The following is a 57,671-nucleotide window of genomic DNA, read 5'->3' as shown; positions in this document are numbered from 1 at the left end:
GTCTGGTCGCCATCACCCCGGCCTGTTCCTCGGTGAACGCGCTGGGCGCCGTGGTCATCGGTGTCGTCGCGGGTGCCCTGTGCGCCCTGGCGGTCGGCCTGAAGTTCAAGTTCGGCTTCGACGATTCGCTCGACGTCGTCGGCGTCCACCTCGTCGGTGGTCTGGTCGGCACCCTCATGATCGGCCTGGTCGCCGCGCCGGAAGCTCCGGCGGCGGTCGAGGGCTTGTTCTACGGTGGTGGGATCGAGCAGTTGAAGCTGCAGGCCGTCGGTGCGTTCACCGTGCTTGCCTACTCCCTGGTCGCTACGGCCGTGATCGCGTACGCCATCAAGTTCACGATCGGCCTGCGTAAAGACGAGGAGGGCGAGTCGGTGGGTCTGGACGAGTCCGAGCACGCGGAGACCGCATACGATTTCGCTGCTGTGGGTGGCACGGCACGCTCGCTCGTCAAGGAGGCATGACGACAATGAAACTGATCACGGCAATCGTCAAACCGTTCACACTCGAGGACGTGAAGTCCGGGCTCGAACAGGCGGGCGTGCTCGGTATGACCGTCAGCGAGGTGCAGGGTTACGGACGGCAGAAGGGCCACACCGAGGTGTACCGCGGTGCGGAGTACTCGGTCGATTTCGTGCCGAAGGTCCGGGTCGAGGTCGTCGTCGACGACGCGTCGGTCGACAAGGTCGTCGAGGTGATCGTCGAGGCCTCGCGTACCGGCAAGATCGGTGACGGCAAGGTCTGGGTGACGCCCGTCGAGGCGATCATCCGGGTCAGGACCGGCGAACGCGGCACCGACGCGCTGTAAGCGCAAGGTCGACACGGAAAAATCGAAATCGAGCAGCGGCTCCGCTCCCACCGGAATTCCGGTCGGAGCGGAGCCGCAAGCATCTGACGGGCGGTGGGGTAGTGGGTAGCGATCGTGACAGCGGAGACCGGGTTTCCAACGGTGCCGCCGATCTGGTCAGGGCACGGGAACAATTACTCGACGGCGGAATGCCCCGCAATCCTCGGCTCGACGCGGAATCGCTGCGTTCGGCCCTGGTCGACCTCTACGAATTATGGCTGACCAGTAAAGGATCCGAACTCGGGATCACCGCCGACAGCGGACTGTCGGTCGTCGCGGTCGGCGGACTCGGCCGCAGGGAGATGCTGCCGTACTCGGATCTGGACCTGGTGCTGCTGCACGACAATGTCGATCCGGCCCGGGTCGCCGAGGTCGCCGACCAACTCTGGTATCCCCTCTGGGACGCCCACATCAAACTCGACCACAGTGTCCGCACCGTCCCGCAGGCATTGCGTGTCGCGAACGACGATCTGATCGCCGCGCTCGGCATGCTCGAGGCCAGGCATATCGTCGGTGACGTCGAACTGAGCAACCTGCTGATCGGCGGGGTGCGACGGGAATGGCGCAACGGAATTCGTTCTCGCTTCGACGAATTGATCGCCCAGGCCGCCACCCGCTGGCAGCGCAGCGGCGAGATCGCGCACCGGGCCGAACCCGATCTGAAGAACGGTCGCGGTGGGCTGCGCGATATCCAACTGCTCGACGCCCTTTCCATCGCCCAGCTGACCGACGCGATGCCGGGCCTCGGCCCCGACGTGCCCGGAGGCGGGCTCAAACAGGCCCACCGCAGGCTGCTCGACGTCAGGACGGAATTGCACCGGGTCGCGGGCCGGGCGCGAGATCAGTTGCGCGCCCAGGACGCCGACGAGATCGGCGCGGCCCTGCGGATCGGGGATCGCTTCGATCTGGCTCGCACACTGAGCGATTCCGCGCGCACGGTGAGCTACTCCGTCGATGTCGGCCTGCGGACCGCCGCGAACGCGCTGCCGCGGCGCGGTCTGGCGCGGCTGCGTCGGATGCCGGTGCGACGACCACTCGATGAGGGGGTGGTCGAGCACGCGGGCGAGGTGGTGCTGGCGCGGGACGCCCGCCCGCAACGTGATCCCGGGCTGATCATGCGGGTTTCGGCGGCCTCGGCGCAGACCGGGCTGCCGATGTCGGCGACCACCCTGAACCGGCTGTCGGAGGACGCGCCCGAATTGCGGGAGCCGTGGCCCAAGGACGCGGTGAACGATCTGCTCGTGCTGCTCGGCGCGGGTCGCGGCACCATCGACGCGATCGAGGCGCTCGACCGCACCGGGTTGTGGGGCAGGCTGCTGCCCGAATGGGGTGCGGTACGCGATCTCCCGCCGCGCGACGCGGTGCACACCTGGACCGTGGATCGCCATCTCATGGAGTGCGTCGCCTACGCCAGCGCACTGGTCACCCGGGTCGCCCGCCCCGACCTGCTCATGCTCGGCGCGCTGCTGCACGACATCGGCAAGGGACGCGCGGGCGATCACAGCGTCGTCGGCGCGGAACTGGCCACCCACATCGGACGTCGGCTCGGACTGTGGCCCTCGGATGTGCGGACCCTCAGCGCGATCGTGCGCTACCACCTGCTGCTGCCCGAAACAGCCACCCGCCGCGACCTCGCCGACCCCGACACGGTGCAGCACGTCGTCGACGCGCTCGACGGCGACGTGCAATTACTGGAACTGCTGCACACCCTCGCCGAGGCGGATTCGCTGGCGACCGGGCCCGGTGTGTGGGGGGACTGGAAGGCCTCGCTCATCGGCGAACTGGTGCGCCGGTGCCGCCTGGTCATGGCCGGTGACCCGCTGCCGACCCCGGAACCCATCGCAGCGGAACTGCTGGAAAGGGCCGAGGTGGGCGGCGTGCACGTCGATCTGCGTCCGGGCGAGGGCAAGTACACCTACACGGTCACGGTGATCGCGCCCGACACGGCGGGTCTGCTCTCCGACGCCGCGGGCGTTCTCGCTCTGCATTCGCTGCGTGTGCTCTCGGCCTCGGTGGGCGGTGAGGGCCGCTCGGCGATCAATACCTTCGTGGTCTCACCGAAATTCGGCGATCCACCCGACGCCGGGCTGCTGCGCCAGGAACTGATCAGGGCGACCTCGGGCGAACTCGATCTGACCGCGTTGCTCGCCAAGCGGGAACGCGAGGCGACCGGTGTCGGCCCGAGCCCCTACGCGCAGGCTCAGCCTCGGGTGATCTGGTTCGACGGCTCGAGTGAGGGACAGGCGATCCTGGAACTGCGCGCCGAGGATCGGATCGGACTGTTGAGCAGGCTGGCCGCGACCTTCGCCGCCGCGGGCGCGAATGTGCGGTGGGCGAAGGCGGTCACGATGGGCTCCGCGGTGGTGGACGTGTTCGGTCTGGAGCTGGGTTCCGACACCGGTCCGGCGCGGCGCGAGACAATCGAGAAGGCGGTCCTGGAAGTGGTGCCCCGACCCGCGCCCAAGAAGCCCGACGAGCCGTCGACACCGGGCGGCGATCAGGTTTCCTAGTTATTTGCCAAATGTCCAGTCCGCTCGTCTATATCCGGCTGTTCCAGTAGAAATCGCCAGCAATCAAACCGTTGCAGACTATTTGCTGGAACATATCGGCGTGCTGCCTTGTGCACCCTACGATCAGAGCGTCCCGCCCTATCGCCTTAGTACGAGGGGAGCATGTCGGTGGCAATTGAGGTTGTTTCGGCTTCGATGATGACGAGTGACGAGACGACACATATGGCTCGGTGTGTCGGCGGAGACCGCTGGGTCGTTTCCTGGCTGCCCGGGCGCACCCTGACCGGCAGGCAGGCGGTGACCGCGATGACCATCGCCACCACCGTCGCCACCCGCGAGATGCGGACCGGTGCGGAGTGGGCCCTGCTCGACGACCTCGCGTTGGAATTGGGGCTCACCGCCCGCGAGGCGACATTCATGGTGGCCCTGGAGAACCACGACTATCGCAAGACGGTCGAGCCGCGCGCTCGCGTGCTCGACTGATCGAACTCCTGTGACCTCGGAGGACACACCGGTTGCGCGCCGGTACGGGTGATCCGATTACCCTTGATCAGAAGGTAATCATTTCACTAGACGGTACTCATGCCCGTCCCCGGTGATGTCCCCCGAGATCAGGAGCGCGATCGGTGTTCGAATCCCTGTCCGACCGGCTTACCGGTGCCCTCAAGGATCTGCGCGGTAAGGGGCGTCTGTCACCGGCCGACATCGACGCCACCTGCCGCGAGATCCGACTCGCCCTCCTCGACGCCGACGTCGCGCTGCCCGTGGTGCGCGGATTCATCGCCAAGATCAAGGAACGCGCCAAGGGAGCCGAAGTCTCCGCGGCGCTCAATCCGGCCCAGCAGGTCGTCAAGATCGTCAACGAGGAACTGGTCACCATCCTCGGCGGCGAGACCCGCAGGCTCACTCTCGCCAAGAATCCGCCGACCGTGGTCATGCTCGCGGGTCTACAGGGCGCCGGTAAGACGACCCTGGCGGGCAAACTCGCGAAATGGCTGAAGGGACAGGGACATCAGCCGCTGCTGGTCGCGTGCGACCTCCAGCGTCCCGGCGCCGTCACCCAGTTGCAGGTCGTCGGTGAGCGCGCGGGCGTCCCCGTCTTCGCGCCGCATCCCGGCACCTCCGTCGGCGCGGGCGCGAATCCGCTCGGCATCACCGCCGCCGACCCGGTCGTGGTCGCCCGCGACGGCGTCGCCGAGGCCAAGGCCAAGCAGTACGACGTGGTGATCGTCGACACCGCGGGTCGTCTCGGCATCGACGCCGAGCTGATGCGCCAGGCCGCCGGAATCCGCGACGCGGTCCAGCCGGACGAAACCCTCTTCGTCCTCGACGCGATGATCGGCCAGGACGCGGTGAGCACCGCGGAGGCGTTCCGTGACGGCGTCGGTTTCACCGGTGTCGTGCTCACCAAACTCGACGGTGACGCCCGCGGTGGCGCGGCGCTGTCGGTCCGCAATGTGACCGGTGCGCCGATCATGTTCGCCTCCACCGGTGAGAAGCTCGAGGATTTCGACGTCTTCCACCCGGACCGGATGGCCAGTCGCATTCTCGGCATGGGCGACGTGCTCACCCTCATCGAGCAGGCAGAACAGGTCTACGACGCGCAGGCGGCCGAAGAGGCCGCGCGCAAGATGGGCAGCGGCGAGCTCACGCTGGAGGATTTCCTCGATCAGATGCTCGCCATCCGCAAGATGGGCCCGATCGGCAACCTGCTCGGCATGCTGCCCGGCGCGGGCCAGATGAAAGACGTGCTGGCCCAGGTCGACGATAAACAACTCGACCGGGTGCAGGCCATCATCCGCGGTATGACCCCCGCCGAGCGCGACAACCCCAAGATCATCAACGCCTCGCGCAGGCTGCGCATCGCCAACGGCTCCGGCGTACAGGTCTCCGAGGTGAACCAGCTCGTCGACCGTTTCTTCGACGCCAAGAAGATGATGGCCATGATGGGCCGTCAGATGGGCATGCCCGGCGCGCGTCGCGGGAACAACCGCAAGGGCAAGAAGGGTAAGAAGGGCGGTCGCGGACCGACCCCGCCGAAGATGCGCGGCGGAATCCCCGGAATGCCCGCCGGAATGCCGGGGCTGCCGCCGGGGATGGACATCTCGAATATGCCGCCCGGTCTGGACCAGTTGCCGCCCGGACTCGAAGGTTTCGACCTCAGCAAGTTCAAATTCCCGAAACAGTAGGGGCTACCTACTCACGAATCGGCCGCCGTCGAAATTTCGACGGCGGCCGATTCGCGTCTGTTCCTGGCGGCGGCGCGGTGGTGACCCCGCACTCGGTGCCATAGTGGAAAGGGGTGATGAAAAGGGGAAACGGCTCGAACACGGAAGGAACGATCATGGAATTGGGACTGTCGACCACGCTGCGCACCGGTTTCGACGAGGCCGTCGATCGCACCCGTGACGCGCTCGCCCGGCAGGGTTTCGGTGTCCTGACCGAAATCGATATGCGCGCCACCATGAAGGCCAAACTCGACGTGGATATGGAGGAGTACCTCATCCTCGGCGCATGCAATCCGTCGCTGGCGCACCGCGCCGTCGGCGTGGACCGCCGGATCGGGATGCTGCTGCCCTGCAATGTGATCGTGCGCCGTGATCCCGACACCGAGACCGACATCATCGGCGAGGCGATGAATCCGCAGGTGATGGTCGCGGTCACCGACGACCGGGCGCTGCGCCCCGTCGCGGAGGACGCGACCGTCGCGCTGCAAGCGGCGATCGACTCGCTGACCGTGGTGCGTCCGTAACCGCTTCGACATCGGCTGTCACCGCGAGTTCGCCTCGGGTGGTCTCGGCCGCCGTGTCGCCGATCGGCGGGCGCGGTAGGTTCGACGCAGCCGAGACGTCAGGAGGTCGCTGTGCATCTACGCGGTGTGGTTCTGCCCGATGACGAGGTGCGGGATCTGTGGGTCCACGACGGGCTGGTGACCGACGAGCCGGTGCTCGGGGCCGAAACCCTGTGTGACACGGGCTGGATCGTGCCGGGCCTGGTCGACGCGCACTGCCACGTCGGGATCCGGTACGGCGGCGGGCACGAGGACCGCGACGGCGCCATCGCGCAGGCCGAGACCGAACGCGACGCGGGCGCGCTGCTGCTGCGCGACGCCGGATCACCCATCGACACCAGGTTCATCGACGACCACGACGAATTGCCGCGCATCATCCGCGCGGGTCGTCACATCGCTCGCCCCAAGCGCTATATCCGCGAACTCGGCATCGAACTCGACGACGAGCGCGACCTGCCCGATATCGTCGCCGAACAGGCCCGTTTCGGCGACGGCTGGGTCAAGATCGTCGGCGACTGGATCGACCGTTCGGTCGGCGATCTGCGTCCGCTGTGGAGCGACGCGATCCTGAAGGACGCCATCGAGGCCGCCCACGCCAACGGCGCGCGCGTCACCGCCCACGTCTTCGGCGCGGACGCGCTGCCCGGCCTGATCAACGCCGGTATCGACTGCCTCGAACACGGCACCGGACTGACAGACGACACCATCGCGATGATGGTCGAACACGGCACCGCGCTGGTGCCGACCCTCATCAATATCGACACCTTCCCCGACATCGCCGACGGCGCGGGCAAATTCCCTACCTACGCCGCCCACATGCGCGACCTGCACCGTCGCGTGCGCGGCACCGTCGCCAACGCCTACGACGCGGGCGTCCCCATCTACGCGGGCACCGACGCGGGCGGCTCCATCCGCCACGGCCGCATCGCCGACGAGATCACCGCGCTCACCGCCGCCGGCCTGTCCCCGCACGACGCACTGGGCGGCGCCTCCTGGAACGCCCGCACCTGGCTCGGCCGCCCCTCCATCACCCCCGGCGCCCCCGCCGACTTCGTCGTCTACCGCGAAGATCCCCGGATCAACCCCGCCATGCTCACCGCCCCGCAGTGGGTCGTGTTGCGCGGGCGCGTCGTCGAATCGGGCCCGGTAACAGGCCACCGCTGACCGGGCCGGCGAAACCGGATCGTTGGGTGCGCGGCGACGAGTTCCGGGCTTCGAGTGCGTCCACACAGGTAGGACGTATTGCGACAGGAGGTTCGAGATGCGGGATCTGGTGGTCACCCAGAACATCACGGTCGACGGGGTCATCGATGCGAGCGAGGGATGGTTCACGGTCGGTGACGACGCCGTGGACGATGCCGACATCGTCGCCGAGCTGATGACGCACACCGCCGCCTGTGACGCGGTGCTGTTCGGACGGATCACCTTCGAGCAGATGCGCGGGTACTGGCCCGAACAGACCGATGACAAGACCGGGATCACCGACGATCTGAACGAGATGACCAAGTACGTCGTGTCGGGGTCGCTCGGCGATCCGGGCTGGCGGAACTCGATCGTCCTGCGCGGGCTGGACGAGGTCAGGGCGCTCAAGGAGCAGCCGGGCAGGGATATCGTGAGCACCGGCAGTATCACCCTCGCGCACGCGCTGATCGCGGCGGACCTGGTCGACGAATACCGTCTGTTCGTCTATCCGGTCGTGGTCGGGCACGGTGCCCGGCTGTTCGTCGACGGCACGGCGGTCCCGGCGTTGCGGCTGGTCGAGAGCAAACAGTTCCGGTCCGATGTGGTCCTGCTGCGGTACCGGACGACGCCGACGGAAGGCTCGCGGGGACGGTGAGCGACGACGTCGCTCCGACCGAGGCGATTTCCGGGCGCGGTGACCGGTCTGGCACAATGATCCACCGTCCTTCCTGGACAGTGTCAGCCCGTCTCCGGTCACGTACCGCGCGGCGGTCACACACTCCAAGCGTGAAACCGGGCTCGCAGACCGTGCGAGTCGCTGAATCGCGCCGTGACCAACCACCGAAAGAGGCAGATCAGCATGGCTGTTCGCATCAAACTCACCCGTCTGGGCAAGATCCGCAACCCGCAGTACCGCATCGTCATCGCGGATGCCCGCACCCGTCGTGACGGCCGGGCCATCGAGTCCATCGGCAAGTACCACCCGAAGGAAGAGCCGTCGCTGATCGAGGTCGATTCCGAGCGCGTGCAGTACTGGCTGGGTGTCGGCGCGCAGCCGACCGAGCCCGTGCAGCGTCTGCTGGAGATCACCGGCGACTGGCAGAAGTTCAAGGGCCTGCCGGGCGCCGAGGGCACCCTGAAGCTGAAGGCCGAGAAGCCGTCCAAGCTGGACCTGTTCAATGCCGCGCTGGCCGCCGCCGACAACGCGCCGACCGCCGACGCCGTCACTCCGAAGAAGAAGGCCGCCAAGAAGGACGAGGCCGCCGAGGCGACCGCCGAGACCGAGGCTGCCGAATAAATGAGTGCCGTCGTCGCCGATGCCGTCGAACATCTGGTTCGCGGTATCGTCGCCAACCCGGATGACGTCCGCGTCGAGCTGATCACCGGCCGCCGCGGGCGCACCGTCGAGGTGCACGTGCACCCCGAAGACCTGGGCAAGGTCATCGGGCGTGGCGGTCGCACCGCGACCGCGCTGCGCACCCTGGTCGCCGGAATCGGCGGCAGGGGCATCCGGGTCGACGTGGTCGATACCGATCAGTAGATGGAACTCGTCGTAGGACGGGTCGCCAAGTCGCACGGTGTGCGCGGCGAACTCGTCGTGGAGGTTCGCACCGACGAGCCGGAGGCGCGTTTCGCGCCGGGCGTCACCCTGCGCGGTCGGTTGCGGTCGAAAGAGGTTCGCGACTTCACCGTGGAGTCGGCCCGTGAGCATTCGGGCCGGCTTCTGGTGTTCGTCGCCGGAATCTCCGACCGTACCGCCGCTGACGCGATCCGCGGCGCCCTGTTCTTCGTCGACAGTGACGACCTGCCGTCTTCGGGCGATTCGGACGAGTACTACGACCACGAGCTGGAGGGCCTCGCCGTCCAGCTCACCGACGGGACCGCGGTCGGCACCGTGACCGAGGTATTGCATTACGCCGCGGGAGAACTGCTTTCGGTGCGCGCGGCCGAGGACGGCAGGGAGATCCTGATCCCGTTCGTCAACGCCATTGTGCCCACCGTGTCGCTGGCCGACCGGCTCGTCGTCATCGATCCGCCCGAAGGGCTGCTCGATCCGGAGTAGGGGTGGCACGCCACTCGACACCGTCGAGGCGAGTGCGCGGGAGTGGAGACCAGGAGGGTCGATGAAGATCGATGTCGTCACGATCTTTCCGGAATATCTGGAGCCGCTGCGCACCGCGCTGCTCAGCAAGGCCGTCGACAAGGGCCTGATCTCGATCGACGTCCACGACCTGCGTCGGTGGACCCACGATGTGCACAAATCGGTCGACGACTCACCCTATGGCGGCGGTCCCGGCATGGTCATGAAACCGACCGTCTGGGGTGACGCCCTCGACGAGGTGTGCCCCGACGACGCGCTGCTCGTCGTGCCGACTCCGGCGGGCGTGCCGTTCACCCAGGCCACCGCCGAACGCTGGGCGGTCGAGAAACATCTCGTCTTCGCCTGCGGTCGCTACGAGGGCATCGATCAGCGCGTCTTCGACGACGCCGCCCGTCGCGTGCGCGTGGAGGAAGTCAGCATCGGCGACTACGTTCTCATCGGCGGCGAGGCCGCCGTCCTGGTGATGACCGAGGCATTCGTGCGCCTCATCCCCGGCGTTCTCGGCAATCAGCAGTCGCATCGGGAGGATTCGTTCTCCGACGGACTTCTCGAAGGCCCCAGCTACACCCGCCCGGTCACCTGGCGCGGGCTCGAGGTTCCACCGGTATTGCTCTCCGGCGACCACGCCAAGGTCGCCGCCTGGCGTCACGAACAATCCCTCACCCGCACCCGCGACCGTCGCCCGGATCTGCTGCCCGACGCCTGAGCGCGGGATCGCCTGAGCGCGGGATCACCGCGTCAGGGAAGCAGCCCGTAGCGGCGTGCCAGAACGACCGCTTCGTGCCTCGAATGCGCGTCGAGTTTCGTCATCGCGTTGCGGAGATAGCTCTTGACCGTTTCCGGCCCGAGTGAGAGCCGTTGCGCGGCTTCCTGATTGGTGCAGCCGAGGGCAATGTGGGCGAGGACGTCGAGTTCGCGTCGCGACAGGCGCGGTGCGTCGGGGACCGGACCGCCGTTGATGGCGCGGGCCATGCGTTCGCAGACATCGCGCAGCCGGATGCGCAGCTTCTCGTCGGAGGCGGTACGCGCCAATCCGCGCAATTCGGCGTGCAGATCGCGCAGTTCCTCGGTGACGGCGGGCGCGGTCTCGGTCGTCGGCGCCGCCGATTCGAGCAGTCGCAGCCGACGATCCACTTCGTCACGGACGGTGATCTCGGTGGTGAGACGACGCCCGGCGGCGACCATGAGGTCGACGGTGCGGTCGCCCAGCGGTGTGTCACCGCGCGTCGCCGCGTAGAGCACGGCGCGCGAACGGTTGTCCACCACCACCACCGGCACCGCGATGACCGAGCGGATGCCCTCGCCCGAAACCGGTCCGTCGTAATGGTGGGTGATGGACGCGGCGCTGCGGTAATCGGTCACCGATGCCGGACGGCGCATATCCATGACGCGACCGCCGAGACCCGAGGTGCGCAGCACCGGAAGTCCGCGCAATCCGTTGGTGACGGTGCCGACGAATTCGGTCAGCAGCAGGGTGTCCTCGTGCACCTCGCCGCCGAAGACCACCGGGACTCCCGCCTTGGTCGCGACCCAGCGGATCTCCGAACGCAGCGCGTCGCCGTCGCGGGGGCGAAGCAGGGATCCGGTGGTCAACAGACTCACCCCTTTTCGGGGGTAGTGGTGAAGCGGGTGTGACCCACATCCTATGGGAGACGGCAGTGGCCCGGATCACCGATGGGCCACGGCGGTACGAACACCGAAGAGGAGACGACATGAGCACGGACCTGACGCGGCGGGTGCGCGATCTGCTTGACACCTACGACGGGCCGCGCGCGTGCGCGGCGCGTCTGCTGTGCGATCGGCATCCGAGCGACGCCGTCGCCTTCACCGTCATCGAAGCGGACCTCACCGCCACCGACCTCACCTACGGTGACCTGCGGGAACGTTCGTCGCGATGCGCGTCCGCCCTGGCCGACCTCGGCATCGGTCCCGGTGACCGGGTCGCCACCCTGATGTCGAAATCCGCTGATCTGGTCGTGGCGCTGCTCGGCATATGGCGGTTGGGCGCTGTCCACCTACCCCTGTTCACCGCCTTCGCCCCACCCGCCATCGCCCTGCGCCTGACCGCGAGTCGCACGGTTCTCGTCATCGCCGACGCCGATCAGGCCGCCAAGTTGGCCCCCGGCGACGACATCCCCGCCGACGCGCCCTGGCGGCTCGTGATCGCGGGTGAACGTACGCGGGTCGAGGCCGCCCTCGGCGCGACCACGGCCGAACTCCGGCCGCCGCGCTCGGTCTTCTCCTTCGACGAACTCCTCGCCGCGCACTCCGCGGACGACCCGGGAGCCGAAGCGGTCGCGGTCGGCGGCGACGGCTTGCTGGTGCAGCTGTTCACCAGCGGCACCACCGGTACGCCGAAGGGGGTGCCGATTCCGGTGCGAGCACTGGCCTCGTTCCACGCCTATCAGGAATTCGCCCTCGACGTCCGGCCCGACGACGTGTTCTGGAATGCCGCCGATCCGGGGTGGGCCTACGGGCTGTACTACGCGATCCTCGGCCCGCTCGCCTCGGGTATCCGCTCGCTGTTGCTGCACGCGGGATTCTCGGCGCCGCTCACCTGGCAGGTGCTGCAACGGTTCGGCGTCACCAATTTCGCCGCGGCGCCGACGGTGTATCGCGCGCTGCGATCCGACGCGACGCCGGTGCCGGAGGGGATCTCGCTGCGGCGCGCGTCCTCGGCGGGGGAGCCGCTGACACCCGACGTGGTGTCCTGGTCCGCGCGGGAACTCGGCGTCGCGGTGCGCGACCACTACGGGCAGACCGAGCACGGCATGGTCATCTGCAACGCCTGGCACGACGAACTCGGCGCGCCGACCCCGCTCGGCTCGATGGGCAGGCAACTTCCCGGCTGGAGTTGCGCGGTCCTCGCCGACGACGCCGATGTCGAGGCCGCGCCGAACGAGATGGGACGCGTCGCCATCGACACCCGTGACAGTCCGCTGATGTGGTTCCTCGGCTACCTCGACGCCCCGGATCGCACCGCGCAGCGCTTCACCGCCGACGGTCGCTGGTATCTCACCGGCGACGCCGGATCACGTGACGCGGCGGGGTTCTTCCGCTTCTCCTCCCGCGACGACGACGTCATCATCATGGCCGGTTACCGCATCGGCCCTTTCGAGGTGGAAAGCGTGCTCGTCCTGCACGATCGGGTCGCCGAGGCGGCGGTGGTCGGGATGCCGGACGAGTTGCGGGGCGAGGTGCTGGAGGCGTTCGTGGTGCTGCGCGACGGGCCGGGCGGCAGTGCCGAATTGGCCGCCGAACTCCAGCGGCTGGTGAAGGAGAAATTCGCGGCCCACGCCTACCCGCGTCGCCTGCATTTCGTGGACAGCCTGCCGAAGACCCCCAGCGGCAAGGTGCAGCGCTTCGTGCTTCGCAGGCAGGGGACCAAATGATGTCGGCCCTCCCCAGCTACGCGTCCGGCACCTCGGACACCCCCATGCTCGGCGACACCATCGGCGCGAACCTGGATCGCACGGTGGCCGCGTACCCGGATCGCCTCGCACTCGTCGACAGTCCCACCGGCCGGAGCTGGACCTATCGCGAACTCGGCGCCGCTGTCGACGCGGTGGCGACCGGCCTGGCCCGCCTGGGGGTCGGCACCGGTGATCGGGTCGGAATCTGGGCGCCGAACTGCGCCGAATGGTTCCTGGTCCAGTACGCGACGGCGAAGATCGGCGCGATCCTGGTCACTGTCAATCCGGCTTATCGGACCGGTGAACTCGAGTACGTCGTGCGCCAGGCGGGCGCGCGCGTACTCGTCGCCGCGCGGGATTTCAAGTCGTCGGACTACGCCGAGATGATCCGACAGGTGCGCCCGAACTGCCCCGGGCTGAAACAGGTGCTGATCCTCGGATCCCCCGAATGGGAGGCGATCGCGGGCACCGAACCCGATACCGAACTGCTGGCCGCTCGCGGCGGCGCGCTGTCGACCGACGATCCGATCAATATCCAATACACCTCGGGGACAACGGGTTTTCCGAAGGGTGCCACGCTCAGTCATCACAACATCCTGAACAACGGATATTTCGTCGGCGAACTGTGCGGGTACACCGAACACGACCGGGTGTGCGTCCCGGTGCCGTTCTACCACTGCTTCGGGATGGTCATGGGGAATCTGGCCGTCACCACTCACGGCGCGGCCGTGGTGATTCCGGCTCCCGCCTTCGATCCCGCCGCGACCCTGGCCGCGGTCGAGGAATACCGGTGCACGTCGCTGTACGGGGTGCCGACCATGTTCATCGCCGTGCTCACGGAACTGGAATCCCGCGCCGCCGCCGACCGACCGGATCTGTCGGGTCTGCGGACCGGCATCATGGCCGGATCCCCGTGCCCGGTCGAGGTGATGAAACGCGTCATCGATCGGCTGGGTATGACCGAGGTCTGCATCTGCTACGGCATGACGGAGACGAGTCCGGTGTCGACCCAGACCCGTCGCGACGACAGCGTCGACCGCCGTACCGCCACGGTCGGCCGGGTCGGGCCGCACCTGGAGGTCAAGATCGTCGACCCGGTGACAGGCGCCACGGTGCCACGCGGTGAACCCGGCGAACTGTGCACCCGCGGCTATTCGGTCATGCTGGGCTATTGGGAACAGCCGGAGAAGACCGCCGAGGCGATCGACGCCGCGCGCTGGATGCACACCGGCGATATCGGCGTGATGGACCAGGACGGATATCTCGCGATCACCGGCCGGATCAAGGACATGGTCATCCGCGGCGGCGAGAACATCTATCCGCGCGAGATCGAGGAATTCCTCTACACCCATCCGGATATTCTCGACGCCCAGGTCATCGGGGTCCCCGACGAGAAATACGGCGAGGAGCTGATGGCCTGGATCCGGATACGCGAGGGCGCAACGCCTTTGGATGCCGCGTCGGTGCGGAACTTCTGTACGGGAAGATTGGCGCATTTCAAGATCCCGCGCTACGTGCACATCGTGGACGATTTCCCGATGACGGTCACCGGCAAGGTCCGCAAGGCCGAGATGCGTGAACTCGCGGCGCGGATATTGGCCGAATCCGCTGGATCGGCGATCGGATGAACGGGGCGTGGCGACCGCACTTCACCCGGGCGTCGGCCGCGTGTCAGCGGACAGCGGTAGTGTCTGCGGCGTGACGACAGCGCCCGAGACCGCCAGTTCAACGACGAACACCGAAACGCCGGCCGCCGCACCTGCCGCCGCCGTGCCCACCGCTCTGGCCAGCGTCGGCCGACGCATCGCCGAGGAACTCGGTGTGCGCGAGAGCCAGGTCAGATCGGCCGTCGAATTGCTCGACGCCGGTTCGACCGTGCCGTTCATCGCGCGGTACCGCAAGGAAGTCACCGACGGACTCGACGACGCGCAGTTGCGTCAGCTCGACGAACGCCTGCACTATCTGCGCGAACTCGACGAGCGTCGCGGCGCGATCATCGAATCCATCAAGGGGCAGGGCAAACTCGACGACGCGTTGCTCGGCCAGCTGATGACGGCCGAGACCAAGGCCCGCCTCGAGGACATCTACCTGCCGTACAAGCCCAAGCGGCGCACCAAGGCCCAGATCGCCCGCGAGGCCGGACACGAGCCGGTGGCCGACGCCCTGATCGGCGACGCCGCCACCGACCCGGCGCAATACAGCGCCGAACAGCTCGACGGCGCCCGCGCGATCCTGGTCGAGCGCTTCGCCGAGGACGCCGATCTGGTCGGTGAACTGCGCGAACTGATGTGGAACCGGGGTCGGGTCGTCTCGTCGGTGCGCCCGGGCAAGGAAGAGGCGGGCGCGAAATTCTCCGACTACTTCGAATTCAGCGAGCCGTTCGCGAAACTGCCGTCGCACCGGATTCTCGCGCTGCTGCGCGGGGAGAAGGAAGACATCCTCTCGCTGCAACTCGAAGCCGATACCGAAGAACTCGAACCGGGCGAGCGCACGATCTACGAGGGTCGCATCGCCGTGCGATTCGGTATCGCCGACCGTGGTCGCCCCGCCGACAGCTGGCTGCTCGACACCGTGCGCTGGGCTTGGCGCACCAAACTCCAGGTGAGCCTGGGGATCGACACCAGGATGCGGTTGCGCCAGGCCGCCGAGAAGGACGCCGTCGACGTCTTCGCCACCAACCTGCGTGATCTGCTGCTCGCCGCGCCCGCGGGCACCCGCACCACGATGGGACTCGACCCCGGCTACCGCACCGGGGTGAAGGTCGCCGTGGTCGACGCCACCGGCAAAGCGGTCGCCACCGAGGTCATCTACCCGCACAAGCCGCAGGGGCAGACCGAGAAATCCCTCGCCGTGCTCGGCGCCCTCGTCGCGCGCTTCGGTGTCGAACTCATCGCCATCGGCAACGGCACCGCCTCGCGCGAAACCGACGCTCTCGCCACCGAACTCATCGCGCGCATCCCGGAGAACAAGCCGACCAAGATCGTCGTCTCCGAGGCGGGCGCTTCGGTCTACTCGGCCTCCGCCTACGCCACGCAGGAACTTCCCGATATGGATGTCTCGCTGCGCGGCGCGGTCTCCATCGCACGCCGCCTCCAGGATCCGCTGGCCGAGCTGGTGAAGATCGATCCGAAATCCATCGGTGTCGGCCAGTACCAGCACGACGTCTCGGAGACCCTGCTCGCGCGCTCGCTCGGCGCGGTGGTCGAGGACGCGGTGAACGCGGTCGGCGTCGATGTCAACACCGCCTCGGTGCCGTTGCTCTCGCGCGTCTCCGGTATCGCCGGTTCGATCGCGGAGAACATCGTCGCGCACCGCGATCAGAACGGGCCGTTCCGCAGCCGCACCGCACTGCTCGCCGTGCCGCGCCTGGGGCCCAAGGCCTTCGAACAGTGCGCGGGCTTCCTCCGGATCCGTGGCGGCGACGACCCGCTCGACACCTCGGCCGTGCACCCCGAGGCGTATCCGGTGGTGCGGCGCATCCTGGAGTCGACGGGCAGTCCGATCACCGAACTGATCGGCAACACCCCCGCGCTGCGGGCCCTGCGGCCCGCCGAATTCACCGACGAGACCTTCGGTGTCCCTACCGTCACCGACATCATCTCCGAACTCGAGAAGCCCGGCCGCGACCCGCGTCCGGAATTCAAGACCGCCGAATTCGCGGCGGGTGTGGAGAAGGTCGCCGATCTGGAGCCGGGCATGGTGCTCGAAGGCGTGGTCACCAATGTCGCCGCTTTCGGGGCCTTCGTCGATGTCGGCGTGCACCAGGACGGCCTCGTGCACGTCTCGGCCATGTCGCACAATTTCGTCAAGGATCCGCGCGAGGTCGTGAAATCCGGCGACGTGGTCAAGGTCAAGGTGCTCGAAGTCGACGTCGCGCGCCAGCGCATCGGACTGTCGTTGCGCTTGGACGACGAGCCGGGTGTGGCCGCCAAGCCGGAACGGGGCGGCGGCAATCGCGGCCAGGGCGGGCGCGGCCAAGGCCAGCGCGTTCAGCAGGCCGGGCAGGGCGGCCAAGCGGGCCAGGGCGGTCAGGACAAGCGGCAGGGCGGTCAGGGCAAACCGCAGCAGGGCGGCCAGGGCCGTAATCAGGGCCAGGGCCGCAACCAGGGCAATCAGCGCCGTAACGCGCCCGCGCCGACCGGATCCATGGCCGACGCCCTGCGTCGCGCCGGTTTCGGTCAGTAGGCACCGGACCAGAAGCGGAGGATCAGGCGGCCATGCGCAGATGGCTCGAAGACGATGTGATCGCGCCCGGCCGCCTGCCGCTGCTGTGTTTTCTGCTCGGCTTCATCGTCGGCTTCCTCTTCATCCGGCTCAGCGTGCGGCTGATCAGGAAGAAGGTGCGCTGGTGGCCGGGCAATCTGAGCGCGGGCAGCGTGCACGTGCACCACATGGTGTTCGGCGTCGTCCTGGTACTCGGCTCCGGCCTCGGCATGATCGCGGTCTACGACGACGCCGACAATCTCACCGCGAGCCTGCTCGCGGCGTCGTTCGGCATCGGCGCCGCCCTCGTCCTCGACGAATTCGCGCTGATCTACTACCTGCGCGACGTCTACTGGGAGGAACAGGGACGCACCTCGGTCGACGCGGTGTTCGTCGCGCTCGCGGTGACCGGCCTGCTGCTGCTCGGATTCCATCCGCTGTCGCTGCTCGAGATCAACGATTTCCGCAGTTCGATGGGGACCGAGGCGCGCACCGTCGTCAGCCTCTTCGCGGTGTTCAACCTGATGCTCGCGGCTATCGTCATCGCCAAGGGCAAGATCTGGACCGGCCTGTTCGGCATGTTCTTCCCGCCGTTGCTGATGGTCGGGGCGTTCCGGCTGAGCCGTCCCGGCGCGCCATGGGCCCGCTGGCGCTACGCCGACCGCCGTCGCATGATGTATCGCGCCATCGTCCGGGAACGTCGCTACCGCAGGCCCGTGATCAGGGCGAAGATCTTCATCCAGGATCTGATAGCCGGGAGCCCCGATGTCGAGCACGTGCGGGTCGCGGCCGAGGCCGAGCTCACCAGGACGGTGGTGCCCGCCCCGCCGTCCCCGCACCCGCATCACCTACCGTGGGATCGCAAGTCCGAGCATTGAGGACCGCGCCGCTCCGCGCGTCGACGGCCACGCCTCCGGTGGGGCGATTTTTCCCGCGTGTCCGTGGTCTGGCACAATGCATGGGTTGCCCTGGGTGCATGTCGACCCCGGGAGCGTCCCTTGATTCGGAGCATGAACCGGTCGCGCAGTCATATGCCGCCAGGGTCCTCTGTTCGCGCAAACATCACATAAGGATGGACATGAACACCCTTGACTTCGTAGACGAGCAGTCGCTGCGCAGCGACGTCCCCGACTTCCGTCCGGGCGACACCCTCAATGTGCACGTGAAGGTCATCGAAGGCTCGAAGGAGCGCATCCAGGTCTTCAAGGGCGTCGTCATCCGACGCCAGGGTGGTGGCATCCGCGAGACCTTCACCGTCCGCAAGGTGTCCTTCGGCGTCGGTGTCGAGCGCACCTTCCCGGTGCACACCCCCAACATCGACCACATCGAGGTCGTGACCCGCGGCGACGTCCGCCGGGCCAAGCTGTACTACCTGCGTGACCTGCGTGGCAAGGCCGCCAAGATCAAGGAAAAGCGCTGATCTTCGTCGCTTGACACCTCGGGCCGGTGAACTCCACGGCCAACCCCGGCGCCTCGGTCGCGCCGCGAAGTTTCCTTCTGGCCCGGCACCGGACGAACTGTCCTGGTGTCGGGCTAGTCTGTTCGGCGTGGCAAACGAAAGTGGGTCGGTGGAGGTGTCCGGATCGGACGACGAAGGGGCTTCGCGCAGTCGCGGTCGATCGCACCGGAAGAAGTCCAAGAAACAGCGCCCGTTCTGGCAGGAATTGCCGATCCTGATCGTTGTCGCGGCGGTGATCGCCGCGCTCATGGTGAGTTTCGTCGGGCGTCCCTACGTCATTCCGTCGCAGTCCATGGAGCCGACCCTGCACGGTTGCCCCGGCTGCACCGGCGACCGCATCTACGTCCAGAAGCTGACGTCCTACTGGAGCGATCCCGAGCCCGGTGACGTCGTGGTCTTCGTCGGACCGCCCTCGTGGAACGACACCTACACCTCGATCCGTTCGGACAACGCGGCCGTGCGCGGCGTGCAGAACTTCTTCGCTTTCTTCGGATTGGTACCGCCCGACGAGAACGACCTGGTCAAACGGGTGATCGCGGTCGGCGGCCAGACGGTGCAATGCTGTGACGCCGAGGGGCGGGTCATGGTGGACGGTAAGCCACTGGACGAGCCCTATGTCCAGTTCGACTACAAATGGGTTCCCGGTCAGCAGAACGCGAGTTATCCCCACGGGCGAGTATTCGGTCCGGTGACCGTGCCCGAGGGCAATCTGTGGGTGATGGGCGACAACCGCAACCAGTCCCGGGATTCCCGCGCCCACGTCGGAGACGAATTCAACGGCACCGTGCCCTTGGACAACGTCCGAGGTAAAGCCGTGTTCAAGATCTGGCCGCCGAGCCGGATCGGTCCGATCAAGTCGCAGGATCCCCAGACGAATTGAGCCGGTCGCGGATCACCGAAGTGGCGGCGGAATAATCGAACTGTGGGGCAGGGTCCAGAAGCTGTGATGCCGAGTACCGGTTGGCCGCCGCGCGTGGTGATGCGCCGTGCGGGCGGACTACGCACCTTGGAAGCGGCGCTGATACGCAACGGCCTCGGTCCGGTCGCGGGCGTCGACGAGGCGGGGCGTGGGCCGTGTGCCGGACCGCTGGTCGTCGCGGCGTGCCTGCTGGCGCCCAAGGCCTACGACAAGCTGGCCGGGCTCGACGATTCGAAGAAACTCAGCGAGGCGACCAGGGAGGAACTGTTCCCGGTCATCACCCGGTTGTCGCTGGCCTACGAGATCGTCGTGGTCCCGGCGTGGGAGATCGACTCGATCGGCATCCACGTCTCGAATATCGAGGGCATGCGCCGCGCCGTCGCCGGGCTGAAGCAGACGCCCGGATATGTGCTCACCGACGGGTTCCGGGTCCCCGGCATCCCGGTGCCGTCGCTGCCGGTCATCGGCGGCGACGCGGCCGCCGCCTGTATCGCGGCGGCGAGCATCCTGGCGAAGGTCACCAGGGACCGGATGATGGTCGAATTGGACCGGCGCCTGCCCGGTTACGGTTTCGCGGCGCACAAGGGCTACAACACGCCCGAACACACCGACGCCCTGCACAGGCTCGGGCCGAGTAACGAACATCGCAGATCGTGGCGCAATGTCAGGGACGCGATGGGCCTGCGGCCGCCGGACGCGGCGGTGGATTACACCGACACGATACTGGCGTCGGGCCCCGCGAAGGGCTCCGGGGACAGCCGAGTGGCTGGCGATGCCGCTCATGCGAGATGATTGTCCGCATGCGACGCAGCGGTTTGAGTGACGGGCCAGGAAGCGGCAGCGTGCGTTACCACGAAGGGCCCCACGAACACCGCACATCGAACGCAGTGCGGCGAGAAGGAGGACGTCCCACCCGATGAGTGCCGAGGACCTCGAGAAGTACGAAACCGAGATGGAACTGTCCCTGTACCGCGAGTACAAGGACATCGTCGGTCAGTTCTCGTACGTGGTGGAGACCGAGCGCCGCTTCTACCTTGCCAATTCCGTCGAGCTGCGTCCGCAGAACGCCGACGGCGAGGTGTATTTCGAAGTGCGGATGAGCGATGCGTGGGTGTGGGACATGTACCGCCCCGCCCGCTTCGTCAAACACGTCAGGGTGATCACCTTCAAGGACGTCAACATCGAAGAGCTGGAGAAGCCGGACCTGCGGCTTCCCGAGTGATCGCGAGGTAGCCGCCGGGCGAGTTGTCCACAGCCCGGCCGCTATCCACAGGGCAGGTGTTGTGCCTGGTCGGCGGCGATGACTCGTGGCCGTCTCGGGTGATGCTGTCCGGGTGGCAGACAAACAGACGCTCGGCGCGCAGGGGGAGGAGCTGGCGGCACGGTTCCTCGAGGCCGCCGGAATGCGGATCATCGAGCGGAACTGGCGGTGCCGATACGGCGAACTCGACCTGATCGCCCGTGATCGCGAGGTCACCGCCTTCGTCGAGGTGAAGACCAGGACCGGCCTCGGCTACGGCACTCCCGCCGAATCGGTCACCTTCACCAAACAGCAGCGTATCCGCAGACTGGCGCTGACCTGGCTGGTCGAGCAGGAAGGGCCGTGGCGCCACATCCGTTTCGACGTCGTCGGGGTGTTGCTGCGCCGCGGCTACCGCCCCGTCATCGAACATCTCGAGGGGGTGTTCTGATGCCGCTCGGTCGCGCCAACTCCGTGGCTGTCACCGGGGTCGACGGGCAACTGGTCGAGATCGAGGCCGATATCGGTCAGGGTCTGCCCTCGGTGAACCTGGTCGGCCTGCCCGACACCGCACTCCAGGAATCCAGGAACCGGGTTCGTTCGGCGGTCGCCAATTCCGGCGAGAAGTGGCCGGACGGACGTGTGGTGCTCGCGCTCTCGCCCGCGACCCTGCCGAAGATCGGCAGCGTCTACGACCTGGCGCTGGCCGTCGCGGTACTCGACGCGGCGGGTTCGGTACCCGCCGAGCGGCTGGCGAAGACCGTCCTGCTCGGCGAACTGGCCCTCGATGGCCGGGTGCGGCGGGTGCGCGGCGTGCTGCCCGCGGTGATCGCGGCGCGCAACGCGGGATGGTCGACCGTCGTCGTCCCGGCGGGGGCGCTGGCCGAGGCCGGATTGGTGGACGACATCGAGGTTCTCGGCGCGACCGACCTGCGCGCCGTCGTCCGGTGGCTGCGCGGCGCGGGCATGCTGCTCGAACCGGACGTGACATTGCCCGACCTGCCCGTCCCCGGCGGTGACCTCAGCGAGGTCGTCGGTCAGGAGGAAGCGCGGTGGGCACTGGAGGTCGCGGCGGCGGGCGGACACCACCTCCTGCTCACCGGTCCACCGGGAATCGGTAAAACCATGCTGGCGCAGCGGCTTCCGGGTCTGCTTCCGCCACTGACCGAATCCGAATCGCTCGAGGTGACGGCCATCCACTCGATGGCGGGAGCCCTGTCGGGCGACCATCCGCTCATCACCGCACCGCCTTTCGTCGCCCCGCACCACTCCACCTCGGCGACCGCCATGGTCGGCGGCGGCTCCGGTTCGGCACGCCCCGGCGCGATGAGCCGCGCCCATCGGGGCGTGCTGTTCCTCGACGAATGCGCCGAGCTGGGAACCAAGGTGCTCGAAGCCCTGCGTACCCCGTTGGAGGAGGGGGAGGTGCGGATCGCCCGGCGCGACGGCGTGGCCCGATACCCCGCCCGATTCCAACTCGTACTGGCCGCGAACCCGTGTCCCTGCGCGCCCGCGCGCGATATCGACTGCATCTGCGCGCCCCTGGCCCGCCGTCGCTATCTGGGCAAGCTCTCCGGCCCCCTGATGGACCGCATCGACCTCCGCGCGCGCTTGCACGGCGGGGCCGGCACCACCTTCGACAGCGAGGTGTCCGAGAGCAGCGAGGTGGTGCGCGCCCGGGTGACCACCGCCCGCCGCGCCGCCGTCGACCGGTGGCGCGAGTACGGCTGGACCACCAACGCCGAAGTCCCCGGCCACGCGCTCCGACAGAAATTCCCGCTGCCGAAGGACGCCGTCGCGCCGGTCGAAGCGGCGCTGCGTGTCGGCCGGATGTCGGCTCGCGGCGCGGACCGGGCACTGCGCGTGGCGTGGACCATCTGTGACCTCCGTGGTGGTGAACTGCCCACCGCTCGGGACGTGCTGCTGGCCCTCAACTTCCGTCAGCGGGATGCGCAGTGAGCGCGGACAGGCTCGGCGTTCCGGCCGGTGTCGGGAACGTGGAGTCGGTAGGTGGGCCGACGGTTCTCCATCCTGGCTCGCGCACGATCGACCTGGACGCCGTCGCGGCCGACGAGCGGCGGCTCGCGTGGGTGTACCTGTCGCGGGTGGTGCAGGGGCCGTGCGCGGCACTGTCGGCCTTGATCGAATCGGTCGGACCGGTGGAGGCGGCGCGCGCGGTGCGCGAACGCGATCTACCGGAATCCCTACGCGGACCGACCGTGCAGCGGCGTGACAGTGACTGCGCGGCAAGGGATCTCAACGCGATACAGGCACTCGGTGGTCGGGTGGTGACGCCTGACGATCCGGAATGGCCCGCCTGGCGGATGCTGGGATTGGCACAGTTGGAGACCGGCCGGGATCAGGACGGCGCGGTCCCGCTCGTGCTGTGGGTGCGCGGATCGCGATCCCTGCTCGACGCCACCGAGCGCGCGCTGGCCGTGGTCGGCGCGCGATGCAGTACCGGGTACGGCGATCGGGTGACCGGCGAGATCACCGGAGATCTCGCCGCGCGCGGCTGGACGATCGTGTCCGGTGCGGCCTTCGGAATCGACGCGATGGCGCACCGGGCGGCGCTGGCCGTGGGCGGCACGACGATCGCGGTCCTGGCCTGCGGTGTCGACAAGCCCTATCCCGCGCAGCACGACCGGCTGCTCGCCGAAATCGCCGACGTCGGATTGGTGGTCAGCGAATATCCGCCGGGCACGGTCGCGCGCAAACACCAATTCCTGGCCAGGAACCGAATAATCGCCGCCCTCGCGGACGGCGTACTCGTGGTCGAAGCGGGCCTGCGCAGCGGCGCGCGGAACACCGTGAAATGGGCACGCCGAATGGGCCGTCCCGCACTCGCGACACCCGGCCCGGTGACCTCGGCCGCCTCCGTCGGCTGCCACCGCATGATCCGTGACGGCGAAGCGCTGCTGGTCACCCGAGCGTGCGAGGTGATCGACGAGGCAGGCCCACTACGCCTGTCTCTGCCCGACGCCTCGCAGACATCGACCGCCCCGGCCGAGGCACTGACCGGCACCTGCGCCACCGTCTACGCGACCCTCCCGACAATCGGTGCCCGCCTCCCCGCCGCCCTTGCCGCGCAGACAGGTCTACCGGTACCGGAGATCCGCGCCGTGTTGACCGAACTGGAACTGGCAGGGCTGGTCGGACTCGACGACACCGGCTGGCATCGTGTCCCACCCGGCCGCGGCACGGGATAGGTGTGGGGTGCGAAGGCGTGGGTCGTCGCGTGCTGACCAGCCTCCTGGACCCGGCACGATGAGTGTGGGGCCGCCGGACGGTCCACCTGCTCGAACACCCCGGCGGCGAACGAGTTCTCGAGGGATCACCCAGACCGGGCGACCGACGAAGGGATCGGCGTGTGCGAGAGCGGGTTGTGCGCCGATCAGCACCGCGACCAACACCGCGGCGCCGAGGCCGGACAACCTCACTCGACCACAGACCGTGCGTGTGGCGGTGCGATCTCGTGTGTGCGCAGGGCGAAACATCGGGTTGCGGCGCGGGGGCTTGCGAAGGCGGGGGTGTGGGGTGACGGTGGTGGGGTGGAGGAGTTACCGGAGGATCTGGGTGCGTTGGTGCGGGAATACGGGCGGCATCTGCGGTTGGGGCGGAACAGGTCGGCGCATACCGTGCGGGCCTATCTCGGGGACGCGCGCTCGCTGTTGGCGCATCTCTACGCGCAGTCGGCGGATTCGGCGATCGGGGAGTTGGATCTGAGTCTGCTGCGTTCGTGGCTGGCGGCGCAGTCGGCGGGAGGTGCGGCGCGCACGACGATGGCGCGGCGCGCGTCGTCGGCGCGCACGTTCACCGCGTGGCTGACCGCGAACGGCAGGCTCCCGGTCGATCCGGGGCTGCGGTTGGGTTCGCCCTCGTCGCATCGGGTGCTTCCGGCTGTCCTCGGGCAGCGTCAGGCCGTCGGTGCGATGGAAGCGGCGCAATCGGGTGCGGCCCAGCAGGATCCGATGGCGTTGCGGGACCGGCTGATCGTCGAGTTGCTGTACGCCACCGGGATCCGGGTCGGTGAACTGTGCGGGCTCGATGTCGATGATGTCGATCGGGAGCGACGGCTGGTGCGGGTGCTGGGCAAGGGGAACAAGGAGCGGTCGGTCCCGTTCGGCGGACCCGCCGACGAGGCGATCGAACGGTGGCTGCGTTTCGGCCGCCCGTCTTTCGCCTGCCCGGATTCCGGTCGCGCCCTGCTGCTCGGCAGGCGAGGTCGTCGGCTCGACCAGCGTCAGGCCAGAACCGTTGTGCACGAAGTCGTTTCCGCGATTCCGGGCGCGCCGGATATCGGGCCGCACGGTTTGCGGCACAGCGCGGCGACGCATCTGCTCGAAGGGGGCGCCGATCTTCGGGTGGTCCAGGAACTGCTCGGCCACGCGAGTATGGCGACGACCCAGCTCTACACCCACGTGTCCGTCGAACGATTGCGGAAGGTGCACGACCAGGCTCATCCGCGCGCGTGACATTCCGGCGGAACGGCGTGTGACGCTCGAAGCGAACTCGTATTCTGAAACGAGTTCTAACTTTGGGAGGATCCATCCGGATGAGCACGCATACCGTCCTCGGTCGCGAAGTCCAGATGCCGGTGCGGATCCGGCACGCGCGCGCCTTCATGGCTACCTATCGCGTTCCGGCCGACGCCGCGCAGCGACTCATCGACTATTCCGGCCTCCGCGTCCTGCGGGTGCCGCGCGATCGGGCCCTGTGCATCCTCGTCTTCGTCGAGTACATCGACGGCGACCTCGGGCCGTACAACGAATTCGGCGTGTCGTTCATGGTTCGCCACCATGCCGCCGCGCGGGATGGTGGCCTCGCGGACCTGCGGGCCCTCGCGACAGGGAAGGCGGGTGTCTTCATCCACCAGCTGCCGGTGGACGGCGATTTCACCCTCGCCGCCGGACGCGGGATCTGGGGGTTCCCGAAGGAGATCGCGGAATTCGACGTGAACCACGAGGGCGGTCTCCGGCGCGGCGTTCTCCGCCAGGACGGCGACCTCGTCGTCGACCTCTCGGTGAAATCCGGTCTGTCCACGCCCGGTGGCCGCGGCGCGGGGACCTCGTTCGATGCCTATTCCCATATCGACGGCCTGACCAGGTGCACGGCATGGGAGATGGGGCCGTCCGGTATGCGGGCCCGCCCCGGCGGTGTGGAGTTGCGACTCGGCGACCATCCGATCGCCACGGAATTGGCCGGTCTCGGACTTCCCACCCGCGCGCCGATGGCATCGACGGTCGATCGCCTCACCATGACCTTCCAGGACGCCGTCCCCGTGTGAGGGACCGGGGAACGCGTAATGTATTCGGCTGTGACCGACGGGTTCTCGGCCGAGGGAATCGAGGGGATCGCGGCGGCGCGTTTGCCGGTGCCGCACGGCGTAGTGCGTGGACGGTCACTTCCCCCGGCGTTAGGCTGACGTAGCGGTGTATTTGCTCCGATCCGGAAATCGACAAGGGATGGAGACGTCCATGAACCCGGAGGTCCGGCTGCGTCCAGCGGTTCGTCCCTCTGGAGTGCGCGAATGCCGGTCGTACCCTGCGGAATCGCTCGGAGATTTTCCGCGGATACGCCGGGACCCGAGTACGCCCGAGTCGGTGGGCATGCCCGTATCCGGCAACTATTCGGACAACATCGAGTGCGACCTTTCCCTCGCGCGGACGGTCCGTGAGCGACGACCGCTGAACGTGGTCGGCGACGGATCGGCCCGCCACGCCCGGACGCGTGCGGCACCTATGTCCGGCACCCGCCCGTTCGTCCGCGGATCCGGTGTCGGAAGTGGAGCGTCATGACCCTGCCGAGCCCGGCAGAGGAGTCCGAGGAAGGCGAGGAGGAGGTCGACTACCGCTTCACCCTCGCCAACGAACGAACCTTCCTGGCCTGGATGCGGACCGCGCTCGGCTTGCTCGCCGGTGGTGTGGCCGTACACACCCTGGTCCAGCCCATGCACCTGCCCGGCATCCGCCGGGCGATCGGGATGTGCTGCCTGGTGCTCGCGGTGATCGTCGCGGTGGGGGCCTACGGGCACTGGCGCGGGGTGCGCGAGGCGATGCGGCGTGGTCGGCCGCTTCCGTCGACCCTGCTTGTGCCGATCCTGTCGGCGGGTATCACCGTCGTGTCGGTGCTGGCCTGCGTCGCGGTGTTGCTGCGATGACCGCAACAGGTACACCGCCGCCCGGCGCGGGCCCCGATGTCGGATTGGCCGCCGAGCGCACCGCCCTGGCCTGGCGGCGCACCGCCATCTCGGCGATGGTGATCGCCGTCCTGTTCCTGAACCACGCCGCGATCAACGGGTGGCGCGCGTTCGGAACCGCGCCGCTGGCGGCGGCGGGCACGATGATCGCGCTGGCGCTGCTCGGATTCTTTCGCAGCCGCAATCTGCGCGCGGGCCGCCACGACATCGAGAACGGCGCGATCGTCATGGCCACGGTGGCGGTGGTCGTGGTCGCGGGGATCGCGGCGGGTCTGGGATTCGTGTATCCGGGGCCGTGAGGAACGACAGGACGGTATTCGGCAGAGCACAGGAGGACGGATATGAGCACAGCGACCGAACCCAGCACCGTCATCGCGGCCGCGCAACGACGTGCCGCCGCGGCCCTGCCCTTCGCGGACGAGACGGATCGGGCCGACGCGCGCCGAGGTTTCATCGCGGCGCTCGATCCCGGTGTGGTCACCATGGCCGACGGAACCGTGGTGTGGGACAGCGATTCCTACGAATTCCTGCGTGAACCCTGCCCGGCGTCCGTGCATCCGGGCCTGTGGCGGCAATCCGGGCTGGTCGTGGAACAGGGACTGTTCGAGGTCACCGAGGGGATCTATCAGATCCGAGGGCTCGATCTGTCGAATATGACGCTGGTCGAAGGTGATTCGGGTGTCGTGGTGATCGACCCGCTGCTGTGCGCCGAAACCGCCGCCGCCGGGCTCGCGCTCTATCGCGCGCACCGCGGTGACCGGCCGGTGACCGGGCTCGTCTACACCCATTCACACGTGGACCATTTCGGCGGCGCGCTCGGCGTCACCACGGAGGAGGAAGTCGCGGCGGGGCGCTGCCCGGTACTCGCCCCGGCGGGTCTCCTGGAACACGCGGTGGCCGAGAACGTCTACGCCGGTGCGGCGATGGCCCGGCGCGCGGCGTACATGTACGGCGCGGTGCTGCCGCGCGGTCCACTCGGACAGGTCGGTGCCGGTCTCGGGCAGACCACCTCGCTCGGCACCGTCACCCTGATCCCGCCGACCGTCGACATCGTCGAGACCGGTCAACGGGAGATCGTCGACGGGGTGCAGATGGTCTTCCAGGTCACGCCGGGAACCGAGGCGCCCGCTGAGATGAATTTCCACCTGCCCGACCATCGGGCGCTGTGCATGGCCGAGAACGCCACGCACACGCAGCACAATCTGCTCACCCTGCGCGGCGCGTTGGTGCGTGATCCCCATGTCTGGGCGAAATACCTGACCGAATCCATCAACCTGTTCGCCCGCGACGCCGACGTGGTGTTCGCCTCGCACCACTGGCCGACCTGGGGTACCGATCGGCTGGTGGAATACCTTGCGCTGCAACGAGATCTGTACGGCTATCTGCACGACCAGACGGTGCGACTGCTGAATCAGGGCTACGTCGGCGCCGAGATCGCCGAGCGTTTCGCACTGCCGCCCGCGATCGATGCGGCCTGGCACACGCGCGGTTTCTACGGTTCGGTGAGCCATAACGTCAAGGCGATCTACCAGCGCTATATGGGCTGGTTCGACGGGAATCCGGCCACGCTGTGGGAGTATCCGCCGGTCGAATCCGCCGAGCGGCACGTGGAATTCATGGGCGGCGCCGACGAGATACTGCGCAAGGCCCGGGCGTCCTACGCGGCGGGTGACTACCGCTGGGTGGCACAGGTCGTCAACTACGTGATCTTCGCCGATCCGGATAATTCCGCGGCGAAGGAATTGCAGGCCAGCACCTTCGAACAGCTCGGCTACGGCGCGGAGAACGCGACCTGGCGCAATTTCTACCTCAGCGGCGCCTACGAATTGCGGTACGGCACCTTCGGGACGCCGACCACGCCCGAGTCCCCGACGGCGCTGGCGGCGCTGAGCACCGAGCAGATCTTCGACGCGCTGGCGCTGCGTGTCGACGGCCCCGTGGCGTGGGGGCACCGGCTGGTGACCGACTGGCATCTCGTCGACGAGGACCGCACCCACCGGGTGGAACTGCGCAACGGCCTGCTTGTCCACTACGACCGGCCCGACCACGTGAAGATGCCCGACCCGGACACCCTCTTCACACTGACCCGCCGAACGCTGATCCGGGTACTGCTCGCGGGCGACGATTTCGGTGTCGCCGTCGCCGCGGGCGATATCGCCATAGAAGGCGATCCGGTCACCCTGGCCGATCTGGTCGGTGTTCTGGACACCCCCGATCCGGATTTCGCCATCGTCACGCCGTAGGCGACGCGCATCGGTGTGGTCCGCCGCGTCCGTCGATCAGGGCGAGGTGGGCAGCGCGGCGATATATCTGCCCGCGATGTATCGCTGGATCGATCGGACGACCGGGCCGCCGAGTCTCGTGTACCAGGCGCCCGGTCGGGAAAAGGCGGTGACCACCCCGTAGACGCCGTCGTCGGCCGCGTCGTATTCCACCGCGAACAGTTCCTCGCCGATCTCCGGATGACCGGGCAGCGTGCCGTAGGCGAAACCTCTCCGGTCGGACTCCTCTAGCAGGTACACCACCCGGCAGGGGGCGGTGATCGCCAGCGGTCCGACGCCGAGCCGGACCGTCAGCCGTGTGCCGACCTCCGCTGACGGTGTAGTCGCCCCGTGGAAGATTCCGGTGCCCTTCTGCATCCGATAGGCCAGGATCGCCACGCCCGCCCGCTCGAACAGCGCACGTCCCGAACCGATCCGGCGTTTCAGCGTGAAGTGGTGGTACCCCCGCGGCAAGGTGCCCGCCGTCGCGCCGACCTCCGCGTAGGTGAGCGCGTCGCCCGATTCGTTGCTCATAGGCGAATCGTCGTCGCATTCGGGCGGGGAGGGAAGCGCGGGGTATCGAACCGGTCTCCGCCGAACGACCGCACCGGGCCGTCTCACGTTCGGGAACGGTCGTCCTCACCGCGCACCGGCCGGTTTCAGCCGCAACGGTGACAAGTGCAGTAGCGCAAGGGGATCGAGATATTCGCGCGGGGTTCTCGCCCCCGCCTCGCGCCGCAGACCCCAGTGCAGGCAGGCCGCCGCCGCGCACCCCTCGTGCCCGGCGTCCAACTCTCCGATCCCGCTACCGCGCCCGACCCGGCTGCCGATCGAAACCCGCGCTCGCACAGGCTCATACGTCGTCCGCAGCCCGCCGGGATGGTCGATCGACACGACCGGCCTGCCCGCCACCTCCCCGGCGAACACCACGATCCCCGACCCGGCCGCGAGCACATCCTGTCCGGGAACACCCGCGAGATCCACGCCCCGATGTCCCGGTAGCCAGTCCCGGGCCGGTTTGTCGAAGCGGCGCTCCACCTGCGGGCGCGGCCGCAACGGCCAGTCGAATTCGCCGGTGGGCGCCGCCGATGCCGGATGCCAGGAATGCAGCGCTACGGCAACGGCGAGCCCGACCGCGAATCCGGTGGTCCGGCGCGTATTCCAGGCGGTCGACGGGCGCCCGCCCGCTGGATGAAGGGACCGGTCGCCGACGGGGGTTCGGCGTGCCCCGACCCGGATCGCCGTGCGCGTCATCGCGACGAGCACCGCGGAATGCGCGCGACATCGAGGGAGGTGTCGGGAGTCGTCGTCCATGGGATCCGCGCCGGTCCGACGACGCGAAGACGGCAGGGTGCCGCGCGCAGCCAGCCGTCCGGCACGCACGCCGAACCGGCGCACGCCGTCGCGATCCCCGAGGGTGGTTGCGCGACGGCGGGATAGGCCAGGACCAGGGACAACGCGAACATCAGTGGGACGAGCGCGGTCACCGTCACCGAGATACGATTCATGTCTCGACATTCGCCGATCGACCGGCCCGCCGGGGTCGCGAATTGTCGAATGTGGACAACTTTCCGACCTGTGAACACCGCGCGTTTCGCCTGGCCGGGGCATCCGCGCCCGGCCGGTTTAGGTCGCGGGGACCGCGCGTCGTAGACTGATCGAGCGGTCTGTGCTGGCACGGACCGACTTCGCGCGCCGCCCGTGCTTGTTCGTTACGGCGCTGTTCGAACCGGACCTCATTGGAGATCGTTCGGGGCAGCGCATGTGCGGAGCAGGGAATCGCCGGCTGGTCCCGATCCATGTGATCGGGTCCGGTGATTCGGAGGCGCCAGGGCAGTGGATCGCCGATCCGCTGCGTCAACCGGCTAGGAAAGAGAGATACGAGAGCTATGGCTGTCGTAACAATGAAGCAGCTGCTGGACAGCGGCGCGCACTTCGGACACCAGACCCGTCGGTGGAACCCGAAGATGAAGCGGTTCATCTTCACCGACCGCAACGGCATCTACATCATCGACCTGCAGCAGACGCTGACCTACATCGACAAGGCCTACGAGTTCGTCAAGGAGACCGTCGCCCACGGTGGCACCGTTCTCTTCGTCGGCACCAAGAAGCAGGCCCAGGAGTCGATCGCGGCCGAGGCGACTCGCGTCGGGATGCCCTACGTCAACCAGCGCTGGCTGGGTGGCATGCTCACCAACTTCTCCACCGTGCACAAGCGCCTGCAGCGCCTCAAGGAGCTCGAGGCGATGGAGCAGACCGGTGGTTTCGAGGGTCGCACCAAGAAGGAAATCCTCATGCTCACGCGTGAGATGAACAAGCTCGAGCGCACCCTCGGCGGTATCCGCGACATGGCCAAGGTGCCTTCGGCCATCTGGGTCGTCGACACCAACAAGGAGCACATCGCCGTCGGCGAGGCTCGCAAGCTGAACATCCCGGTCATCGCGATCCTGGATACCAACTGCGACCCCGACCTGGTCGACTACCCGATCCCGGGTAACGACGACGCGATCCGTTCGGCCGCCTTGCTGACCAAGGTCGTCGCCTCCGCGGTGGCCGAGGGCGTGCAGGCCAGGGCCGGTGGCTCCGCGAGCGACGACAAGCCGGAAGCCGGCGCGGGTGAGCCCCTCGCCGAGTGGGAGCAGGAACTGCTCTCGCAGGCTGCCCCCGCCGCCGAGGCCGCTCCGGCCGAAGCCGCCCCTGCCGAGGCTGCCCCCGCGGAGGCTGCCCCCGCCGAGGCCGCTCCTGCCGAGACCCAGGCCTGAGACGTACCTGGAACGCGGTATTCAGACACTGTTCCGGCGGTGATCACGAGGCTGTGCCATCGTGATCACCGCTGCCCAGTACTCAGGAGCGTTCGGGCGGACAACAGTCGCCGCCCGTCGCGCACTCTCTCGAAGGAGGCTCGCCACCCATGGCGAACTACACCGCTGCCGATGTGAAGCGGCTCCGGGAGCTCACCGGCTCCGGGATGATGGACTGCAAGAACGCGCTGACCGAGACCGACGGTGATTTCGACAAGGCCGTCGAGGTGCTGCGCATCAAGGGTGCCAAGGACGTGGGCAAGCGCGCCGAGCGCGCCACGGCCGAGGGCCTGGTCGCGGCCAAGGACGGCGTCCTGGTCGAGATCAACTCCGAAACCGACTTCGTCGCCAAGAACGCGGAGTTCCAGACGCTGGCCGATCAGATCGTGGCCGCGGCCGCCGTCGCCAAGCCCGGCGATCTGGACGAGCTCAAGGCGCTGCCGTTGGACGGCAGGACCGTCGACGCCGCGCTGCAGGAGCTCGCCGCCAAGATCGGCGAGAAGCTCGAACTGCGTCGCGTCGTCTCCTACAACGGTCCCGTCGCGACCTACCTGCACAAGCGTGCCACCGATCTGCCGCCCGCCGTCGGCGTGCTGATCGAGTACACCGGCGAGGGTGACGTCGCGGCCGAGGCCGCACGTGCCGCCGCCATGCAGGTCGCGGCCCTCAAGGCCAAGTACGTGACCCGCGACGAGGTGCCGACCGACATCGTGGAGAACGAGCGCCGCATCGCCGAGCAGACCGCTCGCGAAGAGGGTAAGCCCGAGGCCGCGCTGCCGAAGATCACCGAAGGCCGCGTCAACGGCTTCTTCAAGGATGTCGTGCTGCTCGAGCAGTCGTCCGTCACCGATTCGAAGAAGACGGTCAAGGCGCTGCTGGACGAGGCCGGTGTCACCGTGAGCCGCTTCGCCCGCTTCGAGGTCGGTCAGGCCTGATCGACTCGAAAGGCCTCTCGCACGTCGATCCCGATGTGCGAGAGGCCTTTTGCGTGTGTACCGGCCTCCCGTCGGAGAATTACTGAAGCGCGTACGTTTCGAACGTGGTTCCGGATCGTCGCGCAGGCCGCATTCCGCGCGGGGTCGCACGTCCGAGGGGGGCTTCTGTGGCCGCCGAAACCCCGTAAGGCAGGATGGGAGCGCTCTGTGTAGCGCAAACCACTCCGAATTACCGTTGACACCCGAGCCTGCCGAGCGGGCACAGCACCGAGGGAGAAGAGCACCGATGACGGACCCCGGGACCGACCGTCCAGGATATCGCCGTGTGCTTCTGAAATTAGGTGGGGAGATGTTCGGCGGAGGCACCGTCGGACTCGACCCGGATGTCGTGCAGACGGTCGCCGAGCAGATCGCCGAAGTGGTCGAGGACGGCATCCAGGTGGCCGTGGTGATCGGCGGCGGGAATTTCTTCCGCGGCGCCGAACTCGAGGAACGCGGCATGGATCGGGCTCGCTCCGATTACATGGGCATGCTCGGCACCGTGATGAACAGCCTTGCGCTGCAAGATTTTCTGCAGAAGCAGGGGATCGAGACCCGCGTGCAGACCGCGATCACCATGGGGCAGGTCGCCGAGCCCTATCTGCCGCTGCGGGCCAAACGCCACCTGGAGAAGGGGCGGGTCGTCATCTTCGGCGCGGGGATGGGCATGCCCTACTTCTCGACCGACACCACCGCCGCGCAGCGGGCGCTGGAAATCGGCGCCGAAGTGGTGCTGATGGCCAAGGCCGTCGACGGTGTGTTCAACGCGGACCCCCGGGTCGACGCGAACGCGACCATGTACACCGAGATCACCCACAAAGAGGTGATCGAACGCGGTCTGAAGGTCGCCGACGCCACCGCCTTCAGTCTCTGTATGGACAACCAGATGCCGATGCTGGTGTTCAATTTGTTGACGAAGGGCAATATCGCCCGTGCGGTCGCCGGTGAGAAGATCGGCACATTGGTTCGGTCCTGACCCCGCTACCCGCGGATCATGACGATGACGACGCTGTGGAGGAAACGGTCGTGATTGATGAAGCGCTCTTCGATGCCGAGGAGAAGATGGAGAAAGCCGTCTCGGTAGCGAAGGACGATCTCGGGAGCATCCGTACCGGCCGGGCCAACCCCGGCATGTTCTCCCGGATCGTCATCGACTACTACGGGTCTCCGACCCCGATCACCCAGGTGTCGAGCATCACGGTGCCCGAACCGCGCATGGTGGTCATCAAGCCATACGAGCAGTCGCAACTCAATGTGATCGAAACCGCGATCCGGAATTCGGACCTCGGGGTCAATCCCACCAACAACGGCGACATCATCCGAATCTCCGTGCCGCAGCTCACCGAGGAGCGGCGCCGTGAACTGGCCAAACAGGCCAAGGGCAAGGGTGAGGACGCCAAGGTCTCGATCCGCAACGTGCGCCGCAAGGCCATGGACGAACTGTCGCGGATCCAGAAGGATGGCGAGGCGGGTGAGGACGAAGTCGGGCGCGCCGAGAAGGAGCTCGACAAGACCACCGCGAAGTACGTCGGTCAGATCGACGAATTGGTCAAGCACAAGGAAACTGAACTGCTCGAGGTCTGAGGCATCACGGGTGTGGGCGGCGGGCCGGACGACACGGCCGCCGCGTGCGCGCGGATCGGTAACAGCCGAGGACATGCTCGAGTGGGGGACGAACGGAACGACGAGTTGAGCGACGGGACAATCGTGGCCGAGAAAGCCGCCGCGACCGGTGCGGCGAAGGAGCCGAAGCCGGCGAACGGCACACCTGAATCGCCGTACAGGCATTCCGGCGATGCGCCGACCGCCGGACCCCTCGGCGAGGAGCGGGCCGCCGATCTCGGTGCGGCGCCCGCACTCGAACCGCCCGCTCTCGCGCCCGCCGAATCGTCCCCGGTCGTTCCGGACGGGGACTCCGCACCGTCCACCGAGTCGGTCGTCGCCGAACCCGGTCACGCGGCCGAACCCCAGCCCGCCCCCTCGGGCTCGCGAGCGGGCCGCAATCTGCCCGCCGCGCTCGCGGTCGGATTCGGCCTCGGTCTGTCGCTCATCGCGATCCTGCTGTTCGTTCCCAAGGTGTTCATCGCCGTGGCGGGCACGGCGGTCGGTGTGGCGACCTGGGAGGTCGCCAAGCGGCTGCGCGAGGCCGATGTCCTCGTCCCGAGGATTCCGCTCATCGTGGGTGGTCAGGCGGTGTTCTGGCTGGGCTGGCCCTACGGGGCGAGCGGCGTCGCCGGGGCGTTCGCCGGAACCGCGCTGGTGTGCATGGTGTGGCGGCTCTTCGATCACGGACTGCGGACGGCGCCGCGAAATTTCCTGCGCGACACCGCGATCACGGTTTTCACCCTCGCCTGGATCCCGCTGCTGGCCTCTTTCGCGACCCTGCTGCTGCTCGAACCCGACGGCAATCTGCGGGTGCTGACCTTCATGATCCTGGTCGTGTGCTCCGACGTCGGCGGTTATGTGGCCGGTGTGCTGTTCGGCAAGCATCCGATGGTGCCGTCGATCAGCCCGAAGAAGTCCTGGGAAGGGTTCTGCGGATCGCTGCTGTTCTGCGTCATCGGCGGACTCCTGACGGTGACGTTGCTGCTCCAGGCCAATTCGATGGTCGGTGTCGTACTCGGCGTCGGTCTCGTCGTGGTGGCGACCGTCGGCGATCTCATCGAATCGCAGATCAAACGCGAACTGGGCATCAAGGACATGGGGACGCTGCTGCCTGGGCACGGCGGCATCATGGACCGACTGGATTCGATGCTGCCGTCGGCCTTCGTCTCCTGGCTGGTTCTGTCCACCCTGATCTGACCCGCGAGGACAGTCGGCGGGCTAGTGCTTGGCCGCGCGCCGCAACTGCATGATGCGCACGCCGCCGACCAGCGCCATCACCAGCGCGCCCCCGATCACCGACAGCAGTACCGCGACGCCGATCGGCAGATTGAATTGCCAGAAGAACAGGCTGACCCGGATGCTCTCCAGGTTCTGCAGGATGAAGATCAGCAGGATGATCAGGATCAGCGCGCCCGCGACCAAGCCGACCCACGCGTAGCCGGTGCGGGAGGAAATCGACTTCTTCGAAGTGACCGTCGGCGTCTGCGGTGGCTGGAACGCTTCGGGGTCGGGGAGATCGTCGGCATTGGTAGACATGACTGAATCATTGCCGACGGCTATTGCCGACGCGGGTATTTCGCCTGGACGAACTCCATGTCCCGCTGGTCGCTTCGGCCTGAATGTGCGCGCGGACGTGCTGATGAGAGAATGGGTGGACTATGACCGTCTCCCTGCCCCTCGTTTTCGATGCCCCGCGCCGTGGCATGCCCCCGCGGCATCTCGCCGATCTCGACGCGGACGGACGGAAGGCGGCGGTCGAGGCGCTGGGTCTGCCCAAATTCCGTGCCGACCAGATCGCCCGGCAGTACTACGCCAGGTTGCAGGCCGACCCGGAGCAGATGACCGACCTGCCCGCGCCGGTGCGGGAGAAGGTCGGCGCCGCGCTGTTCCCGCCGCTGCTGTCGGTGGTCAAACACATCACCTGCGACGCGGGGGAGACGCGCAAGACGCTCTGGCGCGCCGGTGACGGCACGCTGCTGGAAAGCGTGCTCATGCGCTATTCCGACCGCAATACGCTGTGCATCTCCAGCCAGGCGGGGTGCGGTATGGCCTGTCCGTTCTGCGCGACCGGTCAGGGCGGGCTCACGCGCAATCTGTCCACGGCCGAGATCGTCGACCAGGTGCGCGCCGCCGCGGCGGCGCTGCGCGACGGTGAGGTCGCCGGCGGCCCCGGGCGACTGTCCAACATCGTGTTCATGGGCATGGGTGAGCCGCTGGCGAACTACAAGCGGGTGGTCGACGCCGTCCGCCGCATCACCTCGCCCGCCCCGGACGGACTCGGCATCTCCCAGCGCAGCGTGGTCGTCTCCACCGTCGGGCTGGCTCCCGCCATCCGCAAACTCGCCGACGAGGGCCTCTCGGTGACGCTGGCGGTCTCGCTGCACACCCCCGACGACGAATTGCGCGACACCCTGGTTCCGGTGAACAGCCGGTGGCCGGTGGCCGAGGTGCTCGATGCCGCGAGGTACTACGCCGACAAGACCGGCCGCCGCGTGTCGATCGAATACGCGCTCATCCGCGATATCAACGATCAGCCGTGGCGTGCGGACATGCTCGGCCGGAAACTGCACAAGGCCCTCGGCTCGCGCGTCCACGTCAACGTCATCCCCCTCAACCCCACCCCGGGCAGCAAATGGGATGCCAGCCCCAAACCGGTCGAACAGGAATTCGTGCGCCGGGTGAACGAACAGGGCGTGCCCTGCACCGTGCGCGACACCCGCGGGCAGGAGATCGCCGCCGCCTGCGGCCAACTCGCCGCCGAGAACTGATTCCCTGCGCTTCGGACGGGTCCCGAGCGTTAGGACTACACTCCTTAGGGGTATGGTCCTAACGCTCGGGGAGGTCCTGGATGATCGCGAAGCCCCATCACGTATTCGGCCGCTTCGCGGAGTGGGACGGCCTCGTATCGTTCGCGACGCGAACGACGTCGTCGGCGCAACTGGGAATCGTCAGCGGTCGACGGCGAATGGGAAAGACCTATCTCCTGCGCGCGCTGGTCGGGGAGGTCGGTGGGTTCTACTTCGGGGCGACGACCGCGACGGCGGGGGAGTCCTTGCGGCAGTTCGGGGCCGCGCTCGCCGAATTCACCGGAGCGGAGGTGCCGGTCTCGTTCGAGAGCTGGGATCACGCGGTGGTCTATCTGTTCGGTCTGGCGGCGCGCGACCGCGCGGATGCGCCGCTACTCGTGGTGATAGACGAGTTCTCGTACCTGGTGAAAGCGGTGCCGGAACTGCCGTCCTTGATCCAGCGGGAGATCGATCGGTTCCAGGTCGAGGCCAGCGGCGTCCGGTTGCTGCTCTGCGGGTCCGCCATGTCGGTCATGGGCGGGTTGTCGGCCGGTGCCGCGCCGCTGCGCGGGCGTGCGCAGATGGAGATGGTGGTGCGCCCGTTCGGGTATCGCGAGGCCGCGGAGTTCTGGGGGGTGCGATCCGACCCGGCGTTGGCGGTACGACTGCATGCCGTGCTGGGCGGGACACCGGCTTACCGACGGCAGTTCTTGGCCGACGATGTTCCCGCGACGCTGTCCGACTTCGATCCGTGGTTGGCGCGCACCGTGCTGTCGCCGCTGAGTCCGCTGTTTCGAGAGGCGCGCTACCTGTTGGCCGAAGAAGCCGAAATCCGTGATACCGCGCTCTACCATTCGGTGCTCGCCGCTGTGGCCCACGGCAACAACACTCGTGGCGGCATCGCCGGTTACATCGGCCGCAAGGCGGTGGACATCTCACACCCGCTCTCGGTGTTGGAGGACTGCCACCTGTTGGTGCGCGAGCAAGACGTGTTCCGCGCGGGCAAATCGGTGTACCGGATCACCGAACCGCTCATCAACTTCTACGAGGCCGTGATGCGTCCGTCGTGGGCGCGGTTGGAAAACGGCCAGGCACAACAGGTGTGGGCCAGATCGGGGGAGCGGTTCGCCGCTCAGGTCACCGGTCCGCATTTCGAGGCCATGTGTCGGGAGTTCATGATCGGGGACGGCATCGAAATGCTCGGATCGGAGGCCGGATTCGGGGAGGTCGGTTGTGGAATCGTTCCCGACTCGGCGGCTCGTACGCAGATTCAGGTCGATGTGGCCGTTGTGCAGCCGGGCAGTGGCGGTCGGAAAGCGGCGGTGTCGATGATGGGCGAGGCGAAGTGGGGAGTGACCATGGGCGTCGGCCATGTGGATCGACTCGTGCGTGCCCGTGACCTGTTGGCGGGTGGCGGAGTGGACGTATCGAATTGTCGGCTGGCCTGTTTCAGCGGCACCGGATTCAGTGACGCGCTGCGTGATCGAGCCGAGCGGGATCCGCACGTACTGTTGGTCGGACTCGGGCAATTGTACGGTTCGAAGAACGGATGATTCGGTCCGGAGGGCGATGATCGACCGGATGAGAGTCGCGTGTGGGCGGTGTACAGTGCGCGACGGGCGGCAGATACGGTCCGCCGTACGCGGCAGTGCGCTGCCGGGGGAACTGATCGGAAACGCTCGAGGGGGATGACCCGGTGCTGCGCGAGGGTGAGGTGTTCGCGGGTTTCACCATCCAGCGACTGCTCGGGCAGGGCGGGATGGGGGCGGTGTACCTGGCGCGGCATCCGAGGCTGCCGCGCCTGACCGCGTTGAAGCTGCTGAATCCGGAGTTGTTCTCCGACGACGAGATCCGCGCGCGGTTCGAGCGGGAGGCGGATCTGGTCGCGCGGCTCGACCATCCCAATCTGGTGACCGTCTTCGACCGGGGTGTCGAGGACGAGCAACTGTGGATCTCCATGCAGTACATCGACGGTGTCGACGCCTCCGGTGTCGATCCGCGCACGTTGCCGCCGCAGCGGGCCGCGCAGATCGTCGCCGAGACGGCGGCGGCGCTGGACTACGCGCACGCCATGGACGTCCTGCACCGCGATGTGAAACCCGGCAATATCCTGCTCGCCAGAGGCGCGGGCCAGGAACGGGTGCTGCTCACCGATTTCGGTATCGCCCGGCCACGCGAGGATGTCGGGCACCTGACCAAGACCGGAAGTTTCACCGCCACCCTGGCCTACGCGGCACCGGAACAGTTGACCGGCGGGCATCTGGACCATCGCACCGATCAGTACTCACTGGCCTGCACGCTGTACTGGCTGCTGAGCGCGACAGTGCCGTTCGATTCACCGCACGCGGTGCAGGTGATCGAAGGACATCTGCGCAAACCGCCGCCGCCGATCACCGGTCATCGACCCGACCTGCCCGCGGAACTGGACGCGGTACTCGGGCGCGCGCTCGCGAAACGGCCGACCGAGCGCTTCGACAGCTGCGCCGAATTCGCGGCGGCGGTGCACGCGGCGTTGAGCCGGAACGGTTCTCGGACGGGGACCGCGTCACGGTCGATGCCGAGCCGGTCGATGCCGAGGGCGGTGCCCGCGGTGGACCCGCACGCTCGGCAAGCAGGAGCGGGTCCGGGAAATCCGCCCGCTCCGCGCGAAGTCGGCGGCACGCCTGTCGGCGGCGGAGCGTGGGGGCAGGGGTATGCGGTGCCGGGGCACCCGTCACCGATGCCGCCGAACGCGCCGATGGTCGGAGCGCCGAACCGGATTCCCGGGCGCGCCCCCGCTCGAGGTCCCCAGGCCGTTCGACCCTCACACGGCGGTGTGCGTCCCGGCCCGCCGCCGGTTCGCCCTCCGGCCCCGCGCCCACCCCGGCGGCGCAACGGTGTGACGATCGTGCTCACCGTGTTCGGCGTCATCGGCGCACTGTTGGCGGGGTGCGCCATCTTCGCGTGGCAGGACGAGACCACCTGGGTCTCGCAACTGACGGGCCGTTCGAAAGGCCACCAGGATCTGTCGGCGATGTCCGCGGCCTTCCCGCGGATGTTGCCCGCGGGTAATCGTGACACGGGCACGGGGTACGAAGGCGCCACCTGCTCACCCGCGGCGAAATGGAACGACTGGCGGTCCAAGACGGGAGACAAGGCCGCGTTGGACCACTGGCGTGCGCGGTGGGAGTGCCTGTTGGGAAGTGGCACCACGTTGGCCTATACCTTCTACGCCTATGAATCCGAGGACGCGGCGCGGCGGGCATTGAGCGCGTTCCAGGCCGTGACCGACGATCTGGGAACCAGCACCACCGGCACTCGCACCGACCACCGGGTGATGTACAACGGCGGCTACGCCCTCGACGATCATCCGATGATCGTCTCGACGTTCGACGACCCGTCACGTGCTCGCTGGATAGCAACCTTCGGGCTCGGGTCGGGCGATATGGACGAACTCGTCGAGGAGGTGAAATCCGCCCCATTCAGCTGACCCGTTCGGACCGCTCCACCGGGGTACGTGGCCCGGTTCTCGACCGCCCGGCAGTCGGAGATGGCCCGGGCGGGTACCCCGCGTATCAGCCGCGATTCTTGGCCGGACGGTTGGTCGCCGCCCTGCGCTCGGCATCCCTCGCCTTGACGCGTTCGCTCTCCGCGCGCGTGGCGGCATGCGTTTCGCGCTCACGTACGAGCCAGGCGGGCGGATCGGCGAGCAGTGTCTCGATCTCGTCGGCGGTCATGGCGTCGGCGACGTCGGCGCGAGCCAATCCACTGTTGGATATACCGAGTTTGCGAGCGACGACATCGCGCGGGAAGGGCCCGTTGCTGCGCAGTTCGGTCAGCCACTCGGGCGGATCGGTGCGCAATTTCTCCAGGTCGGCGCGGGAGATCTCGGCGGCGCGGAATTCCTCGGGGGTCGCGGGGAGGTAGATGCCGAGCTTGTTCGCCGCCGTCAGCGGCTTCATGGTCTGCGGTTTCTTCTCCTGGCTCACCCGGCGAGTTTAATCGACGCCGCGCGAACCTTTCGCCACCGCGGGCCGACCTCGACGCGGCCTGTCCGATTCGCCGCAGGTCGAAGCGGCTAACCTTCATGCAATGAGCCGGTTCGACTCGATCGACGTGACTCGCGTGCGCTGGTTCGCCGCGGTCGCCCAGGAATTGCATTTCGCGCGGGCGGCGAAATCGCTGAACACCTCCCGGCAGCGGCTGAGTCGCACCGTCCTCGATCTGGAAGAGGAACTCGGCACGAAACTGTTCGTGCCGGGAGCCCAGCCGACCGAACTGACCGAGGACGGGCGCGAATTCCTCGCGGCGGCTCCCGGGTTGATCGACGCCGCCGAAGCATCGGCCGCGCAACAGGCTCCGGACACCGACGCCGGGTTGCGCGTCGGCTTCGCGCCCGGGGTGACGGTGTCCAAGTGGACCAGGATCTGGGGTGAACGTTTCCCGGAGACCCCGCTGCGGGTGGTCGCGCTGACGGCGGCCGACCAGGAGGACGCGCTGCGCGAGGACCGCGTCGACATGTGCTTCGTTCGCCTCCCGATCGATCGGGACGGCCTCAACGCGATTCCACTCTACCGGGAGGTGCCGGTGGTCGTGGTGCCGAAGGATCACCCGATCTCGGTGTTCACCGAGGTCAGCACGGCCGACTTGGCCGACGAGCGGATGCAGGAGACCCACGCGATCGATGACGCGGCGGTCACCCTGGAGATGGTCGCCGCGGGCGTCGGCCACGCCGTCGTCCCGCATTCCATCGCCCGCCTGCACGCCCGCCGCGACCTCGTCTACCGCACGGTGACCGATGCCCCCGATACCGAGATCGCCCTGGCCTGGCCCGCGGACCGAACCACCGATCTGGTCGAGGAATTCATCGGTATCGTGCGCGGTCGCTCCGCGCACAGCTCCCGCGCGCCGGAATCACCTCGCGCTCGCCCGGCCCGGACCGAGCGTGTCGCCGCCAAGAAGCCTTCTCCGGCAAAGCATTCTGCCAAGAAGAAGCCGGTGAAGCGCCGCGGTCGCTGAGCCAGGAGGAAACACGAACGCCGCCCTCGCGTGGAGCGGGGCGGCGACGTGGGGGCGATCGGAGTCAGCGAGGTTTGCGCGACAGGATCTTGTCGTAGCCGACGATGCCGAGCAGGGCGACGGCGAAGCCGACGAGGAAGATGTCCTCGACGCGGCCCTTGTGATTGCCGACGAGCATCGCGAGCAGGATGATCGCGACGACGACGGCGGCGATCTTGAAGGTGCGCGGCGACTCACCGCTCCAGCCCCACGCGGCCGAAGGAACTTCGGCGGTATCGACATGGGAGACGAGGGCGCGCTCGGTGTTGGCGGGTTCGAGTTCCGTGGCGGCCACGATCGCTCCTTAGCTCGAGGTTCGGGGTGATCCCGATTCCGGGTACTTCACCGATATCGTGGCATACGACCGTCCGTCGTAGCCAGCGACCCTGCCACAATGGGCCGGTGTCCGACATCGTGAGAGTTCTGCTGCTCGGCAGCACCGGATCCATTGGCACCCAAGCGCTCGAGGTGATCGCCGCGAACCCCGACAAGTTCGAGGTGGTCGGGCTGGCCGCGCGCGGCGGCAACGCCGAACTGTTCGCCGCGCAGATGGCCGCGACCGGAACTCGCAACGTCGCGATCGCCGATCCCGCGGCCGCGCGGGCGCTCGATGTCGAACTCGGCGGTCCGGACGCGGCCACCGAACTGGTGCGTCGCACCGAGGCCGATGTGGTGCTGAACGCGCTGGTCGGCTCGCTCGGTCTCGGCCCGACCCTGGCGACCCTGGAATCGGGGACCCGATTGGCGCTGGCGAACAAGGAGTCGTTGGTCGCCGGTGGGTCGCTGGTGACGCGGGCGGCGGCGCCGGGCCAGATCGTCCCCGTCGATTCGGAACATTCGGCACTGGCGCAATGTCTGCGTGGCGGGCGCGCCGAGGAAGTGGACCGGCTCGTTCTCACCGCGTCCGGCGGCCCGTTCCGCGGGTGGACCGCGCAGATGCTGGAATCGGTGAACCCGGAGGAGGCGAAAACGCATCCGACCTGGTCCATGGGCCCGATGAACACCCTGAACTCGGCGTCACTGGTGAACAAGGGCCTGGAACTGATCGAGACGCACCTGCTGTTCGGCATCCCGTACGACCGGATCGATGTCACCGTGCACCCGCAGTCGATCGTGCACTCGATGGTCACCTTCACCGACGGTTCGACCCTGGCCCAGGCCAGCCCGCCCGATATGAAGTTGCCCATCGCCCTCGCCCTGGGCTGGCCGCACCGGGTGCCGGGGGCGGCGGCCGCGTGTGATTTCGGCACGGCGTCGACGTGGACCTTCGAACCCGTCGACACCGAGGTCTTCCCCGCGATCGACCTGGCCAGGCAGGCCGGTGAGGCGGGCGGCAGTGTCACCGCCGTGTACAACGCGGCCAACGAGGTCGCGGTGCAGGCGTTCCTCGACGGACATATCCGCTTCCCGGAAGTCGTGCGTACCGTCGTGCGGGCGGTCGAGGCGGCGTCGCGGTGGCGCGCCGAACCCGAATCGCTCGCCGATGTACTCGCCGCGGACAGCTGGGCGCGCGAATACGCCGGTGCGCTGATCAGCGCGTGATCACGGTCGCTCTCGAGGTGTCGACCGGCGCTCGGGCGTCCGGAGCCTGCCGCGCCTGGCAGACTGTGACGTGAGGTCGGTCTGCGTCCGGTTACTGTGGTCGGGTGTTCGCGGCCGGAACCGGATGCGGGCGTGGTCGATGATCGCGGCCGACCGGCGGTCGTGTCGAGGCGAGCTGCGTAACGCAGGAGGGCTGTACATCAATGGTGTTCGCGTTGGGTTTCGCGTTGTTCGCCCTCGGTATCACGATTTCGATCGCGCTACACGAATGCGGGCACATGTGGACCGCACAGGCGACCGGCATGAAGGTGCGCCGCTATTTCATCGGCTTCGGCCCCAAGGTGTTCTCGTTCCAGCGCGGTGAGACCGAATACGGCCTCAAGGCGCTGCCGCTGGGCGGTTTCTGCGATATCGCGGGAATGACGGCGCTCGACGAACTGGCGCCGGAAGATCTGGACCGCGCGATGTACCGGCAGTCCACCTGGAAACGCCTGGTCGTCATGTCCGGCGGTATCGCGATGAACTTCCTGCTCGGCTTCCTGCTGGTCGCCGTGCTGGCCATCGGCTGGGGACTCCCGCGTTTCGATCAGCCGCCCGCCACCGCGCTCGGCACGATGGGCTGCGTTCCGCAGCAGAACCCCGACGGCACCACCCAGCCGTGTACCGGCACCGGACCGGCGCAACTGGCGGGCCTGCGACGCGGCGATGTCGTCGTGAAGGTCAACGGCGTGCCGGTCGACACCTGGAAGGAGTTCCAGGCCGAGACCCAGAAACAGACCGGCCCCTTCAGCTACACCGTCGATCGCGACGGACAGACGCTCACCATCCCGGTCGATCCGGTCCGGGTGATGCGCTACCCGGCAGACGGCGGGCCCGGCAGGGAGGTCAGCGCGGTCGGTGTCGGCGCCGACTTCTACGAGCCGGTGCAGTACGGCGTGCTCGCGGCGGTCCCGGCCTCGGTGGCGTTCACCGGCGACATGTTCGTTCGCACCTTCCAGTCGCTGGCCCAGATGCCGCAGAAGGTCTCGGCGCTGTGGACCGCGGTCACCGGTGGCGAGCGCGATCCGGAGGCGCCGATCAGCGTGTACGGCGCGAGCCGCATCGGCGGCGAGACCGCCGAACGCGGGCTGTGGAGCGTCTTCATCCTGATGCTGGCCAGCCTGAACTTCTTCCTCGGCGCGTTCAACATCCTGCCGCTGCTGCCGCTGGACGGCGGCCATATCGCGGTCGTGCTGTACGAGAAGATCCGCAACTCCATCCGTGGCTGGAAGGGACTCGCCCCCGGCGCGCCGGTGGACTACCTCAAACTCTTGCCCTTGACCTACGTCGCGGTGGTGATCGGCGGCGCCTACATGGTGCTCACCCTGGTCGCCGACATCGTGAATCCGGTCAAACTCTTCTGATCGGTACCCCCTCGCGGCCCGACCGTGATCGATTCCACGTGGGCAACGGGGGGACACCGGCCTGTCAGCACGCATGTCATCGCTCTCACAGGGCGACGTCGGGAAATGCGCGACTAAGCTTGGCAGGCGAACGGCACGCTCACAGAATCACGCTCAGGGAACGCAGGAAAGAAGGCAGCCGAAAGTGACCAGCACAATCGGATTGGGGATGCCCGCCGCACCGGCGGCCGTTCTCGCGCCCCGCCGAAAGACCCGCCAGTTGATGGTGGGCGGTGTCGGTGTCGGTAGCGACCACCCGATCTCCGTGCAGTCGATGACCACCACCAAAACCCACGACGTCAACGCGACGCTCCAGCAGATCGCGGAACTGACCGCGTCCGGCTGCGATATCGTCCGCGTGGCCTGCCCACGGCAGGAGGACGCCGACGCGCTCGCCACGATCGCGCGCAAATCGCAGATCCCGGTGATCGCCGATATCCACTTCCAGCCGCGCTACATCTTCGCCGCGATCGACGCGGGCTGCGCGGCGGTACGGGTCAACCCCGGCAATATCAAGGAGTTCGACGGCCGCGTCGGCGAGGTGGCCAAGGCGGCGGGCGCGGCGGGCATCCCCATCCGCATCGGCGTCAACGCGGGCTCGCTGGACAAGCGCATGTTGGAGAAGTACGGCAAGGCCACCCCGGAAGCGCTGGTCGAGTCGGCGCTGTGGGAGGCGAGCCTGTTCGAGGAACACGGGTTCGGCGATATCAAGATCTCGGTCAAGCACAACGATCCGGTGATCATGGTCGAGGCCTACCGACAGTTGGCGGCGCGCTCGGACTACCCGCTGCACCTCGGCGTCACCGAGGCCGGTCCGGCGTTCCAGGGCACGATCAAATCCGCGGTCGCGTTCGGCGCGTTGCTCAGCGAGGGCATCGGCGACACCATCCGGGTCTCGCTGTCCGCGCCGCCCGCCGAGGAGATCAAGGTCGGCGGGCAGATCCTGCAATCGCTGAATCTGCGCCCGCGCAAACTCGAGATCGTCTCCTGTCCGTCCTGTGGACGCGCACAGGTGGACGTGTACACGCTGGCCAACGAGGTGTCGGCGGGGCTCGAAGGCATGGAGGTGCCGCTGCGCGTCGCCGTGATGGGCTGCGTGGTGAACGGTCCTGGCGAAGCGCGCGAGGCCGATCTCGGTGTCGCCTCCGGTAACGGCAAGGGCCAGATCTTCGTCAAGGGTGAGGTCATCAAGACGGTGCCCGAGGCGAAGATCGTCGAGACCCTCATCGAGGAAGCCCTGCGAATCGCGGAGCAGATGGGTGAAGAAGCGTCGGGTGAGCCGGTGGTCACCGTCGGCTGAGTCCGGAAATGTGGCCGCGCGCGGGTCGCGTGGCCACGCCACGGAAAAAGTTCTTTTCGGATGCGCATACCGCAGTCGCGGTTTTCATGGCAGGCTGTCGATGTGCGGAGTCTGCTCGAGCCGACGCGACGGGCGAAATTCGCCCCCGCGCGTCAGCTGGCGAACCGAGATCTGGCACAGGTTCTCCGTGTCCTCGACACCGATCCCGTGGCGTCGTGCATGGTCGCGGCCCGACTACAGGAATTCGGTCTCGACGCGCGCGCCGGGACCGGTGAACTGTGGAGCCGAGGCGGCCCGAGCGAGTCCCTGTGCTTCTCCGGCGCCAATCTCGTTCCGTTGCTCGGTGACCAGGCGGCCCTGCGGGCCTTCGCCGACCGCGCCGCGCGCTGGCCCCGGATCTGTTCCTCGGTGGTCGGCAGGCAGGAACTGGCGCTACCGCTGTGGGAGATGTTGGCGCACCGGTGGGGCCCGGCCCGCGAACTACGCGGTGAACAGCCGCTGCTCGCACTCGCCGAAGCGCCGCTGACCACACCGGATCCGGAAGTGCGTCGGGCCAGACCCGACGAGTTGGACCGCTACCTCGTCGCCGCGATCTCGATGTTCATCGAGGAGGTCGGTATCGACCCGCGCGCGGGCGACGGGGGTCGCGGCTACCGGCGACGGATCCAGAGCCTGATCGAATCGGGTCGCGCCTGGGCGCGTTTCGATGACGGCGAGGTGGTTTTCAAAGCCGAGGTCGGGTCGTTGTCCCGGCGCACCGGCCAGATCCAGGGCGTGTGGGTGCATCCCGACCATCGCGGCCACGGCCTCGGCACCGCGGGCACCGCCGCGATCGCCTCCGCGATCGTCGCGTCGGGCCGGACCGCGAGTCTGTACGTCAACGACTACAACCGGGTGGCCAGGCGGGCATACGGCCGCGTGGGGTTCCGCCAGATCGCGACGTTCGCCACGGTCCTGCTCGACTGAATCCCGCGCGACCGAATCGCGGCACACCGACACCGATTTGCCGCGTGTCGACACGAAATCCGCGTATTTCGCGGATGTTTGCCGATTGTTGGCTATACGATCGGTGTCGATGTGGACCCGCATGCTCGTTCCGCCCGCGATCATCGCGTTCGGCATCGCGGCCGCAGGCGCGACAGGCTGCTCCGCGGGCTCGCAGGGCCCCGTTCCCGCCGCCGACGCCTTCGTCGCCGCGTTCGCCGACCACGATGTCGATCGGGCCGCGCGCCTCACCACCGTCCCCGAGAAGGCCGCTGCCGCAATGGATTCGGCCTGGACGAAATTGCAGGCCGAATCCATGACCGCCGAGACCGGCGCGGCCAGGGTCAGCGACGACACCGCGACCGTCGAATACACCTACGAGTGGAAACTGCCCAAGAATCGGATCTGGCGCTACACCGGTCAATTGCAGATGGGGCGCAGCGACGGTCGCTGGGTGGTGCGCTGGGCGTCCTCGGATATCCATCCCCGCCTCGGTGATACCCAGACCATGGTGCTGCGCGCGAATCCGGCGCCACGCGCGCGCGTCAACGAATCCTCCGGCAGTGATGTGATGGTGCCGGGCAAGGTCACCCGGGTGGCGTTTCGGGCCGCGACCGCGACGGACGCGAATTCGGTGTCGAACGCGTTGGCGGCGGCCCTGTTCCGTTTCGACGAGCGGTTGACCCCCGAGAACATCCTGCGCTCCGCGCGTGCCGCCGACGGCACCTATACCGTGGCGCTGCTCGACGAAGTCGAATACGGCGAGGTCGGCGCCCAGTTGCTCGGTCTATCCGGCGTGACGCTGACCCAGGAATGGGATCTGGTACCCACCGAGCGTGGGTTCGCTCCCGATCTGCTCGCGCAGGTGCGCAAGACGGTGATCGAGGAGGTGGACGGCAAGGCGGGGTGGAGCGTGGTCACCATGAACTCCAACGGCGTCGACACCGACGTGCTGAAAGAGGTTCCGTCCCAGCCCGCCCCGTCGTTCGCGCTCAGTATCGACCGGTTCGTGCAGGCGGCGGCGCAGCGGGCCGTCGACGTGCCCACCGAGCAGACCATGATGGTGGTGCTGAAACCCTCCACCGGCGCGGTGCTCGCCGTGGCCCAGAACAAGGCGGCCGACCGTGACGGTCCGGTGGCGACGATCGGACAGTATCCGCCGGGTTCGGTCTTCAAGACCGTGACCGCCGCCGCGGCCATGTCGACAGGTCTGGCCACCCCGGACACCATACTGCCGTGTCCGAGCCGAATCACGATCGGTGAGCGCACCATCCCCAACTACAACCTGTTCGGCGTCGGCAGCGTGCCCATGGCGACCGCCTACGAACGTTCCTGCAATACCTCCTTCGCGGAACTCGCCAGCGAATTGCCCGGCTCCGCTCTGCACGACACCGCCGCCAAACTCGGGGTCGGCCCCGGCTATTCCGTGGTCGGGTTGCCGACCGCGTCGGGTTCGGTGCCGCCCGCCGACGATCTGGTGCAGCGCGCGGAGGACGGTATCGGCCAGGGCAAGGTGGTGGTGAGCCCGTTCGGCATGGCGGTGATGGCCGCGACGATCGCCAGGGGCACCGCGCCGGTGCCGTATCTGATCGCCGGTCGGCCCACCGTCGTCGACGGTGATCGGGCCGCGCTCACCCCGGAGGTCATCGACGGATTGCGGCTGATGATGCGCAAGGTCGTCACCGGCGGTACCGCCGAACGGATCGTCGATCAGGGCGAGGTGTACGGCAAGACGGGGGAAGCCGAGGTCGAAGGCGGATCGCATTCGTGGTTCGTCGGCTACCGCGGCGATATCGCCTTCGCCACGCTGCTGGTCAGGGGCGGCAGTTCCGACAACGCGGTGGGCGTGACCCGGGATATGTTCGCGATGCTACCGCCGGACTACTGATCGAGTCCGGGAGTCTCAGGCCCGGCGCAGCGTGGCCGCGAGGTGGTGGGTCAACGGTTCGCCGACCGCGGCCATGCGCAGGGTGTAGTCGATGGTGTCGCCCGCGAGGGTGAACGACCGGCCCAGCGCGGTGACCAGTTTCGCGGTGCTGCTGCGCCCGATGCTGGTCGAATCGAATTCCATCCGCAGCGAGCCGTCGCTGACGACGAGCCCGCCTTCGCAGATCTCGGTGATCCCCGTCGGGTGGGCCAGGATCAATTCGACGTGGTCGGGGCTCGGGCAGCGCAGGTAACCGGTTTCGGCGTGCATCGGTCTGCTGCCGTCGGCGGCGCGGGTGCGCTGCCGATAGGTGAGGAAGGGGCGGCCGAGGTGGCCGAACCGCACTTCCTCCAGGTAGTCGAAGGATTCGATGGTCGGGTACACGCCGTGCCCGCCACCGCGCCAGATTCCGAGCAGCGGCGCCAGCGGTGCGATATCCGGATGGGGGGCGACGGACGGTTGAGGTACCACGCGCGAGAGCATACTGCGCACGGCGGCCCCGGTCGCCCCCTGAACGCGGAGTCGGCCGAACCTGTCCGTTTTATCGGATTACTCGGACTGCTCCCGGCCCGGCCTCGCCGCCCAGCTCCGCGACCATGTCCAGAGCGGTCGCATGGCCGCGGCGAGTTCGGTGCCCGCCGCGGTCAGTTCGTAGACCTTGCCGGGCGTTTTCACTATCAACCCCGAGGTCTGGAGATTGTGCAGGCGGACCGAGAGCACACTCGACGAGCACTGCCCCATGCGGCGACGCAACTCCAGGAAGCCCAGCGGCGCCGGTTCCAACTCCCAGAGCACGCGCATCATCCACCGCTGGCTCAGCAGCTCCATGACCGCCAGCACCGGTTCGTCGGCCGGGTCGGCACGGCCCCTCGGCGGTTTGGCTCCGCTTGCGCTTCTCATTTCGAACTACGATAGTGATTCTGATTCAGAAGCATTGCCATGGGTCGACCGACGACAGGAGGGCCGAGGGTGGGTACGACGGACAACACGGGACGGCGGATCGTCCTGATCACGGGAGCTTCCAGGGGAATCGGCGCGGAAACGGCGCGCGTTCTCGCGGCACGCGGCGACCACGTCGTCATCAACTATCGGGAGAAGCGCAAACGCGCCGACGACCTCGCCGAGCAGATCGCGGCGGCGGGCGGCAGCGCGTCGGTCGCGGGCGCCGATATCGCCGAACCCGACGCCGCGCGCACCCTGATCGACCGGGTCGTCGCCGAATTCGGCGGCTTGGACGTACTGGTACTCAATGCCTCGGGCGGGCTGGAACGCGACGCGGCCCCCGGATACGCGATGGCGATCAATCGCGACGCGCAGCGGCGATTGGTGCGAACGGCGTTGCCGTTCCTGCGATCCGGCGGCCGGGTCGTCTTCGTCACCAGCCATCAGGCCCACTTCCACGGGCGCAAACCGGTGCCCGCCGACTACGAGCCCATCGCGGCGAGCAAACGCGCGGGCGAGGACGAACTGCGCGCGATGATCCCGCGACTGGCCGCGCACGGTGTCGATCTGCGCGTGGTGTCGGGGGACATGATCGACGGCACCATCATCGTCCGACTGCTGGAGCGCAGGAATCCGGACGCGGTGTCGGCGCGCAAGGAACACGGCGAACTGCCGACCGTGGCCGAATTCGCCGCCGCCGTGGCCGCCGCGACCGAAGGCGTCGCGGAGTCGGGGCACACCGTATACGTCGGCGGACCCGACTACCTGGCACTTTCGGCTACCTGACGATCGAGCGTCCCATACCTCGAATTCCCGCGATTCGTGGTTCCGACGGGGCGGACATGGGGGACGAACGGGTTGTCCGCTGGGTTTCCGGTACGCGTTCGGTCACATTTAGGAGACGATTTGTTGATGTCGGAGACCGATGAACGGGCGACGCGGGCGATGAGTGGTACCGGCGATCATTGGCTGGTGCCGGGCAAGGAAATGGTTGTCGCGGTGTGCGGTGGGTTGACCCACGACGGTCATCCGATGCTGGACGCCGCGGGCCAACTCGCGCGTCTGCACGAGATCCGTGAGCGCACACCATTGTCCGAGGCCGAGGGGATCGATCGGCGGCGGCTACAACTGGTGCGCAGCATCGACCGATGGATGACGTTGACGACCCCGGTTCCCTATCACGAGGTCGGCACCTTCGACGCGACGGTAGGACAGGTGGTCGACCGGCTCGCCGAACGCGTCACCCAGGTCTGCGTGACGTTGGCCTACGCGCCGGATTCGGTGGTCGACACCGCGTGGTCGCGAGTGTACGAATTGGCCGACGCCTACCAGGATCTGGTGGACGGCCTGTGCGCGGGCACCCACCGGGTCCCGGACGCCTCCTAGCGACCGCGTCCGAAGATCCGCATGCCGCGTCCCTTCTTCCGGGGAAGGGTCGCGTAGACCATGGTCATATCGGCGAAGACCTCGGCCTCCTGTTCGCGTTCGGCGCCGAATTCGCCACGGCCGAGCGCGTGCTGGATCGACAGCGACGGGAGCAGGGCCGCGAGCGTCGTCGGCAACGGCGCGGTCGGCTCGTCCTCGGATCTCCCGTGGCCGAGCAGCATATGGCCGATCTCGTGCAGGATGATGTGGTCGGCATTGCGTTCGGTGGCGTCGGCGTCGTAGACGATGATGTCGTCGTGATTGCGGGCGATCCACAGCCCTTTGCCGCGACAACCCCGCTCCGCGAGCATTTCCGAGGGAACCTGGCGCAGCGAGATCGAGCGTCCGCGATGGGCCGCGACCGCGGCGAGATAGGCGTTCACATTCCAGGGATAGGGGAGGGGCACCGCCCGGGTCGCGTCACCGATGCGTGCTTCCATGCTGGTCATCCGGGCCCACCTTACCCATCCGGTTGCGCGGCGTCATCTCCGCATTTCGGACATGACCGCCGCGCCGCGTCGGGCCGTTCGGTCATTCCTCCCGTTCGGGTTCCGGTATCGGAACCGCCTCGGCGGCAGGTCTTTCGCCGTGCGAAACCCGGATCACCAGGTAGTTCACCACCCACAGGGCAGCGCCGATGGCGAGCAGTATCCCCGCGATGACGTACTGATCGGTATTGCGATCCGTCCACGGCGTCACGAGGAATCCGCAGGTGATCGCGCCGACCACGGGCAGCGCCGTCGGCGTGCGGAAATGCTTGTGCTCGACGGTGTCCCGGCGCAGCACAAGCACCGCCACGTTCACGATGGTGAAGACGGTGAGCAGCAGCAGTGCCGTGGTTCCGCCGAGTTCGGGCACCTCGCCGACGAACAGGATCAGTCCCAGCGCCAGCACCGTGGTGAACGCGATGGCCAGATGCGGGGTGCGGCGGTAGGCGTGCACCGCGCCGAGCGGACGCGGGATGACGCCCTGGCGTGCCATGCCGTAGAGCAGGCGGCTGGCCATCAGCATATTGATCAGGGCCGAATTGGCGACGGCGAACATGGTGATGAACGCGAAGATATGCGTCGGGAAACCCGGTGCTCCCGCTTCGACGACCTTCAGCAGGGGCGTATCGCCCTGTCCGAGTTCCTCGGCGGGGACCAGCGCGATCGCGGTGATCGACACCACGACGTAGATCAGGCCGGTGAGCAGTAGTCCCGCCAGCAGGACCTTGGGGAAGATCCGGCTCGGTTCCTTGCACTCCTCGGCCATGTTCACCGAATCCTCGAAGCCGACCATCGCGTAGAAGGCCAGCGTGGTGGCGACGATGACGCCGCCGAGCGCGCTGCGGTCGCCGGTGTCGAATTCGACGATGCGCCCGAAATCACCGTTGCCGAAACCAAGCGCCCACAACCCGATGACGATGACGATCAGCAACCCGCTCAACTCGACGCAGGTGAGCACGACATTGAGTTTCACGCCCTCGGCGACGCCGCGCAGATTGATCGCCGCCACGACGAGGATGAAGGCGAGCGCGACGAGGGTGACGCCGATCCCGGTGCTCAGATCGAACTCGAAGGCCTCGGCGAAATTCGCGGCGAAGGCGCGCGACGCGGTGGCTGCCGAGGTGATTCCCGAACTCATCACGGTGAAGGCGACCATGAAGGTGAGGAAGTGGACGCCGAACGCCTTGTGCGTATAGAGCGCGGCGCCCGCGGCGTGCGGATATTTCGTCACCAGCTCCAGGTAGCTGAACCCGGTGACCAACGCGACCAGGAACGCGACGAGGAACGGCACCCACACCGCCCCGCCCACCTGATTGGCCACCTTGCCGGTGAGCGCGTAGATGCCGGTACCGAGGATGTCGCCGATGATGAACAGCAACAGCAGCCCCGGGCCCATCACCCGTTTCAGTTCCGGTTCGGGCGTGGTTCCCGAACCGGCGGTCACGTCGGCCATACGGTGTCTCCTACAGGTCGTGAACAGATTGTGGGGATACCCATTTCTCTCGCAAACCAGTCGCGGTCGGTGACCGCGCGCGCAACGAAACCGTCTCGGCGTGAACCGCTCCCGTCTCTGTCGCGTTCCTCCGAAGATCAGCGCATTCTCCGGCATCTCGCCTCCGAGCGATCCACCGGATGCCGGGACGTCTCTCGGACAGGATGGGAAGGTGCAGATGACCAGTGATCAGCGCGCCGGGCCGCGGCTTCCGGCGGTGGCGCAATGGTGGGTGCTGGCCAGCCGGTTGATCAGGCAGTCGGTCCGCAACGGTGAGGTACTGACGGCCGTCGCGGCGCCGACGGTGTTCACCATCGGGTTCTACGTCCCGTTGAACACAGTGATGAACCTGTACGGACACGGACTGAGCAGTTACGCGCAGTTCCTGATGCCGATGATCGTCATGCAATCGGTGGCGTTCTGCGCCTCGGCCGCGGCGTTCCGTGCCGCGACGGACGCGCGGGACGGGCTCAACGCGCGTTTCGGATCGCTGCCGATGCCCTTGGCGCTGCCGTTGACGGCCCGGCTGACCGCTGCCACCTATCGCGGGGGTCTCGCGCTGGCGGCCGCGGTGGTGTGCGGGTTCGTCATCGGGGTGCGCTTCTACGGGACCGCGGCGGATACGCTGGGATTCCTGGCGTTCGCGCTGTTCATCGCGCTGACGTTCTCTCTCGGCGCGGATGTGATCGGCACGTTGTCGAAGAGTCCGGAGGCGACCACCCAGTTGCTGATCATGCCCCAGCTCATCCTCGGCATGGTCTCGACCGGATTCGCCCCGGCCGAACAGTTTCCCTCCTGGTTGCAGGGGTTCGCGCGCAACCAGCCGATCTCCCAGTTCGTCTACGCCCTGCGGGCGCTGGCGGGTGATCCGTCCGGCAACGCGGGCGTGGTCGGCTGGGAGGTGCTCGGTCCCGGGTTGGCCTGGGCGTGCGGCCTGCTGGTCGCGTTCGCCGGATGGGCGGCCGTCATCGTGATGCGGAGGTCGGGATGACAGTGACATCGCAGATGCCGAGGGCCTCCGGGCCGACGGAGACCTTGCGCCTGGTGGTGCCGCAGACGCTGATCCAGACGCAGCGGCTGTTGCTGCGCTGGTGGCGCGATCCGCTCACCGTCGTCCAGTCGCTGATCTTTCCCGCGCTGCTGCTGGTCATGCTGAATACGGTCCTCGGCAAGCAGATCTCGGCGGCGTCGGGGATGAACGCGCTCTACGGGTCGGTGCCGATGGTCGCCCTGGTCGGGGTGATGTCGGGATCTCTCGCCGGTGCGGTGACGCTCGGACGCGAACGCGACGACGGGTTGCTCGCCCGATTCTGGGTGCTGCCGGTGCACCGCGCGTCGGGACTCGCCGCGCGGATCCTGGCCGAAGGCGTCAGGATCCTGCTGTGCACCGCGGTCATGTTCGCGGTGGGCACCGCGCTCGGCTTCCGATTCGAGCAGGGGTTCCTCGCGGGCGTCGCGCTGTTCGGTGTGCCGTTGATGTTCGGTTTGGGATTCGCGACTCTCGTCACGGCCGTCGCCACCTATTCCGCCAAGGCCGCCCTGGTCGAGGCCATCTCGCTCGGATCGTCGCTGCTGATGTTCTTCAGCACCGGATTCGTGCCGCTGGCCGCCTACCCGGGGTGGGCGCAGCCGATCGTCGCGAACCAGCCGATGAGCCATGCCATCGACGCGATGCGCGGGTTGTCGGCGGGCGGTCCGGTGCGTGGGCCGCTGTTGGCCACCACGGCGTGGTCGCTCGGCACGATCGTGGTGTTCGCGATACCCGCGGTGTTCGGCTACCGGCGTGCCAGTCGCGCCTGAGGCTCAGGCCCTCTCCCTGTCCTCGGCGACCTTCTCGATATGGGCGATGGAATCGCGCGGGCTCAACGCCATGGCACGCAGTTGGTCGAAGATCACACCGAAGCGCCGGATCTCGAGGTGACCCTCGATCAGCGCGTCGCCCGTGATCCCTTCGACATACACCAGTTCGGGGTCGTCGGGTTGGGGGAAATCGAGGAGTGTGAACGATCCGAGCATGCCGGGGTGCGCACCTGCTTCGAACGGAAGTATTTGCAGGATGATGTTATTCATCTTGCTGTGTTCGATGAGCTGCTTCAGCTGGCCCTGCATGACCTCGTGCCCGCCGACGACCCGGCGGATAGCGGCCTCGTCGAGCACCACCCACAGCTCCAAGGGCTCGGCCTTGGTGAGCACGCTGCCCCGGCTCATTCGCGCCGACACCTTACTTTCGGTGACGGCCGCCTCGAGCTTCGGCATCGAAGTATCGATGACGGCGCTCGCGTATTGCGGGGTCTGCAAGAGACCCGGAATGTAGGAGGTCTCGTAGTGCCGCGCGGACAGTGCCGCGGATTCGAAATTGATGTACGCGGAGTAGACCTCGGACAAATTGTCTTCGTAAGGCCGGGACATCCCGGGTTTCTGCGCGTCCGAGAGCAGGTCCATGACGTATCGGCGCTTGTCCGGGTCGATGGCGTACAGGTCGAGAAGCGTCATCAGGGTGCGCCGTTGCGGGCGGGCCTGCGCCTGCTCGATCCGGTACAGGGTGGTGACATTGATACCGGTTCGGCCGCTGACCTCTTCCTTGCTGAGTCCGACGCCGTCGCGCATCTCGGTCAGCAAAGCGGCCAAGCGGCGTAGACCGGCGGTGAGAACGGTGCGCTTGCCTGCCATGTCGCCAATCCTTTCACCTCGCGTGGCATTCGGGCCGGAAATCGGGTCGGCACATGGGCGCTCGGATACCGGGATCAGGTCTGCGGCATCGGCAGCGGGACGACGACGCCGAACGGCAGCGTGATGCTCGGCTGATGGGTGGCGGGCGGCGCGGGTCGTTCCCGCTCGTGCGGCTGCTGCTCCTCGAGGCGGAACGGCGGCTGCTCGGGTGCGCGCACGGCGGGTGGATCGACAGGGTCGGGCCGGACCGGGGCACAGAGGATTCCGCATTCGACGGTGACGCCGGGCATGGTCACCAGCGGCGGCGTCGCGCGGACCGGTGCGCTGGTCTCGGTCATCGGTTCCAGCGGCAGCGGGCGATCGGCCCGCACGGCGCGGGTCGCGAACACGTCCGGCCCCGGCGCGGGTGGCATCGTGCCCCGGCGTGACGAGATCCGGGGCGATGGTGACCCGGCTCGGCGCGCCACCGGTCCGGTAGGCCGCCGACCAGCTCAGTACGTCCGCGGCGTAGGATCTCGAATTGTTGTAGCGCAGGACCGCTCGCGATTCCTGGGCTGGATCGCGCAGGTCGAGATCGCCCGAGCACAGGTACTGCCCGGCGCCGAGCGCGGCGTCGAAGACGTTGTGCGGGTCCCGAATTCGGTCGCCGTTGCCGTCGGCGGCGTAGTGATCCCAGGTTCCGGGCAGGAATTGCATCGGCCCGAGCGCGCGCACGTACCCGCCGCCGGGGGCGGCGATGATCTCGTTGGCGGGCAGCGTGCCGTCCAGCGCGGGGCCGAGGATCGGCTGCGTCGTGGTGCCCGCGGCATCGGTGCGCCCGCCGAAAGCGTGCCCGGATTCGATCCGTCCGATGCCGGCGAGGAGGTTCCAGGTCAGTCCGCAGCCGGGTTTCGACGATGCCATCGCGAGTTCGGCATTGCGATAGGCCGCGAGCACGATCTCCGGAATACCCAGCGCCCCGGTGTGTTCGGACAGGGCGATCTCGTGCAGCGAGACGGCGGTTCCCGTCGGCGTCCGGTCGTCGGCGGGGGCTATCGCGTGCAGGGTGCGCGGCGAGTACGGCACCACGGGCAGCAGTCCGACGGCGGTGTCCGCCGATCCCTCGGGCGCGGCGGTCGCGCTCGCCGCCGTGGC

At 67.8% G+C, this 57,671-nt stretch carries 58 protein-coding genes (2 of these 58 only partly in view); 46 read left to right on the top strand and 12 right to left on the bottom strand.

Translation table 11 applies throughout. The features are described 5' to 3' along the window. From OG225_RS24625 to trmD, 12 genes are all read left to right on the top strand, one after another. Window positions 1–461, top strand: the final stretch of a protein-coding gene (locus tag OG225_RS24625; protein WP_405177459.1) for an ammonium transporter. The gene continues 886 nt to the left of window position 1, outside the view; the window shows 461 of its 1,347 coding nt (coding positions 887–1,347); its start codon lies beyond the left edge, outside the window; its stop codon occupies window positions 459–461. Between the two features lie 5 nt (window positions 462–466). After that, window positions 467–805 (top strand): P-II family nitrogen regulator, encoded by a 339-nt coding sequence (locus OG225_RS24620; RefSeq protein WP_039799550.1) that lies wholly within the window; start codon window positions 467–469, stop codon window positions 803–805. 101 nt (window positions 806–906) lie between these two features. Beyond that, the gene (locus OG225_RS24615; RefSeq protein ID WP_405177458.1) at window positions 907–3,354 is read left to right on the top strand and encodes a [protein-PII] uridylyltransferase; all 2,448 of its coding nucleotides are present in this window, start codon (window positions 907–909) and stop codon (window positions 3,352–3,354) included. 168 nt (window positions 3,355–3,522) lie between these two features. Further along, a complete protein-coding gene (locus OG225_RS24610) occupies window positions 3,523–3,837 on the top strand; it encodes a hypothetical protein (RefSeq protein WP_357789549.1) in 315 nt (104 codons plus the stop codon). 143 nt (window positions 3,838–3,980) lie between these two features. Next, window positions 3,981–5,543 (top strand): signal recognition particle protein, encoded by a 1,563-nt coding sequence (gene ffh / locus OG225_RS24605; protein ID WP_405177457.1) that lies wholly within the window; start codon window positions 3,981–3,983, stop codon window positions 5,541–5,543. A gap of 155 nt (window positions 5,544–5,698) precedes the next feature. Next, a complete protein-coding gene (locus tag OG225_RS24600; RefSeq protein WP_405177456.1) occupies window positions 5,699–6,106 on the top strand; it encodes a DUF302 domain-containing protein in 408 nt (135 codons plus the stop codon). Between the two features lie 111 nt (window positions 6,107–6,217). Further along, the gene (locus OG225_RS24595) at window positions 6,218–7,309 is read left to right on the top strand and encodes an amidohydrolase family protein (RefSeq protein WP_405177455.1); all 1,092 of its coding nucleotides are present in this window, start codon (window positions 6,218–6,220) and stop codon (window positions 7,307–7,309) included. A 97-nt stretch (window positions 7,310–7,406) separates the two neighbouring features. After that, the gene (locus OG225_RS24590; protein WP_405177454.1) at window positions 7,407–7,982 is read left to right on the top strand and encodes a dihydrofolate reductase family protein; all 576 of its coding nucleotides are present in this window, start codon (window positions 7,407–7,409) and stop codon (window positions 7,980–7,982) included. A 204-nt stretch (window positions 7,983–8,186) separates the two neighbouring features. Next, window positions 8,187–8,624 (top strand): 30S ribosomal protein S16, encoded by a 438-nt coding sequence (gene rpsP / locus OG225_RS24585; RefSeq protein WP_405177453.1) that lies wholly within the window; start codon window positions 8,187–8,189, stop codon window positions 8,622–8,624. Further along, entirely contained in the window at window positions 8,625–8,867 is a 243-nt protein-coding gene (locus OG225_RS24580; RefSeq protein ID WP_067782143.1) for an RNA-binding protein, read from the top strand. Continuing rightward, window positions 8,868–9,389 carry a ribosome maturation factor RimM gene (gene rimM, locus OG225_RS24575; RefSeq protein WP_405177452.1) on the top strand — a complete coding sequence of 174 codons (522 nt, stop codon included), beginning with the start codon at window positions 8,868–8,870 and terminating at the stop codon, window positions 9,387–9,389. Between the two features lie 61 nt (window positions 9,390–9,450). Next, window positions 9,451–10,134, top strand: coding sequence for a tRNA (guanosine(37)-N1)-methyltransferase TrmD (gene trmD / locus OG225_RS24570; protein ID WP_405177451.1), 684 nt, complete (start codon window positions 9,451–9,453; stop codon window positions 10,132–10,134). Between the two features lie 32 nt (window positions 10,135–10,166). Here trmD and OG225_RS24565 read toward each other — a convergent pair whose 3' ends face one another. Beyond that, window positions 10,167–11,021 (bottom strand): LuxR C-terminal-related transcriptional regulator, encoded by an 855-nt coding sequence (locus OG225_RS24565; RefSeq protein ID WP_405177450.1) that lies wholly within the window; start codon window positions 11,019–11,021, stop codon window positions 10,167–10,169. 119 nt (window positions 11,022–11,140) lie between these two features. On the opposite strand from OG225_RS24565, the gene OG225_RS24560 reads away from it, so the two are divergent. The 16 genes from OG225_RS24560 (at window position 11,141) to OG225_RS24485 (ending at window position 29,104) form a co-directional block, all read left to right on the top strand. Further along, on the top strand, window positions 11,141–12,820 hold the full coding sequence (locus tag OG225_RS24560) for an AMP-binding protein (protein ID WP_405177449.1): 1,680 nt from the start codon (window positions 11,141–11,143) through the stop codon (window positions 12,818–12,820). After that, entirely contained in the window at window positions 12,817–14,469 is a 1,653-nt protein-coding gene (locus tag OG225_RS24555; protein WP_405177448.1) for an AMP-binding protein, read from the top strand. The genes OG225_RS24560 and OG225_RS24555 overlap by 4 nt, the downstream gene beginning before the upstream one ends. 70 nt (window positions 14,470–14,539) lie before the next feature. Continuing rightward, window positions 14,540–17,026, top strand: coding sequence for a Tex family protein (locus tag OG225_RS24550; RefSeq protein ID WP_405177447.1), 2,487 nt, complete (start codon window positions 14,540–14,542; stop codon window positions 17,024–17,026). Between the two features lie 32 nt (window positions 17,027–17,058). Then, a complete protein-coding gene (locus OG225_RS24545; protein ID WP_405177446.1) occupies window positions 17,059–17,922 on the top strand; it encodes a hypothetical protein in 864 nt (287 codons plus the stop codon). A 200-nt stretch (window positions 17,923–18,122) separates the two neighbouring features. Then, window positions 18,123–18,464, top strand: coding sequence for a 50S ribosomal protein L19 (gene rplS / locus OG225_RS24540; protein WP_109529704.1), 342 nt, complete (start codon window positions 18,123–18,125; stop codon window positions 18,462–18,464). 148 nt (window positions 18,465–18,612) lie between these two features. After that, entirely contained in the window at window positions 18,613–19,383 is a 771-nt protein-coding gene (lepB, locus tag OG225_RS24535) for a signal peptidase I (protein ID WP_405183357.1), read from the top strand. Window positions 19,384–19,449: 66 nt separating this feature from the next. Beyond that, window positions 19,450–20,214, top strand: coding sequence for a ribonuclease HII (locus tag OG225_RS24530; RefSeq protein WP_405177445.1), 765 nt, complete (start codon window positions 19,450–19,452; stop codon window positions 20,212–20,214). Between the two features lie 124 nt (window positions 20,215–20,338). Next, window positions 20,339–20,644 carry a DUF2469 domain-containing protein gene (locus tag OG225_RS24525; RefSeq protein WP_011210678.1) on the top strand — a complete coding sequence of 102 codons (306 nt, stop codon included), beginning with the start codon at window positions 20,339–20,341 and terminating at the stop codon, window positions 20,642–20,644. A 112-nt stretch (window positions 20,645–20,756) separates the two neighbouring features. Continuing rightward, window positions 20,757–21,113 carry a YraN family protein gene (locus tag OG225_RS24520; RefSeq protein WP_216917679.1) on the top strand — a complete coding sequence of 119 codons (357 nt, stop codon included), beginning with the start codon at window positions 20,757–20,759 and terminating at the stop codon, window positions 21,111–21,113. Further along, window positions 21,113–22,621, top strand: a complete 1,509-nt coding sequence (locus OG225_RS24515; protein WP_405177444.1) for a YifB family Mg chelatase-like AAA ATPase — start codon at window positions 21,113–21,115, stop codon at window positions 22,619–22,621. The genes OG225_RS24520 and OG225_RS24515 overlap by 1 nt, the downstream gene beginning before the upstream one ends. An 86-nt stretch (window positions 22,622–22,707) precedes the next feature. Beyond that, a complete protein-coding gene (dprA, locus tag OG225_RS24510; RefSeq protein WP_405183356.1) occupies window positions 22,708–23,871 on the top strand; it encodes a DNA-processing protein DprA in 1,164 nt (387 codons plus the stop codon). 342 nt (window positions 23,872–24,213) lie between these two features. Continuing rightward, window positions 24,214–25,137 (top strand): tyrosine recombinase XerC, encoded by a 924-nt coding sequence (locus OG225_RS24505; RefSeq protein ID WP_405177443.1) that lies wholly within the window; start codon window positions 24,214–24,216, stop codon window positions 25,135–25,137. Window positions 25,138–25,217: 80 nt separating this feature from the next. After that, entirely contained in the window at window positions 25,218–25,949 is a 732-nt protein-coding gene (locus OG225_RS24500) for an acetoacetate decarboxylase family protein (RefSeq protein ID WP_405177442.1), read from the top strand. Window positions 25,950–26,456: 507 nt separating this feature from the next. Next, complete coding sequence (locus OG225_RS24495) at window positions 26,457–26,822, top strand: YidH family protein (RefSeq protein WP_216910740.1); 366 nt, start codon at window positions 26,457–26,459, stop codon at window positions 26,820–26,822. Next, window positions 26,819–27,160, top strand: coding sequence for a DUF202 domain-containing protein (locus OG225_RS24490; protein WP_405177441.1), 342 nt, complete (start codon window positions 26,819–26,821; stop codon window positions 27,158–27,160). The genes OG225_RS24495 and OG225_RS24490 overlap by 4 nt, the downstream gene beginning before the upstream one ends. A 42-nt stretch (window positions 27,161–27,202) precedes the next feature. Beyond that, window positions 27,203–29,104 carry an alkyl/aryl-sulfatase gene (locus OG225_RS24485; protein ID WP_405177440.1) on the top strand — a complete coding sequence of 634 codons (1,902 nt, stop codon included), beginning with the start codon at window positions 27,203–27,205 and terminating at the stop codon, window positions 29,102–29,104. A 36-nt stretch (window positions 29,105–29,140) separates the two neighbouring features. Here the strand turns inward: OG225_RS24485 and OG225_RS24480 are convergent, their stop codons facing one another. The 3 genes from OG225_RS24480 to OG225_RS24470 all read right to left on the bottom strand — a co-directional run bounded on the left by OG225_RS24480 (window position 29,141) and on the right by OG225_RS24470 (window position 30,630). Then, window positions 29,141–29,656, bottom strand: coding sequence for a DUF1990 family protein (locus tag OG225_RS24480; RefSeq protein WP_405177439.1), 516 nt, complete (start codon window positions 29,654–29,656; stop codon window positions 29,141–29,143). A gap of 105 nt (window positions 29,657–29,761) precedes the next feature. Beyond that, on the bottom strand, window positions 29,762–30,376 hold the full coding sequence (locus OG225_RS24475) for a M23 family metallopeptidase (protein ID WP_405177438.1): 615 nt from the start codon (window positions 30,374–30,376) through the stop codon (window positions 29,762–29,764). Next, entirely contained in the window at window positions 30,373–30,630 is a 258-nt protein-coding gene (locus OG225_RS24470) for a hypothetical protein (protein ID WP_405177437.1), read from the bottom strand. The genes OG225_RS24475 and OG225_RS24470 overlap by 4 nt, the downstream gene beginning before the upstream one ends. Window positions 30,631–31,011: 381 nt before the next feature. On the opposite strand from OG225_RS24470, the gene rpsB reads away from it, so the two are divergent. The 5 genes from rpsB (at window position 31,012) to OG225_RS24445 (ending at window position 35,699) form a co-directional block, all read left to right on the top strand. Further along, entirely contained in the window at window positions 31,012–31,884 is an 873-nt protein-coding gene (gene rpsB, locus OG225_RS24465) for a 30S ribosomal protein S2 (protein WP_109529624.1), read from the top strand. 149 nt (window positions 31,885–32,033) lie between these two features. Continuing rightward, window positions 32,034–32,858, top strand: coding sequence for a translation elongation factor Ts (tsf, locus tag OG225_RS24460; RefSeq protein ID WP_405177436.1), 825 nt, complete (start codon window positions 32,034–32,036; stop codon window positions 32,856–32,858). Between the two features lie 286 nt (window positions 32,859–33,144). Continuing rightward, window positions 33,145–33,873: a UMP kinase gene (pyrH, locus tag OG225_RS24455; RefSeq protein WP_109529622.1), complete on the top strand. Its 729-nt coding sequence runs from the start codon at window positions 33,145–33,147 to the stop codon at window positions 33,871–33,873. Between the two features lie 50 nt (window positions 33,874–33,923). Continuing rightward, on the top strand, window positions 33,924–34,481 hold the full coding sequence (gene frr / locus OG225_RS24450) for a ribosome recycling factor (RefSeq protein ID WP_216910760.1): 558 nt from the start codon (window positions 33,924–33,926) through the stop codon (window positions 34,479–34,481). A gap of 81 nt (window positions 34,482–34,562) precedes the next feature. Further along, entirely contained in the window at window positions 34,563–35,699 is a 1,137-nt protein-coding gene (locus OG225_RS24445; RefSeq protein WP_405177435.1) for a phosphatidate cytidylyltransferase, read from the top strand. 21 nt (window positions 35,700–35,720) lie between these two features. Here the strand turns inward: OG225_RS24445 and OG225_RS24440 are convergent, their stop codons facing one another. After that, window positions 35,721–36,038, bottom strand: a complete 318-nt coding sequence (locus OG225_RS24440; RefSeq protein WP_405177434.1) for a lipopolysaccharide assembly LapA domain-containing protein — start codon at window positions 36,036–36,038, stop codon at window positions 35,721–35,723. Window positions 36,039–36,160: 122 nt separating this feature from the next. On the opposite strand from OG225_RS24440, the gene rlmN reads away from it, so the two are divergent. The 3 genes from rlmN (at window position 36,161) to OG225_RS24425 (ending at window position 40,757) form a co-directional block, all read left to right on the top strand. After that, entirely contained in the window at window positions 36,161–37,270 is a 1,110-nt protein-coding gene (gene rlmN, locus OG225_RS24435) for a 23S rRNA (adenine(2503)-C(2))-methyltransferase RlmN (protein WP_216910766.1), read from the top strand. Window positions 37,271–37,350: 80 nt separating this feature from the next. Continuing rightward, a complete protein-coding gene (locus tag OG225_RS24430; RefSeq protein ID WP_405177433.1) occupies window positions 37,351–38,841 on the top strand; it encodes an ATP-binding protein in 1,491 nt (496 codons plus the stop codon). Window positions 38,842–38,984: 143 nt separating this feature from the next. Continuing rightward, window positions 38,985–40,757: a protein kinase domain-containing protein gene (locus OG225_RS24425; RefSeq protein WP_405177432.1), complete on the top strand. Its 1,773-nt coding sequence runs from the start codon at window positions 38,985–38,987 to the stop codon at window positions 40,755–40,757. 85 nt (window positions 40,758–40,842) lie between these two features. On the opposite strand, the gene OG225_RS24420 is transcribed toward OG225_RS24425, so the two are convergent. Then, a complete protein-coding gene (locus OG225_RS24420) occupies window positions 40,843–41,256 on the bottom strand; it encodes a DUF5997 family protein (protein ID WP_216910772.1) in 414 nt (137 codons plus the stop codon). Window positions 41,257–41,359: 103 nt separating this feature from the next. On the opposite strand from OG225_RS24420, the gene OG225_RS24415 reads away from it, so the two are divergent. Then, window positions 41,360–42,286 carry a LysR family transcriptional regulator gene (locus OG225_RS24415; RefSeq protein ID WP_405177431.1) on the top strand — a complete coding sequence of 309 codons (927 nt, stop codon included), beginning with the start codon at window positions 41,360–41,362 and terminating at the stop codon, window positions 42,284–42,286. A 64-nt stretch (window positions 42,287–42,350) separates the two neighbouring features. Here the strand turns inward: OG225_RS24415 and OG225_RS24410 are convergent, their stop codons facing one another. Beyond that, a complete protein-coding gene (locus tag OG225_RS24410; protein WP_216910776.1) occupies window positions 42,351–42,620 on the bottom strand; it encodes a DUF2631 domain-containing protein in 270 nt (89 codons plus the stop codon). Between the two features lie 107 nt (window positions 42,621–42,727). Between OG225_RS24410 and dxr the strand changes: the two genes are divergently transcribed. From dxr to OG225_RS24385, 5 genes are all read left to right on the top strand, one after another. After that, a complete protein-coding gene (dxr, locus tag OG225_RS24405) occupies window positions 42,728–43,867 on the top strand; it encodes a 1-deoxy-D-xylulose-5-phosphate reductoisomerase (protein WP_405177430.1) in 1,140 nt (379 codons plus the stop codon). A gap of 203 nt (window positions 43,868–44,070) precedes the next feature. Continuing rightward, window positions 44,071–45,270, top strand: coding sequence for a M50 family metallopeptidase (locus OG225_RS24400; protein WP_405177429.1), 1,200 nt, complete (start codon window positions 44,071–44,073; stop codon window positions 45,268–45,270). 184 nt (window positions 45,271–45,454) lie between these two features. After that, window positions 45,455–46,609: a flavodoxin-dependent (E)-4-hydroxy-3-methylbut-2-enyl-diphosphate synthase gene (gene ispG / locus OG225_RS24395; RefSeq protein ID WP_216910780.1), complete on the top strand. Its 1,155-nt coding sequence runs from the start codon at window positions 45,455–45,457 to the stop codon at window positions 46,607–46,609. Between the two features lie 102 nt (window positions 46,610–46,711). Then, complete coding sequence (locus OG225_RS24390; protein ID WP_308165291.1) at window positions 46,712–47,575, top strand: GNAT family N-acetyltransferase; 864 nt, start codon at window positions 46,712–46,714, stop codon at window positions 47,573–47,575. 109 nt (window positions 47,576–47,684) lie between these two features. Next, a complete protein-coding gene (locus OG225_RS24385; protein WP_405177428.1) occupies window positions 47,685–49,481 on the top strand; it encodes a penicillin-binding transpeptidase domain-containing protein in 1,797 nt (598 codons plus the stop codon). Between the two features lie 15 nt (window positions 49,482–49,496). Here the strand turns inward: OG225_RS24385 and OG225_RS24380 are convergent, their stop codons facing one another. Further along, window positions 49,497–50,003, bottom strand: a complete 507-nt coding sequence (locus OG225_RS24380; RefSeq protein WP_216910906.1) for a peroxynitrite isomerase — start codon at window positions 50,001–50,003, stop codon at window positions 49,497–49,499. A 66-nt stretch (window positions 50,004–50,069) separates the two neighbouring features. Beyond that, window positions 50,070–50,420 (bottom strand): winged helix-turn-helix transcriptional regulator, encoded by a 351-nt coding sequence (locus tag OG225_RS24375; protein ID WP_405177427.1) that lies wholly within the window; start codon window positions 50,418–50,420, stop codon window positions 50,070–50,072. A gap of 69 nt (window positions 50,421–50,489) precedes the next feature. Between OG225_RS24375 and OG225_RS24370 the strand changes: the two genes are divergently transcribed. Continuing rightward, window positions 50,490–51,248, top strand: a complete 759-nt coding sequence (locus OG225_RS24370) for an SDR family oxidoreductase (protein ID WP_405177426.1) — start codon at window positions 50,490–50,492, stop codon at window positions 51,246–51,248. A gap of 126 nt (window positions 51,249–51,374) precedes the next feature. Beyond that, the gene (locus OG225_RS24365) at window positions 51,375–51,848 is read left to right on the top strand and encodes a hypothetical protein (RefSeq protein WP_405177425.1); all 474 of its coding nucleotides are present in this window, start codon (window positions 51,375–51,377) and stop codon (window positions 51,846–51,848) included. On the opposite strand, the gene OG225_RS24360 is transcribed toward OG225_RS24365, so the two are convergent. Together OG225_RS24360 and OG225_RS24355 are read right to left on the bottom strand one after the other, a co-directional pair. Continuing rightward, the gene (locus tag OG225_RS24360; protein ID WP_405177424.1) at window positions 51,845–52,336 is read right to left on the bottom strand and encodes a hypothetical protein; all 492 of its coding nucleotides are present in this window, start codon (window positions 52,334–52,336) and stop codon (window positions 51,845–51,847) included. The genes OG225_RS24365 and OG225_RS24360 overlap by 4 nt on opposite strands. An 82-nt stretch (window positions 52,337–52,418) precedes the next feature. Then, on the bottom strand, window positions 52,419–53,828 hold the full coding sequence (locus OG225_RS24355; protein ID WP_405177423.1) for an APC family permease: 1,410 nt from the start codon (window positions 53,826–53,828) through the stop codon (window positions 52,419–52,421). A 217-nt stretch (window positions 53,829–54,045) separates the two neighbouring features. Here OG225_RS24355 and OG225_RS24350 point away from each other — a divergent pair, with 217 nt between their 5' ends. Both OG225_RS24350 and OG225_RS24345 read left to right on the top strand, forming a co-directional pair. Next, window positions 54,046–54,858 carry an ABC transporter permease gene (locus OG225_RS24350; RefSeq protein WP_405177422.1) on the top strand — a complete coding sequence of 271 codons (813 nt, stop codon included), beginning with the start codon at window positions 54,046–54,048 and terminating at the stop codon, window positions 54,856–54,858. Continuing rightward, the gene (locus OG225_RS24345; protein ID WP_109529608.1) at window positions 54,855–55,667 is read left to right on the top strand and encodes an ABC transporter permease; all 813 of its coding nucleotides are present in this window, start codon (window positions 54,855–54,857) and stop codon (window positions 55,665–55,667) included. Before OG225_RS24350 ends, OG225_RS24345 begins: the two co-directional genes overlap by 4 nt. 3 nt (window positions 55,668–55,670) lie before the next feature. Here OG225_RS24345 and OG225_RS24340 read toward each other — a convergent pair whose 3' ends face one another. Next, window positions 55,671–57,671: the 3' portion of a Scr1 family TA system antitoxin-like transcriptional regulator gene (locus OG225_RS24340; RefSeq protein ID WP_405177421.1), read on the bottom strand. 111 nt of this gene lie beyond the right edge of the window; 2,001 of the gene's 2,112 nt are visible here — the last part of the coding sequence; its start codon lies off the right edge, out of view; it ends in the stop codon at window positions 55,671–55,673.

The sequence above is a fragment of the Nocardia sp. NBC_01377 genome (assembly GCF_045040005.1).
Lineage (GTDB): Bacteria > Actinomycetota > Actinomycetes > Mycobacteriales > Mycobacteriaceae > Nocardia > Nocardia noduli.
This window is presented reverse-complemented; position numbering and strand designations above follow the sequence as displayed.

Coding starts and splice junctions, on each gene's coding strand:
- OG225_RS24470 (WP_405177437.1), bottom strand. CDS start 30,630: ATGAATCGTATCTCGGTGACGGTGACCGCGCTCGTCCCACTGATGTTC.
- pyrH (WP_109529622.1), top strand. CDS start 33,145: ATGACGGACCCCGGGACCGACCGTCCAGGATATCGCCGTGTGCTTCTG.
- OG225_RS24515 (WP_405177444.1), top strand. CDS start 21,113: ATGCCGCTCGGTCGCGCCAACTCCGTGGCTGTCACCGGGGTCGACGGG.
- OG225_RS24415 (WP_405177431.1), top strand. CDS start 41,360: ATGAGCCGGTTCGACTCGATCGACGTGACTCGCGTGCGCTGGTTCGCC.
- rpsB (WP_109529624.1), top strand. CDS start 31,012: ATGGCTGTCGTAACAATGAAGCAGCTGCTGGACAGCGGCGCGCACTTC.
- OG225_RS24600 (WP_405177456.1), top strand. CDS start 5,699: ATGGAATTGGGACTGTCGACCACGCTGCGCACCGGTTTCGACGAGGCC.
- OG225_RS24440 (WP_405177434.1), bottom strand. CDS start 36,038: ATGTCTACCAATGCCGACGATCTCCCCGACCCCGAAGCGTTCCAGCCA.
- OG225_RS24590 (WP_405177454.1), top strand. CDS start 7,407: ATGCGGGATCTGGTGGTCACCCAGAACATCACGGTCGACGGGGTCATC.
- OG225_RS24375 (WP_405177427.1), bottom strand. CDS start 50,420: ATGAGAAGCGCAAGCGGAGCCAAACCGCCGAGGGGCCGTGCCGACCCG.
- OG225_RS24495 (WP_216910740.1), top strand. CDS start 26,457: ATGACCCTGCCGAGCCCGGCAGAGGAGTCCGAGGAAGGCGAGGAGGAG.
- rpsP (WP_405177453.1), top strand. CDS start 8,187: ATGGCTGTTCGCATCAAACTCACCCGTCTGGGCAAGATCCGCAACCCG.
- OG225_RS24530 (WP_405177445.1), top strand. CDS start 19,450: ATGCCGAGTACCGGTTGGCCGCCGCGCGTGGTGATGCGCCGTGCGGGC.
- OG225_RS24385 (WP_405177428.1), top strand. CDS start 47,685: ATGTGGACCCGCATGCTCGTTCCGCCCGCGATCATCGCGTTCGGCATC.
- OG225_RS24555 (WP_405177448.1), top strand. CDS start 12,817: ATGATGTCGGCCCTCCCCAGCTACGCGTCCGGCACCTCGGACACCCCC.
- OG225_RS24380 (WP_216910906.1), bottom strand. CDS start 50,003: ATGCTCTCGCGCGTGGTACCTCAACCGTCCGTCGCCCCCCATCCGGAT.
- rimM (WP_405177452.1), top strand. CDS start 8,868: ATGGAACTCGTCGTAGGACGGGTCGCCAAGTCGCACGGTGTGCGCGGC.
- rplS (WP_109529704.1), top strand. CDS start 18,123: ATGAACACCCTTGACTTCGTAGACGAGCAGTCGCTGCGCAGCGACGTC.
- OG225_RS24355 (WP_405177423.1), bottom strand. CDS start 53,828: ATGGCCGACGTGACCGCCGGTTCGGGAACCACGCCCGAACCGGAACTG.
- OG225_RS24360 (WP_405177424.1), bottom strand. CDS start 52,336: ATGACCAGCATGGAAGCACGCATCGGTGACGCGACCCGGGCGGTGCCC.
- OG225_RS24525 (WP_011210678.1), top strand. CDS start 20,339: ATGAGTGCCGAGGACCTCGAGAAGTACGAAACCGAGATGGAACTGTCC.
- OG225_RS24490 (WP_405177441.1), top strand. CDS start 26,819: ATGACCGCAACAGGTACACCGCCGCCCGGCGCGGGCCCCGATGTCGGA.
- rlmN (WP_216910766.1), top strand. CDS start 36,161: ATGACCGTCTCCCTGCCCCTCGTTTTCGATGCCCCGCGCCGTGGCATG.
- tsf (WP_405177436.1), top strand. CDS start 32,034: ATGGCGAACTACACCGCTGCCGATGTGAAGCGGCTCCGGGAGCTCACC.
- OG225_RS24545 (WP_405177446.1), top strand. CDS start 17,059: ATGCGCAGATGGCTCGAAGACGATGTGATCGCGCCCGGCCGCCTGCCG.
- OG225_RS24365 (WP_405177425.1), top strand. CDS start 51,375: ATGTCGGAGACCGATGAACGGGCGACGCGGGCGATGAGTGGTACCGGC.
- OG225_RS24345 (WP_109529608.1), top strand. CDS start 54,855: ATGACAGTGACATCGCAGATGCCGAGGGCCTCCGGGCCGACGGAGACC.
- OG225_RS24620 (WP_039799550.1), top strand. CDS start 467: ATGAAACTGATCACGGCAATCGTCAAACCGTTCACACTCGAGGACGTG.
- OG225_RS24475 (WP_405177438.1), bottom strand. CDS start 30,376: ATGACGCGCACGGCGATCCGGGTCGGGGCACGCCGAACCCCCGTCGGC.
- trmD (WP_405177451.1), top strand. CDS start 9,451: ATGAAGATCGATGTCGTCACGATCTTTCCGGAATATCTGGAGCCGCTG.
- OG225_RS24350 (WP_405177422.1), top strand. CDS start 54,046: ATGACCAGTGATCAGCGCGCCGGGCCGCGGCTTCCGGCGGTGGCGCAA.
- OG225_RS24485 (WP_405177440.1), top strand. CDS start 27,203: ATGAGCACAGCGACCGAACCCAGCACCGTCATCGCGGCCGCGCAACGA.
- OG225_RS24560 (WP_405177449.1), top strand. CDS start 11,141: ATGAGCACGGACCTGACGCGGCGGGTGCGCGATCTGCTTGACACCTAC.
- OG225_RS24480 (WP_405177439.1), bottom strand. CDS start 29,656: ATGAGCAACGAATCGGGCGACGCGCTCACCTACGCGGAGGTCGGCGCG.
- OG225_RS24430 (WP_405177433.1), top strand. CDS start 37,351: ATGATCGCGAAGCCCCATCACGTATTCGGCCGCTTCGCGGAGTGGGAC.
- OG225_RS24500 (WP_405177442.1), top strand. CDS start 25,218: ATGAGCACGCATACCGTCCTCGGTCGCGAAGTCCAGATGCCGGTGCGG.
- OG225_RS24580 (WP_067782143.1), top strand. CDS start 8,625: ATGAGTGCCGTCGTCGCCGATGCCGTCGAACATCTGGTTCGCGGTATC.
- OG225_RS24400 (WP_405177429.1), top strand. CDS start 44,071: ATGGTGTTCGCGTTGGGTTTCGCGTTGTTCGCCCTCGGTATCACGATT.